The organism is Nocardioides sp. NPDC127503, from assembly GCF_040302165.1.
Taxonomy (GTDB): domain Bacteria; phylum Actinomycetota; class Actinomycetes; order Propionibacteriales; family Nocardioidaceae; genus Nocardioides.
Genome location: NZ_JBEORH010000007.1, coordinates 282,433 through 334,349, shown reverse-complemented (window position 1 = coordinate 334,349; position 51,917 = coordinate 282,433). Strand labels below are relative to the sequence as shown.

64 protein-coding genes (1 of these 64 running past the window's edge) are annotated in these 51,917 nt (G+C 68.7%); 29 read left to right on the top strand and 35 right to left on the bottom strand.

Annotated features, from left to right (window positions below):
- Window positions 1–162 precede the first annotated feature (162 nt).
- The 3 genes from ABTW65_RS18235 to ABTW65_RS18225 all read right to left on the bottom strand — a co-directional run bounded on the left by ABTW65_RS18235 (window position 163) and on the right by ABTW65_RS18225 (window position 1,649).
- Complete coding sequence (locus ABTW65_RS18235) at window positions 163–558, bottom strand: VOC family protein (RefSeq protein WP_350662574.1); 396 nt, start codon at window positions 556–558, stop codon at window positions 163–165.
- Window positions 551–1,009: a methyltransferase family protein gene (locus ABTW65_RS18230; protein ID WP_350662572.1), complete on the bottom strand. Its 459-nt coding sequence runs from the start codon at window positions 1,007–1,009 to the stop codon at window positions 551–553. Before ABTW65_RS18230 ends, ABTW65_RS18235 begins: the two co-directional genes overlap by 8 nt.
- 61 nt (window positions 1,010–1,070) lie before the next feature.
- Window positions 1,071–1,649, bottom strand: coding sequence for a TetR/AcrR family transcriptional regulator (locus ABTW65_RS18225; RefSeq protein ID WP_350662570.1), 579 nt, complete (start codon window positions 1,647–1,649; stop codon window positions 1,071–1,073).
- Between the two features lie 137 nt (window positions 1,650–1,786).
- Here ABTW65_RS18225 and ABTW65_RS18220 point away from each other — a divergent pair, with 137 nt between their 5' ends.
- Both ABTW65_RS18220 and recQ read left to right on the top strand, forming a co-directional pair.
- The gene (locus ABTW65_RS18220) at window positions 1,787–4,267 is read left to right on the top strand and encodes an MMPL family transporter (protein ID WP_350662568.1); all 2,481 of its coding nucleotides are present in this window, start codon (window positions 1,787–1,789) and stop codon (window positions 4,265–4,267) included.
- A gap of 41 nt (window positions 4,268–4,308) precedes the next feature.
- Complete coding sequence (recQ, locus tag ABTW65_RS18215; RefSeq protein WP_350662566.1) at window positions 4,309–6,123, top strand: DNA helicase RecQ; 1,815 nt, start codon at window positions 4,309–4,311, stop codon at window positions 6,121–6,123.
- Here the strand turns inward: recQ and ABTW65_RS18210 are convergent.
- Window positions 6,120–6,848, bottom strand: a complete 729-nt coding sequence (locus ABTW65_RS18210; protein WP_350662564.1) for a phosphatase PAP2 family protein — start codon at window positions 6,846–6,848, stop codon at window positions 6,120–6,122. The genes recQ and ABTW65_RS18210 overlap by 4 nt on opposite strands.
- 89 nt (window positions 6,849–6,937) lie before the next feature.
- Between ABTW65_RS18210 and ABTW65_RS18205 the strand changes: the two genes are divergently transcribed.
- Window positions 6,938–7,519, top strand: coding sequence for a histone deacetylase (locus tag ABTW65_RS18205; protein WP_350662562.1), 582 nt, complete (start codon window positions 6,938–6,940; stop codon window positions 7,517–7,519).
- On the opposite strand, the gene ABTW65_RS18200 is transcribed toward ABTW65_RS18205, so the two are convergent.
- Window positions 7,503–7,697 carry a helix-hairpin-helix domain-containing protein gene (locus tag ABTW65_RS18200; protein ID WP_350662560.1) on the bottom strand — a complete coding sequence of 65 codons (195 nt, stop codon included), beginning with the start codon at window positions 7,695–7,697 and terminating at the stop codon, window positions 7,503–7,505. The genes ABTW65_RS18205 and ABTW65_RS18200 overlap by 17 nt on opposite strands.
- A gap of 58 nt (window positions 7,698–7,755) precedes the next feature.
- Between ABTW65_RS18200 and ABTW65_RS18195 the strand changes: the two genes are divergently transcribed.
- Window positions 7,756–8,226, top strand: coding sequence for a DinB family protein (locus tag ABTW65_RS18195; protein WP_350662558.1), 471 nt, complete (start codon window positions 7,756–7,758; stop codon window positions 8,224–8,226).
- Between the two features lie 27 nt (window positions 8,227–8,253).
- On the opposite strand, the gene ABTW65_RS18190 is transcribed toward ABTW65_RS18195, so the two are convergent.
- Genes ABTW65_RS18190 through ABTW65_RS18180 form a run of 3 tightly spaced genes read right to left on the bottom strand, consistent with a single transcriptional unit; the run spans window position 8,254 to window position 12,776 of the window.
- Window positions 8,254–9,378 (bottom strand): FAD-binding oxidoreductase, encoded by a 1,125-nt coding sequence (locus ABTW65_RS18190; protein ID WP_350662556.1) that lies wholly within the window; start codon window positions 9,376–9,378, stop codon window positions 8,254–8,256.
- On the bottom strand, window positions 9,371–10,678 hold the full coding sequence (locus ABTW65_RS18185; RefSeq protein WP_350662553.1) for an aromatic ring-hydroxylating oxygenase subunit alpha: 1,308 nt from the start codon (window positions 10,676–10,678) through the stop codon (window positions 9,371–9,373). Before ABTW65_RS18185 ends, ABTW65_RS18190 begins: the two co-directional genes overlap by 8 nt.
- Window positions 10,679–10,718: 40 nt before the next feature.
- A complete protein-coding gene (locus ABTW65_RS18180) occupies window positions 10,719–12,776 on the bottom strand; it encodes an oxidoreductase (protein ID WP_350662551.1) in 2,058 nt (685 codons plus the stop codon).
- 84 nt (window positions 12,777–12,860) lie between these two features.
- On the opposite strand from ABTW65_RS18180, the gene ABTW65_RS18175 reads away from it, so the two are divergent.
- From ABTW65_RS18175 to ABTW65_RS18155, 5 genes are all read left to right on the top strand, one after another.
- Window positions 12,861–13,781: a LysR family transcriptional regulator gene (locus tag ABTW65_RS18175; protein WP_350662549.1), complete on the top strand. Its 921-nt coding sequence runs from the start codon at window positions 12,861–12,863 to the stop codon at window positions 13,779–13,781.
- Between the two features lie 63 nt (window positions 13,782–13,844).
- The gene (locus ABTW65_RS18170) at window positions 13,845–14,483 is read left to right on the top strand and encodes a LysE family translocator (RefSeq protein ID WP_350662547.1); all 639 of its coding nucleotides are present in this window, start codon (window positions 13,845–13,847) and stop codon (window positions 14,481–14,483) included.
- A gap of 84 nt (window positions 14,484–14,567) precedes the next feature.
- Complete coding sequence (locus ABTW65_RS18165; protein WP_350662545.1) at window positions 14,568–15,545, top strand: DUF5829 family protein; 978 nt, start codon at window positions 14,568–14,570, stop codon at window positions 15,543–15,545.
- A gap of 52 nt (window positions 15,546–15,597) precedes the next feature.
- Window positions 15,598–16,308, top strand: a complete 711-nt coding sequence (locus ABTW65_RS18160; RefSeq protein ID WP_350662543.1) for an IclR family transcriptional regulator — start codon at window positions 15,598–15,600, stop codon at window positions 16,306–16,308.
- Window positions 16,309–16,400: 92 nt separating this feature from the next.
- Window positions 16,401–17,630, top strand: a complete 1,230-nt coding sequence (locus ABTW65_RS18155; protein ID WP_350662541.1) for an MFS transporter — start codon at window positions 16,401–16,403, stop codon at window positions 17,628–17,630.
- A 27-nt stretch (window positions 17,631–17,657) separates the two neighbouring features.
- On the opposite strand, the gene ABTW65_RS18150 is transcribed toward ABTW65_RS18155, so the two are convergent.
- On the bottom strand, window positions 17,658–18,608 hold the full coding sequence (locus tag ABTW65_RS18150; RefSeq protein ID WP_350662540.1) for an SDR family NAD(P)-dependent oxidoreductase: 951 nt from the start codon (window positions 18,606–18,608) through the stop codon (window positions 17,658–17,660).
- An 83-nt stretch (window positions 18,609–18,691) separates the two neighbouring features.
- Here ABTW65_RS18150 and ABTW65_RS18145 point away from each other — a divergent pair, with 83 nt between their 5' ends.
- Window positions 18,692–19,231 carry a TetR/AcrR family transcriptional regulator gene (locus tag ABTW65_RS18145; protein WP_350662538.1) on the top strand — a complete coding sequence of 180 codons (540 nt, stop codon included), beginning with the start codon at window positions 18,692–18,694 and terminating at the stop codon, window positions 19,229–19,231.
- 15 nt (window positions 19,232–19,246) lie between these two features.
- On the opposite strand, the gene ABTW65_RS18140 is transcribed toward ABTW65_RS18145, so the two are convergent.
- From ABTW65_RS18140 to ABTW65_RS18120, 5 genes are all read right to left on the bottom strand, one after another.
- The gene (locus tag ABTW65_RS18140; RefSeq protein WP_350662536.1) at window positions 19,247–20,098 is read right to left on the bottom strand and encodes a carbohydrate kinase family protein; all 852 of its coding nucleotides are present in this window, start codon (window positions 20,096–20,098) and stop codon (window positions 19,247–19,249) included.
- A gap of 4 nt (window positions 20,099–20,102) precedes the next feature.
- On the bottom strand, window positions 20,103–20,813 hold the full coding sequence (locus ABTW65_RS18135) for a MerR family transcriptional regulator (protein ID WP_350662534.1): 711 nt from the start codon (window positions 20,811–20,813) through the stop codon (window positions 20,103–20,105).
- A 19-nt stretch (window positions 20,814–20,832) separates the two neighbouring features.
- Window positions 20,833–21,468 carry a hypothetical protein gene (locus ABTW65_RS18130; RefSeq protein ID WP_350662533.1) on the bottom strand — a complete coding sequence of 212 codons (636 nt, stop codon included), beginning with the start codon at window positions 21,466–21,468 and terminating at the stop codon, window positions 20,833–20,835.
- 53 nt (window positions 21,469–21,521) lie between these two features.
- A complete protein-coding gene (locus tag ABTW65_RS18125) occupies window positions 21,522–21,938 on the bottom strand; it encodes a YkvA family protein (RefSeq protein ID WP_350662530.1) in 417 nt (138 codons plus the stop codon).
- Between the two features lie 81 nt (window positions 21,939–22,019).
- The gene (locus ABTW65_RS18120; RefSeq protein WP_350662528.1) at window positions 22,020–22,784 is read right to left on the bottom strand and encodes an SDR family NAD(P)-dependent oxidoreductase; all 765 of its coding nucleotides are present in this window, start codon (window positions 22,782–22,784) and stop codon (window positions 22,020–22,022) included.
- Window positions 22,785–22,869: 85 nt separating this feature from the next.
- Here ABTW65_RS18120 and ABTW65_RS18115 point away from each other — a divergent pair, with 85 nt between their 5' ends.
- The gene (locus tag ABTW65_RS18115; protein WP_350662526.1) at window positions 22,870–23,430 is read left to right on the top strand and encodes a TetR/AcrR family transcriptional regulator; all 561 of its coding nucleotides are present in this window, start codon (window positions 22,870–22,872) and stop codon (window positions 23,428–23,430) included.
- Window positions 23,431–23,495: 65 nt separating this feature from the next.
- Window positions 23,496–24,134, top strand: coding sequence for a dihydrofolate reductase family protein (locus ABTW65_RS18110; RefSeq protein ID WP_350662524.1), 639 nt, complete (start codon window positions 23,496–23,498; stop codon window positions 24,132–24,134).
- On the opposite strand, the gene ABTW65_RS18105 is transcribed toward ABTW65_RS18110, so the two are convergent.
- A complete protein-coding gene (locus ABTW65_RS18105; RefSeq protein WP_350662522.1) occupies window positions 24,109–24,810 on the bottom strand; it encodes an NUDIX domain-containing protein in 702 nt (233 codons plus the stop codon). The two genes, ABTW65_RS18110 and ABTW65_RS18105, sit on opposite strands and share 26 nt — an antisense overlap.
- A gap of 41 nt (window positions 24,811–24,851) precedes the next feature.
- Between ABTW65_RS18105 and ABTW65_RS18100 the strand changes: the two genes are divergently transcribed.
- Window positions 24,852–25,616, top strand: coding sequence for a DeoR/GlpR family DNA-binding transcription regulator (locus ABTW65_RS18100; RefSeq protein WP_350662520.1), 765 nt, complete (start codon window positions 24,852–24,854; stop codon window positions 25,614–25,616).
- A gap of 21 nt (window positions 25,617–25,637) precedes the next feature.
- Here ABTW65_RS18100 and ABTW65_RS18095 read toward each other — a convergent pair whose 3' ends face one another.
- Window positions 25,638–26,285, bottom strand: a complete 648-nt coding sequence (locus tag ABTW65_RS18095; protein WP_350662518.1) for a TetR/AcrR family transcriptional regulator — start codon at window positions 26,283–26,285, stop codon at window positions 25,638–25,640.
- 23 nt (window positions 26,286–26,308) lie between these two features.
- Window positions 26,309–27,163, bottom strand: a complete 855-nt coding sequence (locus ABTW65_RS18090; protein WP_350662516.1) for an esterase/lipase family protein — start codon at window positions 27,161–27,163, stop codon at window positions 26,309–26,311.
- A gap of 138 nt (window positions 27,164–27,301) precedes the next feature.
- Between ABTW65_RS18090 and ABTW65_RS18085 the strand changes: the two genes are divergently transcribed.
- Complete coding sequence (locus tag ABTW65_RS18085; protein ID WP_350662515.1) at window positions 27,302–27,511, top strand: alpha/beta fold hydrolase; 210 nt, start codon at window positions 27,302–27,304, stop codon at window positions 27,509–27,511.
- Window positions 27,511–28,680, top strand: a complete 1,170-nt coding sequence (locus ABTW65_RS18080) for a lactate 2-monooxygenase (protein WP_350662513.1) — start codon at window positions 27,511–27,513, stop codon at window positions 28,678–28,680. Before ABTW65_RS18085 ends, ABTW65_RS18080 begins: the two co-directional genes overlap by 1 nt.
- Before the next feature lie 8 nt (window positions 28,681–28,688).
- Here the strand turns inward: ABTW65_RS18080 and ABTW65_RS18075 are convergent, their stop codons facing one another.
- The 3 genes from ABTW65_RS18075 to ABTW65_RS18065 all read right to left on the bottom strand — a co-directional run bounded on the left by ABTW65_RS18075 (window position 28,689) and on the right by ABTW65_RS18065 (window position 30,939).
- On the bottom strand, window positions 28,689–29,213 hold the full coding sequence (locus tag ABTW65_RS18075) for a P-loop NTPase family protein (protein WP_350662511.1): 525 nt from the start codon (window positions 29,211–29,213) through the stop codon (window positions 28,689–28,691).
- 97 nt (window positions 29,214–29,310) lie between these two features.
- Window positions 29,311–29,667, bottom strand: coding sequence for a GNAT family N-acetyltransferase (locus ABTW65_RS18070; protein WP_350662509.1), 357 nt, complete (start codon window positions 29,665–29,667; stop codon window positions 29,311–29,313).
- Between the two features lie 30 nt (window positions 29,668–29,697).
- On the bottom strand, window positions 29,698–30,939 hold the full coding sequence (locus ABTW65_RS18065) for an HNH endonuclease signature motif containing protein (RefSeq protein ID WP_350662507.1): 1,242 nt from the start codon (window positions 30,937–30,939) through the stop codon (window positions 29,698–29,700).
- A 428-nt stretch (window positions 30,940–31,367) separates the two neighbouring features.
- On the opposite strand from ABTW65_RS18065, the gene arr reads away from it, so the two are divergent.
- Window positions 31,368–31,778 (top strand): NAD(+)--rifampin ADP-ribosyltransferase, encoded by a 411-nt coding sequence (arr, locus tag ABTW65_RS18060; protein ID WP_350662505.1) that lies wholly within the window; start codon window positions 31,368–31,370, stop codon window positions 31,776–31,778.
- Between the two features lie 5 nt (window positions 31,779–31,783).
- Here the strand turns inward: arr and ABTW65_RS18055 are convergent, their stop codons facing one another.
- The 5 genes from ABTW65_RS18055 to ABTW65_RS18035 are packed head-to-tail and all read right to left on the bottom strand — an operon-like array spanning window position 31,784 to window position 34,211.
- The gene (locus ABTW65_RS18055; protein WP_350662503.1) at window positions 31,784–32,362 is read right to left on the bottom strand and encodes a DUF1349 domain-containing protein; all 579 of its coding nucleotides are present in this window, start codon (window positions 32,360–32,362) and stop codon (window positions 31,784–31,786) included.
- A 6-nt stretch (window positions 32,363–32,368) separates the two neighbouring features.
- Window positions 32,369–32,698 (bottom strand): nuclear transport factor 2-like protein, encoded by a 330-nt coding sequence (locus ABTW65_RS18050; protein ID WP_350662501.1) that lies wholly within the window; start codon window positions 32,696–32,698, stop codon window positions 32,369–32,371.
- A 34-nt stretch (window positions 32,699–32,732) separates the two neighbouring features.
- On the bottom strand, window positions 32,733–33,131 hold the full coding sequence (locus ABTW65_RS18045; RefSeq protein WP_350662499.1) for a low affinity iron permease family protein: 399 nt from the start codon (window positions 33,129–33,131) through the stop codon (window positions 32,733–32,735).
- A 29-nt stretch (window positions 33,132–33,160) separates the two neighbouring features.
- On the bottom strand, window positions 33,161–33,490 hold the full coding sequence (locus ABTW65_RS18040) for a branched-chain amino acid transporter permease (protein WP_350662497.1): 330 nt from the start codon (window positions 33,488–33,490) through the stop codon (window positions 33,161–33,163).
- Entirely contained in the window at window positions 33,483–34,211 is a 729-nt protein-coding gene (locus tag ABTW65_RS18035; protein WP_350662495.1) for an AzlC family ABC transporter permease, read from the bottom strand. The genes ABTW65_RS18040 and ABTW65_RS18035 overlap by 8 nt, the downstream gene beginning before the upstream one ends.
- A 64-nt stretch (window positions 34,212–34,275) precedes the next feature.
- Here ABTW65_RS18035 and ABTW65_RS18030 point away from each other — a divergent pair, with 64 nt between their 5' ends.
- Window positions 34,276–34,728, top strand: coding sequence for an Lrp/AsnC family transcriptional regulator (locus ABTW65_RS18030; RefSeq protein WP_350662492.1), 453 nt, complete (start codon window positions 34,276–34,278; stop codon window positions 34,726–34,728).
- A 1-nt stretch (window position 34,729) separates the two neighbouring features.
- On the opposite strand, the gene ABTW65_RS18025 is transcribed toward ABTW65_RS18030, so the two are convergent.
- Window positions 34,730–35,392 (bottom strand): TetR/AcrR family transcriptional regulator, encoded by a 663-nt coding sequence (locus ABTW65_RS18025; protein WP_350662490.1) that lies wholly within the window; start codon window positions 35,390–35,392, stop codon window positions 34,730–34,732.
- Between the two features lie 102 nt (window positions 35,393–35,494).
- Here ABTW65_RS18025 and ABTW65_RS18020 point away from each other — a divergent pair, with 102 nt between their 5' ends.
- Window positions 35,495–36,400 carry an SDR family NAD(P)-dependent oxidoreductase gene (locus tag ABTW65_RS18020; protein WP_350662488.1) on the top strand — a complete coding sequence of 302 codons (906 nt, stop codon included), beginning with the start codon at window positions 35,495–35,497 and terminating at the stop codon, window positions 36,398–36,400.
- Window positions 36,401–36,427: 27 nt separating this feature from the next.
- Here ABTW65_RS18020 and ABTW65_RS18015 read toward each other — a convergent pair whose 3' ends face one another.
- Window positions 36,428–37,222, bottom strand: a complete 795-nt coding sequence (locus tag ABTW65_RS18015) for a helix-turn-helix domain-containing protein (protein WP_350662486.1) — start codon at window positions 37,220–37,222, stop codon at window positions 36,428–36,430.
- A 117-nt stretch (window positions 37,223–37,339) separates the two neighbouring features.
- Between ABTW65_RS18015 and ABTW65_RS18010 the strand changes: the two genes are divergently transcribed.
- Window positions 37,340–37,693 carry a nuclear transport factor 2 family protein gene (locus tag ABTW65_RS18010; RefSeq protein ID WP_350662484.1) on the top strand — a complete coding sequence of 118 codons (354 nt, stop codon included), beginning with the start codon at window positions 37,340–37,342 and terminating at the stop codon, window positions 37,691–37,693.
- A gap of 33 nt (window positions 37,694–37,726) precedes the next feature.
- Here ABTW65_RS18010 and ABTW65_RS18005 read toward each other — a convergent pair whose 3' ends face one another.
- Window positions 37,727–40,051 (bottom strand): arylsulfatase, encoded by a 2,325-nt coding sequence (locus ABTW65_RS18005; protein WP_350662483.1) that lies wholly within the window; start codon window positions 40,049–40,051, stop codon window positions 37,727–37,729.
- Between the two features lie 128 nt (window positions 40,052–40,179).
- Window positions 40,180–40,629 carry an Lrp/AsnC family transcriptional regulator gene (locus tag ABTW65_RS18000; protein WP_350662481.1) on the bottom strand — a complete coding sequence of 150 codons (450 nt, stop codon included), beginning with the start codon at window positions 40,627–40,629 and terminating at the stop codon, window positions 40,180–40,182.
- 104 nt (window positions 40,630–40,733) lie between these two features.
- On the opposite strand from ABTW65_RS18000, the gene ABTW65_RS17995 reads away from it, so the two are divergent.
- Window positions 40,734–41,678, top strand: a complete 945-nt coding sequence (locus ABTW65_RS17995; RefSeq protein ID WP_350662478.1) for an SMP-30/gluconolactonase/LRE family protein — start codon at window positions 40,734–40,736, stop codon at window positions 41,676–41,678.
- 19 nt (window positions 41,679–41,697) lie between these two features.
- Here the strand turns inward: ABTW65_RS17995 and ABTW65_RS17990 are convergent, their stop codons facing one another.
- Window positions 41,698–42,438, bottom strand: a complete 741-nt coding sequence (locus tag ABTW65_RS17990; protein ID WP_350662586.1) for an NADPH-dependent F420 reductase — start codon at window positions 42,436–42,438, stop codon at window positions 41,698–41,700.
- Window positions 42,439–42,514: 76 nt separating this feature from the next.
- On the opposite strand from ABTW65_RS17990, the gene ABTW65_RS17985 reads away from it, so the two are divergent.
- Window positions 42,515–42,835 carry an ArsR/SmtB family transcription factor gene (locus ABTW65_RS17985; protein ID WP_350662476.1) on the top strand — a complete coding sequence of 107 codons (321 nt, stop codon included), beginning with the start codon at window positions 42,515–42,517 and terminating at the stop codon, window positions 42,833–42,835.
- Window positions 42,836–42,861: 26 nt separating this feature from the next.
- Here ABTW65_RS17985 and ABTW65_RS17980 read toward each other — a convergent pair whose 3' ends face one another.
- On the bottom strand, window positions 42,862–43,551 hold the full coding sequence (locus ABTW65_RS17980; protein ID WP_350662475.1) for an alpha/beta hydrolase: 690 nt from the start codon (window positions 43,549–43,551) through the stop codon (window positions 42,862–42,864).
- 56 nt (window positions 43,552–43,607) lie between these two features.
- Between ABTW65_RS17980 and ABTW65_RS17975 the strand changes: the two genes are divergently transcribed.
- The 3 genes from ABTW65_RS17975 to ABTW65_RS17965 all read left to right on the top strand — a co-directional run bounded on the left by ABTW65_RS17975 (window position 43,608) and on the right by ABTW65_RS17965 (window position 45,712).
- The gene (locus ABTW65_RS17975) at window positions 43,608–43,985 is read left to right on the top strand and encodes a helix-turn-helix transcriptional regulator (RefSeq protein ID WP_350662473.1); all 378 of its coding nucleotides are present in this window, start codon (window positions 43,608–43,610) and stop codon (window positions 43,983–43,985) included.
- A 189-nt stretch (window positions 43,986–44,174) separates the two neighbouring features.
- Entirely contained in the window at window positions 44,175–45,296 is a 1,122-nt protein-coding gene (locus ABTW65_RS17970) for a N(5)-(carboxyethyl)ornithine synthase (protein WP_350662471.1), read from the top strand.
- A gap of 71 nt (window positions 45,297–45,367) precedes the next feature.
- Window positions 45,368–45,712 (top strand): VOC family protein, encoded by a 345-nt coding sequence (locus ABTW65_RS17965; protein WP_350662469.1) that lies wholly within the window; start codon window positions 45,368–45,370, stop codon window positions 45,710–45,712.
- Between the two features lie 125 nt (window positions 45,713–45,837).
- On the opposite strand, the gene ABTW65_RS17960 is transcribed toward ABTW65_RS17965, so the two are convergent.
- A complete protein-coding gene (locus ABTW65_RS17960) occupies window positions 45,838–46,503 on the bottom strand; it encodes a hypothetical protein (RefSeq protein WP_350662467.1) in 666 nt (221 codons plus the stop codon).
- A 31-nt stretch (window positions 46,504–46,534) separates the two neighbouring features.
- Complete coding sequence (locus tag ABTW65_RS17955) at window positions 46,535–47,020, bottom strand: hypothetical protein (protein ID WP_350662465.1); 486 nt, start codon at window positions 47,018–47,020, stop codon at window positions 46,535–46,537.
- A 197-nt stretch (window positions 47,021–47,217) separates the two neighbouring features.
- On the opposite strand from ABTW65_RS17955, the gene ABTW65_RS17950 reads away from it, so the two are divergent.
- The 4 genes from ABTW65_RS17950 to ABTW65_RS17935 all read left to right on the top strand — a co-directional run bounded on the left by ABTW65_RS17950 (window position 47,218) and on the right by ABTW65_RS17935 (window position 50,299).
- The gene (locus tag ABTW65_RS17950) at window positions 47,218–47,682 is read left to right on the top strand and encodes a sigma-70 family RNA polymerase sigma factor (protein ID WP_350662463.1); all 465 of its coding nucleotides are present in this window, start codon (window positions 47,218–47,220) and stop codon (window positions 47,680–47,682) included.
- Window positions 47,679–48,395, top strand: coding sequence for a hypothetical protein (locus ABTW65_RS17945; RefSeq protein WP_350662461.1), 717 nt, complete (start codon window positions 47,679–47,681; stop codon window positions 48,393–48,395). The genes ABTW65_RS17950 and ABTW65_RS17945 overlap by 4 nt, the downstream gene beginning before the upstream one ends.
- 196 nt (window positions 48,396–48,591) lie before the next feature.
- Complete coding sequence (locus tag ABTW65_RS17940; protein WP_350662459.1) at window positions 48,592–49,149, top strand: QsdR family transcriptional regulator; 558 nt, start codon at window positions 48,592–48,594, stop codon at window positions 49,147–49,149.
- A 10-nt stretch (window positions 49,150–49,159) separates the two neighbouring features.
- Entirely contained in the window at window positions 49,160–50,299 is a 1,140-nt protein-coding gene (locus ABTW65_RS17935; protein WP_350662457.1) for a serine hydrolase domain-containing protein, read from the top strand.
- Window positions 50,300–50,317: 18 nt separating this feature from the next.
- Here ABTW65_RS17935 and ABTW65_RS17930 read toward each other — a convergent pair whose 3' ends face one another.
- On the bottom strand, window positions 50,318–50,611 hold the full coding sequence (locus ABTW65_RS17930) for a DUF1330 domain-containing protein (protein WP_350662455.1): 294 nt from the start codon (window positions 50,609–50,611) through the stop codon (window positions 50,318–50,320).
- A gap of 44 nt (window positions 50,612–50,655) precedes the next feature.
- Window positions 50,656–51,729, bottom strand: a complete 1,074-nt coding sequence (ychF, locus tag ABTW65_RS17925; RefSeq protein WP_350662453.1) for a redox-regulated ATPase YchF — start codon at window positions 51,727–51,729, stop codon at window positions 50,656–50,658.
- Between the two features lie 133 nt (window positions 51,730–51,862).
- Here ychF and ABTW65_RS17920 point away from each other — a divergent pair, with 133 nt between their 5' ends.
- Window positions 51,863–51,917: the 5' portion of a PH domain-containing protein gene (locus ABTW65_RS17920; protein WP_350662450.1), read on the top strand. 464 nt of this gene lie beyond the right edge of the window; 55 of the gene's 519 nt are visible here — the first part of the coding sequence; its start codon is at window positions 51,863–51,865; the stop codon falls past the right edge of the window.

Genomic DNA, 51,917 nt, shown 5'->3' with positions numbered 1-51,917 from the left:
CGCCGCCCCGATAGCCAGCCAAATCTTTTCTCGACGGGCCCCGGTGTCAAGGACCGCGAAGCGGCCGGCGAAGCCGGCGGCCGAAGGCCGTCCTTGACTCCGGGGACCGTCGAGAAGACCATCAGAGAACGGGTCGGCGGCCCACCCCAACCCCGAAGAAGATCACCCAACAAAGATGCAAAAGATGTGCCCAGCAGGATCCGCATAAGCACGCAGCGGCTCATCCGGATCGTCAGACCGATCAAGCCGGAGCGAAGCCCCCAACCCGAGCACACGAGCATGCTCAGCATCGAGCTCCGAGACAGAACCGACGACGGTGTCGAGATGCATGTGCTTGACCGCCCCAGGAGCAGGCCAGTCTGACGGTGCCATCTCAGACTCGTCGACCCGGTTGAACGCAAGAGCGCGACGCCCGTCGGGCCAGGTGAGCACAAGCCAGTCGTCGTCCCCAGGCTCCTCGTCGCCCGGCCGGTAGACCAGGCCGAGGAGCTGGCGGTAGAACTCGGCGAGGCGGCGTACGTCGGTGGTGTCGAGGACCGTGTGGAGGAGCTCAGCCACGGACGGAACCCCAGCCGACCCAGCGGGGCGTGGTGCTCCGGTAGGAGTCGTACGCGTCGCCGAAGCTCCACGACAGGGCGTGCTCCTCCGCGGGGATCTGGGTGCGGTCGATGACGGCGACGAAGGCCGCGACTGGGATGAGCGGAAGCCAGCCACCGCGGAGGACGGCGTGGGCGGTGAGGAGACCGGCCATGCCGACGTACATCGGGTTGCGGGTGTAGCGGAATGGCCCGTCGGTGACGACGGCCGTCGCGCCCTCAGGCTCGAGCGGGTTGAAGGTGGTGTCCTTGTGCTTGAACGCCCGGGCGGCACCGCCCGCGACGTAGACCGAGCCGGCCGCGAGAAGGCCCGCCGCGACGGAACGTACAACGGTCGGTCGGCGACCCCGAGCGAGCAGATGCTGGGCGGCCAGGCCCACGGCGACATAGACGGGCGGCGGCACCTTCGGCATGCGGTCCACCGTAGCCCGGCCCCGAAGGTCCGCACCCCCTCTTTCTTGGGTAAAGAGACGTTCAGTGCAGCAGCGCGCGGACCAGGCGCTCGGCGACGTCCGGAGCGGGCTCGGTGCGCTCGAGGGAGTAGAGCACGAACCCGCCGACCAGGGCACGTACGAACTCCTTGACCGGGAGGTCGGCGGGCAGCTGGCCGGCCGCGACGGCGGCCTCGATCCGGGTGGAGACGGTGGCGGTGATGCCGAGCGCGTCGTTGAGACGGGTGCCGATGTCGGGGTTCTCGCAGGCGGCCGCGACGAGCGAGCGGACGAGGCCGTCGTTGCCGGGCTGGGCGACGAGGTCGATGAGGCTCTGCATCCAGGCGATCAGGTCGACCCGGATGTCCCCGGTGTCGGGTACGACCGGGTGGTCCGGCAGCAGCAGGTCCTCGATCAGGGCGTCGGCGACGACCGCGCTCTTCGAGGACCACCAGCGGTAGATCGTCTGCTTGGAGACACCGGCCTCGGCAGCGATGCCCTCGATGGTGAGGTGGTCATAGCCCTGGGTGGCGAAGAGCCGGCCGGTTGCGTCGAGGACCGCCATGCGAGCCTCTTCACTGCGTACGGCACCTCGACGGCGCACTCCTGCTGACGCTGGCATGAACGGCATCCTAAGAGCCCGTGGCATCTCATGGCCACGGCACAGGTGTGACACATCACTCGCTCAGCAGCCCTTGTCCATAGGCGTACAGGTGATTAACTGGACGCACCGTTGCGAATTACCGGAGGGATGCCGCCATGGCGGAGCTGTTGTATCGATTGGGGAAGACGGCCGCGCGCCGCGCCTGGCTGGTGATCCTCGCCTGGGTGCTCGCGCTGTCCGGCGCCGCCGGGGCGTACGTCGCCTGGTCCGGCGAGCTCACCACCAGCTTCGACATCCCCGGACTGCCCTCGTCCGAGGTCGTCGACGAGCTCCAGAAGGGGCTGCCCGACCTGGCCGGCGGCTCCGGCACGATCGCCTTCCAGACCGAGGACGGCACCCCGCTCAGCGCAACCCAGAAGCAGGAGATCCGGGCGCTGATCACCAGCGCCGAGGACCTCCCCGACGTCGCCGCGGTCACCGACCCGTTCCAGACCGAGGCCCAGCGCGCGGCCCAGGCCGAGAAGGTCACCGAGGGCCAGGCCAGGCTCGAGGCCGGCCGCGCCCAGCTCGACAGCGCCCAGGCCAAGCTCGACAAGGCCCAGGCCGACCTCGACTCGGCTCGCACTCAGCTGCAGGCCGCCGGGATGCCGACGACCCAGCTCGATGCCCAGCAGGCCGCCCTCGACAAGCAGCAGGCCAAGCTCGACGACAGTGCCGCCGACCTCGAGGCCAACACCGCCAAGGCCGAGAACGGCGCCGAGCTGCTCGAGCTCTCCGAGGAGATCCGGATGGTCTCGGCGGACGGTTCGGCCGCCCTGGCGAACGTCGCCTACTCCGTCGGCCGGCTGGAGATGTCCGAGGAGACCAAGAAGGCCACGGTCGACCACTTCACCGACAACCCGATCGACGGCGTCGAGATCGGCGTCTCCTCCGACATCTCCCAGGAGGCGCCCAACCCGATGGGTCCCGGTGAGATCGTCGGCGTCGGCGTCGCCGCGATCGTCCTCCTGGTCATGCTCGGCACGATCATCGGTGCCGGCGTCCCGCTGGTCACCGCGCTGACCGGCGTCGGCATCGGTGCGCTCGGCGCGCTCTCCCTCTCCGGCGTCGTGCAGATGGCCTCGATGACCCCGATCCTGGGCCTGATGCTCGGCCTGGCCGTCGGCATCGACTATTCGCTCTTCATCCTCAACCGGCACCGCAAGCAGCTGCTCCACGGCTCCGACGTGAAGGAGTCGATCGCGCTCGCCAACGGCACCGCCGGCACGGCGGTCGTCTTCGCCGGCTCCACCGTCATCGTCGCGCTGGTCGCCCTCAACATGACCGGCATCCCGTTCCTCGGCCTGATGGGCTCGGTCGGCGCCGCCTGCGTCGCGATCGCCGTCCTGGTCGCGATCACCCTGACCCCGGCCATCCTCAGCCTCGTCGGTGGCCGCATCGTCTCCAAGCGCGCCCGGAAGAAGGTCTCCAAGCAGGACGCCGCCGAGGCCCACGCGAAGCCGATGCCCACCTGGCGCGCGCTGGTCACGGTCGTCGCCTCCGTGGTCGCCCTGCTCGCCCTCGCGGTCCCCGCCCTCGACATGCGCCTGGGTCTGCCCGACGGTGGCTCCGAGCCCGAGGGCTCGCTGGCCAAGACCGCCTACACGATCACCGAGGACAGCTTCGGTGCCGGCGCCAACGGCCCGCTGCTGGTCGCCGCCGAGCTGCCCGACGGCCTCAACGAGTCCGGCATCCAGCGGGCCCAGCTGACGGTCGCCAAGGCGCTGGCCGACCTCGATGACGTACGCGCCGTGGCTCCGGCCGCGGTCTCTGAGGACGGTCGCACGGCGGCCTTCCAGGTCGTCCCCGAGGAGGGCCCCAACAGCGTCTCGACCAACGAGCTGGTCAACGCGATCCGGGACATGCCGGCAGTCAACGGCGACATCACGCTCGGCGTCGCCGGCGCCACCGCGGTCGCGATCGACGTGTCACAGGGGCTCAACGACGTACTTCTCCCCTACCTCGGCGTCGTCGTCGGCCTCTCGCTGCTGATCCTGATCCTGGTCTTCCGCTCGATCCTGGTCCCGCTCATCGCGACCGGTGGCTTCGTGCTCTCGCTGCTGGCGACGTACGGCCTCGTGGTCGCGGTCTTCCAGAAGGGCATCGGCGCCGAGTGGATCGGCATCGACAGCACCGGACCCATCCTGAGCTTCCTGCCGATCCTGCTGGTCGGGATCCTCTTCGGCCTGGCGATGGACTACCAGCTGTTCCTCGCCTCCGGCATGCGGGAGGCGTACGTCCACGGTGCCCCGGCCCGCGTGGCCGTCGCCCAGGGCTTCCGTGCCGGGCGTTCGGTCGTGATCGCGGCCGGCCTGATCATGGTCTCCGTCTTCGGCGGGTTCATCTTCGCCGAGTCGGTGATGATCCGCTCGATGGGCTTCGGGCTCGCGCTCGGGGTGCTGCTGGACGCGTTCATCGTCCGGATGCTGCTGATGCCCGCGCTGATGCACCTGCTCGGTCGCTCCGCGTGGTGGCTGCCGAAGTGGCTCGACCGGATCCTGCCGAACGTGGACGTCGAGGGTGCCGGGCTCGAGCGCGCCCATGGCGCCACCGCTGTCGGCGAGGCCACGGTCAAGCGGGACAAGGTCTCGGTCTGAGGAGGCCGTGACCGTCGGTGGCGGCCGATAGGGTCACACCCGTGAGTGAGACGAACCCGGAGCTGGATGTACTGCGCCGCGTCTTCGGCTACGACGAGTTCCGCGGCGAGCAGGCGGAGATCATCGGGCACGTCGCCGGCGGCGGCGACGCGCTGGTCCTGATGCCGACCGGTGGCGGGAAGTCGCTGTGCTACCAGATCCCGTCCCTGGTGAGACCTGGGACCGGGGTGGTCATCTCGCCGCTGATCGCGCTGATGCAGGACCAGGTCGACGCGCTCTCCGCGCTCGGCGTGCGCGCCGGCTTCCTCAACTCCACCCAGATGCCCCACGAGCGACAGCAGGTGGAGAAGGCGCTCCTCGCCGGTGAGCTCGACATGCTCTATCTGGCCCCGGAGCGGCTGCGGGTTCCCGAGACCGGGCGGCTGCTCGACCAGGCCAAGATCTCGCTCTTCGCGATCGACGAGGCCCACTGTGTCTCCCAGTGGGGTCACGACTTCCGGCCCGACTACCTGCAGCTCTCCCACCTGCACGAGCGCTGGCCGGAGGTGCCGCGGATCGCGCTGACCGCGACCGCCACCGCGGAGACCCGGCGCGAGATCGCCTCCCGGCTCAACCTCGAGGACGCCCGCCACTTCGTGGCCTCCTTCGACCGGCCCAACATCCAGTACCGGATCGCCCCGAAGGACAAGCCGGCCAAGCAGCTCCTCGACCTGATCCGCACCGAGCACCCCGGCGAGGCCGGCATCGTCTACTGCCTCTCGCGCAACTCGGTCGAGCGCACCGCCGCGACCCTGGTCGGCGCCGGGATCCCCGCGCTCCCCTACCACGCAGGTCTCGACGCCAGGACCCGCGCGCAGAACCAGTCCCGCTTCCTGCGCGAGGACGGCATCGTCATGGTCGCCACGATCGCCTTCGGGATGGGGATCGACAAGCCGGACGTACGCTTCGTGGCCCATCTCGACCTGCCCAAGTCGGTCGAGGGCTACTACCAGGAGACCGGCCGCGCGGGGCGCGACGGACAGCCGTCGACCGCGTGGCTGGCCTACGGGCTGGCCGATGTCGTCCAGCAGCGGCAGATGATCGAGACCTCCGAGGGCGACCGGACCCACAAGCACCGACTCGGCCAGCATCTCAACGCGATGCTGGCGCTGTGCGAGACCGTTGACTGCCGGCGGGTGCAGCTGCTGCGCTACTTCGGCCAGGCCGCCGAGCCGTGCGGCAACTGCGACACCTGCCTGGCCACGCCGGAGTCCTGGGACGGCACCGTCCCCGCCCAGAAGGTGCTCTCCACCGTCATCCGCCTCGACCGCGAGCGCAACGGGCAGCGCTTCGGGGCCGGTCAGATCGTCGACATCCTGCGGGGCAAGGAGACCGAGAAGGTCCGCCAGTTCCGCCACCACGAGCTCTCCGTCTTCGGGATCGGCACCGACATCGCCGAGAGCGACTGGCACTCCGTCATCCGACAGCTCCTGGCCCGCGAGATGCTCGCCGTCGACCCCCGCTACGGGGTCTTCTCGGTGGCTGAGGCCGCCGGGCCGGTGCTCCGCTCGGAGCAGCAGCTGATGCTCCGCAAGGAGCCGCCGCGGCAGGCCCGTCGCAGCTCCGGGGAACGGAAGCCGAAGGTGGCCGCCGCCGACCTCTCGCCGGAGGCCGCCGAGGTCTTCGAGCGGCTCCGGGCATGGCGCGGCGAGGTCGCCAAGGAGCAGGGCGTGCCTGCCTACGTCGTCTTCCACGACGCGACACTCCGCGAGATCGCCACCCGGCTGCCGGCCAGCCGCGACGAGCTTGGCACGATCAGCGGGATCGGCGAGGCGAAGCTGGAGAAGTACGCCGACGGCGTGCTCGCCGCTCTTTAGGCCGCGAGCTTCTCGGTCCGCTCGTAGCTGGCCGGCACGAGCGGGCGTTCCGCGGCCAGCGTCTGCTCCTCACGTTCCCGGGCGGCCGCCTCGGTGTCCCACCAGACCAGCAGCCGCAGCAGCAGGCCACCGGTGAGCAAGCCAGCGAAGAGGTCGCTGGCCCAGTGCCAGCCGAGGGTGTAGGAGACCGCGACCGCGTTCAGCGCGATCAGGCCGACGCCGACCGCGAGGAGCCGCACCGTGGTCCGCGAGGCAGCGGTGTAGCGCGCGATCAGGTAGACGGCGGTGCCGTAGACCAGGACCGCCTCGGCAGCATGCCCGGACGGATAGCTGATCCCGTGCCAGCCGTCCTTCAGGATCCCGCCGGCGAAGAACTCCGCGTCCTGCTCGGTGGGCGCCGGTCGCGCGAGCAGCACCTTGGAGCCGCCGACACCCACGTAGAACGCCGCCTCCGCTGCCACCGCACAGATGATCGGCCGCCAGCTGCGGCGCCGGTGGGCCACCACGACCGCGACGGTGACCAGCACCGGCAGACAGACCGCTTGGCCTGCGATCGGATCGAGGACGTGCTGGAGGACGTACTGCACCTGCGGCGGCAGCATCCGGCTCCAGTACTCATGGCCGTGGGTGTCGAGATGCTGCAGCGGTCCGGCGGCGAGGACGGTCAGGAGCAGCAGCGCCCCGCCCAGCGCGGATATCGATATGAGCCTCCGAGATCGGTTCACAGTCACCCGACGCTAAATGCCCCGAGCCGCTGCCGTCGAAGCCGGGTTCGCTGCGGGTGGCCTTCGTCACCTCGCTAGGCTGCGCCGCGATGAACTCTGAGGTCTGGTACGTCAGCTATGGATCCAACATGTGCAGAGACCGTCTCGGCGCCTATCTCCTCGGTGGCCAACCGGTGGGCGCGCTGCGGTCCTACGTCGGCGCACGTACGCCGGAGATGCCGGTCGACGACGTCGCCGTCGACCTCCCCGGGCGGCTCTACTTCGCCGGTGAGTCGAGGACGTGGACCGGTGGGGTGGCGTTCTACGACCACGACGCGCCGGGGTCGTGGACTGCTGCCCGGGCCTTCCGGATGACCGCCGAGCAGTTCGCCGACATCGCCGCCCAGGAGATGGACCGGCTGCCCACCCCGGGCGACCCCATCGAGAGGGTCGTCATCGACGGGCTCGAGACCGGCCGCCACGAGGCAGGCCCGGGGCACTACGAGACCCTGATCGAGGTCGGACGTCGCGACGGCCTCCCGATGCTGACCTTCACCGCGCCGCACGGCTTCGACGCCGTCCCGCACACCCAGCCCTCGGCGGCGTACGTCTCGATGCTCGTTCGCGGGCTCGAGGAGTCACGCGGCTGGGACCGCCGACAGGCCGAGGCGTACGTCAGGGAGCGCTGCTGAGCGCCTCGCGCAGCAGGCGCACGGCCTTGGGCCCGACGCCGTGGATCGTCAGCAGGGCGTCCAGGTCGTCCGGCAGGTCCGACAGCGTGCGGTAGCCCGCAGCGAGCAGAGCCCCTGTCGCGGGGCGACCGATCTTCACGCCATCGAAGACCGGTCCCGCGTCGTTCGTCGTCGACATGCGGCCAGGCTACGGCCCAGGGGCCATGCAGCGGCGGACGCCCGGCTAGCCTGCCCGCATGAAGATCGGACAGGCGGACGAGCGCGCGCTCCTCGAGGGAATGGTCGACATCCAACGGGACGAGATCAATGCCATCCTCGAGGACCTCGACGACGAGGAGGCGCGCCGGAGGCTGGTCCCGTCGCTGACCACACCGTTGGCGCTGGTCAAGCATGCGACGTTCGTGGAGAAGGTGTGGTTCCACGCCAGGGTCGCGGGTGTGCCGCGCAAGGAGATCGGGGTGCCCGACACCGTCGAGGAGAGCTTCCTGCCGGATCCCGAGGACACAGTCGAGTCCGTCCGGGCTGCCCACCGCGCGGCCTGCGAGCGTTCCCGCGAGGTCGCCGCCGGACGTGAGCTGGACGAGCAGTTCGAATGGCACGGCAACTCCGTGACGCTGCGGTTCATCTACGCGCACATGATCCAGGAGCTCGCCCGCCACGCAGGGCACGGCGACATCCTCGTCGAGCAGATCCGGGCAGGGCGCTGACCAAGGACTGCCCGCACCGGCGTCTCCTCAGATGTCGACGACGAGGTCGCCCAGTGGTGTCGAACAGCAGGGCAGGAACTTTCCGGCGGCCACCTCGCGCGGCCGGATCCCACCGGCATGGTTCATGTCGACCTCGCCGGAGACGAGGGTCGACTTGCACGTGCCACACATGCCCTGCACGCACGATGACGGCAGGCGTACGCCGGCGGCCTTCACGGCGTCCAGGACGGTCTCGTCCGGGGCACACTCCAGGTCGCGGCCACTGCGCTGCAGCCGGATCCGGTACGCAGCCCCGGCCGCCCCGTCCGCGGCCGGCGCCTCGACCTCAAGCGGCTCGGTGAGGACGAAGCTCTCCTCGTGCCACCGCGCGGACTCGCCACCCAGCGCCTCGAAGGCCGTCCGCGCCGCCCCCATGTAGCCAGCCGGGCCGCAGCAGAAGACCTCGCGTCCGCCCAGGTCAGGAACCAGTTCGGCGAGCTGTCCAGCGCTCATCAGCCCGGTCGGCCCGGACCAGGAGGCATCGGGCTGGTCGACGACCCACACGATGCGTACCCCGTCATGGGCGGCCGCCAGGGCCTCGAGCTCGGGCCGCTCGATGAGGTCGGCCGGTGTACGCGCGTGGTGGACGACGACCACGTCGGTGGTCTCGGCGAGGTCGGCGAGCGTTCGCAGCGTCGAGAGGGTCGGGGTGATCCCGCTGCCGCCGGAGAGGAGCAGGTAGGACGACGCGGGGTGCTCCCGTACCGAGAACCCGCCCATCGGACCGCTCGCCCGCAGCCGGTCACCGACGACCAGCCGATCGTGGAGCCAGTCGGACATCGGCCCGTCGGGCACCCGCTTGACGGTGATGGTGAGCAGGTGCGGGCGGGTCGGTGGCGAGGAGATCGTGTAGCACCGCTCGACCGGCTCACCGTCGATCGACGCACGAAGGGTCAGATACTGCCCCGGTGCGAAGGCGAAGCTCTCGCCGCCGGTCGGCTCGAGGGTCACCTCGACCACGTCGTGGGTCACCCGGCGCACCCGACGGCACCGCAGCTCACCCTCGAACGGCCGCTCCTCGGGCAGGATCCCGGCTCCCAGCGGGGACGGGACCGCGTGGAGCAGCGCCGGCGCCGGCAGCGGCGCCACCTCGACGGGCCAAGGCTCAGTCATCGGCTCCACCTGTCTGCGCTCCACCGGTCTGCGCTTCCGATCGGATCTGGGCGTCGTACCAACGCACGAAGTCGTCGACCTGCCGCTCGGCCTCGTTGTAGGGCCCGGGGAGGTAGGCCGGGTCGGAGACCCCGAGCTGGGTGTTGCGTACGAACTCCGCGTCCTGCTCGTTGGTCGCCCGCCACACCGCGGTCAGGGCCTCGACGTCGTAGTCGACCCCCTCCACCGCGTCCTCGTGGACGAGCCAGGTCGAGCGGACCAGGGTGCGGTCGGGCGAGAGCGGCGTGACCGAGAAGGTCACCACGTGGTCGGCGAGCAGGTGGATCCAGGCGTTGGGCTGGGTGTGGAAGGTGCAGCGCCCGAGCTGCGAGTCGTCGAGGTCGCCCAGGAGCCGGCCTACCAGCCGGGACCCGTCGATGCTGAACGACTCCCCCGCCCCGTCGAGCGGCTCGCGCTGGATCCGGAAGCCGAACCGACGATCGGCGAGCTCCTCGATCAGGGCGTACGGCATCCCGAGCGCGTCGCAGCGCCGCGCCAGATCGGCCTCGGCGAAGAGATAGCGGTCATGGTCCGCGCGGAGCCGGTCGGGGATCTGGTCCTCGCGCAGCCCCCAGGTCGGGAAGAAGGTGCAGATCAGCTCGGGGTGCCCGCCCTCGCAGTGGTAGCACTCCCGGTTGTTCTCCATGACCAGCTTCCAGTTGCCCGCCTCGACCAGGTCGACCTGGGCAGCAACCTTTGCCCGGTCGAGACCGTGCGGGGTCAGGTAGTCGCGGACCTGCTCGGCGACCACGTCCAGGTCACCGTCCGGCTCGGCGGCCAGCGAGCAGTAGAGCAGCCCGCCGACCTCGCGCAGCGCGACCGGGCGCAGGCCGAGGCAGGCGGTGTCGATGGCCGGCGAGAGCTGGGGCGCGTAGCGGAGCGAGCCGTCGGTGGCGTACGTCCAGCTGTGGTAGCCGCACACCAGATTGCCGACGCTGCCGTGCCCCGGTGCGACCAGCCGGGAGCCGCGGTGGCGGCAGACGTTGTGGAAGGCGCGCACCTGCTCGTCGTCGTCGCGGATCACCAGCACCGAGGAGCCCGCGACGTCGAAGGAGAAGTAGTCGCCGGGCTCGGGCACCTCGGCGACGGTGCCGACGAAGAGCCAGCGGCGCCGCCAGAGCAGGTCGACCTCGCTCGCGAAGACGTCGGGGTCGGTGTAGAGAGCACCCGGCAGCGAGTGACCAGGTGTCCTGCGGTCGAGGTGGTCGAGGATTCTCGTACGTCGGCCGGCGAATGGTTCGCCGACGAGTTGGTCTGTCATCCATCGCTCCCAGGAAGATTCAGAAAGGTTCAGTGGGGGGTCAGATCGTCAGGCACAGCCGCAGCGCGTCGTAGACCGCGGCATGGACGTTCCGGCTGGCGACCGCGTCGCCGATCCGGAACAGCTGGTAGCTGCCCGCCGCATTGCGGGACACCGTCTGCGACGCGCCGGTCAGCAGCGCCGCCTGGTCGACCTCACCGAGGTTGATCGAGCCGGGGACGAGGTCGTGGTAGAGCTCGTCGTTGGGGGTGGTCCCGTGCTCGACCACGACGTGATCGACGTGTCTCTCGACCTCAGCACCTTCTGCGTATTCGCTGGTCAGAGTGGCGATGAGCCGGTGCCCGGAGCCCGCCGGAGCCCGGCGCACGGCGGCCAGTCTCCGGGCCACCGTCAGGGTCACGTCGTGCGCGGCGAAGACCCCGAGATAGGCCGGGCTGTTCATCGAGCCGACCGAGATGCCGACCGTACGCTCCGGGGTGACCAGCTCGACCTGAGCGCCCAGCGTCGCCAGGTGCTCGGCAGCGTCGAGCGCGGGCTCGGCGCCGTTGTCGTCGTAGACGAGGACGGTGCCGTTCCCGGGAGTCAGGGTCCCGTCGAGCACGTCCCAGGTGTCGCTGACCAGCTCCGCGCCCACCGGGACGCAGGAGCGGTCGGGCACCCCGCCGGTGGCGACGACCACGACATCCGGGTCGAGGCCCCGCACGAGGTCGGCGTCGGCGTAGGTGCCGAGCCGGAAGTCGACGCCGCTGTGCTTCGCCTCGGCGACGCGCCAGTCGACGATGCCGATCAGGTCGCGGCGGTGGCTGGTCGAGGAGGCCAGCAGGAGCTGCCCACCGGGCCGGTCGGCGGCCTCCAGGACGGTCACGGCGTGACCGCGCTCGCCCAGGACGCGAGCGGCCTCGAGACCGGCGGGCCCGGCGCCCACGACGACGGCCCGGCGGGTTCGCGGGGCCGGGGGCGTGAGGTGGGGCAGCGACTGCTCCCGCCCGGTCGCCGGGTTGTGGATGCACTTGGCGTCCCCGGACTCGTAGATCGCGTCCAGGCAGTAGCTCGCCCCCACGCACGGCCGGATCCGGTCCTCCTCGCCACGGGCGACCTTGGCGACCAGGTGCGGGTCGGCGAACTGCGGCCTGGTCATCCCGACCAGGTCCAGCAGCCCCTCCCGGATGGCGTAGCGCGCGGTCGCGACGTCGTTGATCCGGGCGGCGTGCATGACCGGGACATCCACCCGGCGGCGTACCTCTCCGACGAAGTCGAGGAAGGGCGCCGAGGGGGTGCCCATCGATGGGATCACCGCCGCGAGGCGGGCGTCGGTGTCGAGACCTCCCTTGATGACGGAGAGGAAGTCGACGCCGGCGCCGACGTAGCGACGCATCACCTGCTCGGTGTCGTCCAGGCCGAGGCCCGAGGGCAGGTCCTCGTCCATCGCCATCCTGACGCCGACGAGGAAGTCGGTTCCGACGGCGGCCCGGATCGCGTCGAGCACCCGCAGAGGAAAGGCGAGCCGGGCCTCCGGATCGCCCCCGAACTCGTCGTCGCGGAGGTTGGTAGCCGGCGAGACCCAGGCGTCGAAGAGATGGCCGTAGGACTGGACCTCGATCCCATCCAGCCCAGCGGCCTGGCAGCGCGCGGCCGCCTCGGCGTAATGCCGCACGATCCGGTCCACGTCCCAGGCCTCGGCGACCTTCGGGAACGACCGGTGCTGCGGCTCGCGCAGCCGAGAAGGGTAGACGAGCGGCAGCCAGTCGCCGGTGAAGTTGCTGGTGCGTCGGCCGAGGTGGGTGATCTGGCACATCACCGCGGCGCCTGCTTCGTGGACGTCGTCGGCGAGCCGACGCAGCCAGGGCACGACCTCGTCGCGATAGAGCAGCATGTTGCCGAAGGCCGGTGGGCTGTCGGGCGATACCACCGCGGACCCGCCGATCATGGTGAGACCGACCCCGCCGCGCGCCTTCTCCAGGTGGTAGAGGCGGTAGCGGTCCTTCGGCATCCCGTCCTCGGTGTAGGCGGGCTCGTGGGAGGTGCTCACCACGCGGTTGCGCAGGGTGAGGCTCCGGAGCTGGAAGCTCGCCAGAAGGGGATCGGTGCTGGGGGCCACAGGACCAGCGTGGCGCCTCGGCACTGTTCAAGAAAAGCGCACGTTTCCGCTATTTACCGTGCGATTCCATTGCACAATCGAAGCATGATCGATCAGCGGCTCCAGGTGCTGCGGGTGCTCGCCGAGCGCGGCACCGTCTCGGCCGCCGCCGCCGATCTCGGCTATACCCCCTCCGCTATCTCCCACCAGCTGCGCACGCTCGCCCGCGACGTGGGCGCGGAGCTGCTGGTGCCGGAGGGCCGCGGCGTACGTCTCACCGGGGCCGCGCTCACCCTGCTCGAGCGCAGCCACGACCTGTTCACGCAGTGGGAGGAGATCCGCGCCGACGTACAGCAGGCCTCGGGAACCTCCCGTGGCTACCTGCGGATGGCCGGCTTCTCCACCGCCGCCTCGGCGCTCCTGCCGCCAGCCGCGGTGGCGGTCGCCCGGGAGTTCCCGCAGTCGACGATCAAGATCATCGAGGCGGATCCCGAGGTCTGCTTCGACAAGCTGCTGGCCGACCAGGTCGACGTCGCCGTGGTGGTCAACATGTCGGAGCTGCCGCCGACCGCCGACCCGCGGTTCGAGCAGGAGCGGCTGATGGAGGACGCGCTCGACCTGCTGGTCCACGCCGACAGCCCGCTCGCCGCTCGGTCCCGCGTCCGGCTCGCCGACGCCGCCGAGGAGCACTGGATCATGGAGCATCCCGGCCGCCCCTACCACCAGCTGGTGACCGCCGCCTGCGCCGCGGCCGGGTTCACCCCCGAGCACGCCCACGAGGTGGTCGAGTGGGACACCGGCGCTGCGCTGGTCAGCGCCGGCTTCGGCGTCGCCCTGGTCCCTCGCCTCGCCCGGATCCCGAACGCCGCCGGCCTGGTCCGGATCCCGCTGCGTGGCGAGGCGAGTCCGGTGCGGCACGTCCGGACCAGCGTACGCAGCGGCACCTCGCGCCAGCCCGAGATCGCCTGTGCCCTCGCCGAGCTCAGAAGGGTGGCGACCTCCCTGGCCGAGCTGGACGCAGGTTAGGCAGCGTCTCGCCCACCAGAAATCATTCGTACGCCACCACGACCCTGCCGCAGAATGATTGACGTGCCCACCCTGAGCCAGTTCGCCGCGTTCGCGCTCGCGTCCGTCATCTTCATCCTGATTCCCGGCCCGAGCGTGCTCTTCGCCCTCGGCCGGGCCCTGACCGCGGGCCGTCGCGAGGCGGTGTTCGCCGTCGGCGGCAACGCTCTCGGTCAGTTCGGCCAGGTCCTGGCGGTCGCCATCGGGCTCGGCGCACTGGTGGCCGCCTCCGCGACCGCGTTCACCGTCGTGAAGCTGGTCGGCGCTGGGTACGTCATCTATCTCGGCATCCAGGCGATTCGCCACCGTGCCGACGCCCGGGCGGCTCTGCACGGTGAGGACGTGGCGAGGACGACCGCGTGGGGCGCGATCCGCACCGGAATGATCGTCGGAGCGACCAACCCGAAGACGATCGTCTTCCACCTGGCCTTCCTGCCCCAGTTCATCGACGCCTCCGCCCCGGCGGTCCCCCAGATCCTTCTGCTCGGCGCGATCTTCTCGGCGATGGCGTTCGCCTGTGACTCGGGCTGGGTCCTCGCCGCCAGCCGGGCCAAGGCCTGGTTCGCCCGCAAGCCCAAGCGTCTCGACAGCCTCGGCGCCGGAGGCGGCGTCATCATGATCGGCCTCGGAGCCACCATGGCCACCGCCTCGCACGGCTCCTGACCGACCCGACCCGAACGCAGGCAACCGGCCGCCTGCCGCCGAATTCCAAAGACAAGAGCGCCCCGGTCACCGAGACTGGGACCCATGCGGACTCCACTCTCGGGTTTCATCGCGGCAGCGATCGCCTCACTCGTCATCATTTCGGGGATCTCGGCGGCCCCCGCCCACGCCGCGGAAGAAGAGCGTAAGGACCCGCTCCTTGCCTTCAACCACGCCTGGGCGATGGTGGACCGGGAGACGGCTGACGCGATCGAGCACTCCGAGTACCTGGGCGAGTTCGCCGATCGCCGGATCAACACCGGCAACGACGGGACCTCGACCTGGACCGGTCGCTACCTGCTCGGCAAGGAGACCTATCTCGAGTTCTTCGGCCCGGGCGACGCCCCGGACGCGGTCGCCGGTGACACGGGCCTCGCCGTCTCGGCGGACAACGACGGCGACCTGGCCATCGCGGCGTCCAACCTGCGCGACATGGGCGCCGATCCGGTCGAGTTCACCCAGGTGACCGACCTCGGTGACGGCAAGCTGATCCCGTGGTTCGACGTCGCCTATACGACCTCGACGTACGACACGTTCTTCTCCTGGGCGATGGAGTATCGCGACGAGTTCCTCGACGACCCGCGGCTCTCCTTCCCGCCCGCCGCCTTCGAGGGCGACGTCAGCCGCGACCGCTACAACCGCGACCGCTATCTCGACCACCAGATGCGCGACGTCATCGGCATCCAGATCGCCACGACCGCCGCCGACATCGAGAAGATGGTGCCGCTGTGGCGCGCCGCCGGGATCACCATCCGGGTCCTCAAGGACGGCGGCGTCCTCGCCTTCGACGGCACGACCACGATCCGCCTGCTCCCGGTCCCGGCCGAGGAGGCAGGCGTACGCCACATCATCCTCGCCCTCAACGAGGCGGCCGAGGAGCCGCACACCGAGACGATCGGCAACTCGACGCTGCACGTCGGTCCGGGGGCGTACGCACTGTGGACCTTCGACCCGATCGAGTCCGGCGCGACCACCCGTTCCAGCGGGTCCGGCAAACCGCTCCACCCCGCGTTCGGCGGCTGAGGTAGTAATCTCCGCAGCAATGGCAGGGAACACCCGACAGACTGGCACGAGCGTGACCAGCCGGGCACTTGCGATCCTGGACGCGTTCGACGAGCAGCACCGATCGATGTCGCTCAGCGACATCGCCGCGCGCGCCGACCTTCCGCTCGCCACGACCCACCGGCTCCTGGGCGAGCTCTTCCGGTGGGGGGCTCTAGAGCGTCTGCCTTCCGGCGACTACGTCATCGGCCGGAAGATCTGGGACATCGGCCACCTGGCCCCTGCCGAGACCGGGATGCGCCAGGTCGCCGAACCGTTCCTCCACGACCTCTACGGCGCGACCCTGGCCACCGTGCATCTCGCCGTACGTGAGGGACTCGAGGTCGTCTACCTCGACCGGCTGCGCGGGAACCAGTCGGTCCCGGTCGTGAGCAAGGTCGGCGGGCGCCTGCCGCTGCACGCCACCGGGGTCGGCAAGGTCCTCCTCGCTCACGCTCCGGACGAGGTCCAGGTCGCGGCGCTGGGCGCACTGACACGGATCACCCCGTACACGATCACCCAGCCGGGCGTCCTCCGCAGACAGCTGCGGCAGGTGCTCGACAAGGGCTACGCCACCACCCGCGAGGAGATGAGCCTCGGCGCCTGCTCGATCGCCGTCCCGATCCACCGGCGCGACGAGGTGGTCGCCTCCCTGGGCCTGGTGGTCGCGACCCTCAAGGGCAGCGAACAGAGGTTGTACGGCGCACTCCGCGTCGCCGCGCAGTCGATCGGACGGCGGCTCTGAAGAACTCCGGCTCGGAAAAATTTTGGCCCGAGCTTCCACTGAACGGAAGCTGTGTCGATGTTCACAGGGGTGACCGCTCTTAGGTTCGTCCCATGAATGTGTCCGCAACCACATCGTCCTCCGTCAGTGGCGACACCCGGAGCCTTTGGCCGGTCGTCCTCTGCTGGCTCGCAGTCGCCCTCGATGGCTATGACCTCGTCGTCCTAGGAGCAGTCATCCCCACGTTGTCCGGGACCGGCGCGCTCGGGTTCACCGGGGCGTCACTGACCACGGCCGCCACCCTCGGCCTGGTCGGGGTCGGCATCGGCGCCGTGGCCATCGGTCCGCTCGCCGACCGGTTCGGCCGTCGCAAGACGCTGATCAGCAGCATCGCGCTGTTCTCGCTGCTCACCCTGGCCGTCGCCTTCGCTCCGAACGCCACGGTGTTCATCGTGCTGCGCTTCCTGGCAGGTCTGGGTCTGGGCGCCTGTCTGCCGACGGCCCTGGCGTTCATGAGCGAGCACGCCCGCCAGGGACGCTCGGGCACCGCCATGACACGGATGATGACCGGCTACCACGTAGGCGCCGTACTCACCGCTCTGCTGGCGCTGTGGGTGATCCCGAACCTGGGCTGGGAGGCGATGTTCGTGATCGGCGGCATCGCGGGCCTGCTGACTGTCCCGGTGATGTGGGCGAAGCTGCCGGAGTCGCAGGCCTACCTGGAGACCGTCGAGACCGAGAAGGTACGTCCCTCCGAGGTCGTTCGCGGCCGCCTGCTGTGGGTCAGCCTGGGTCTGTGGGCGGCGTCGTTCTGCGGACTGCTGCTGGTCTACGGCCTCAACACCTGGCTGCCGACGATCATGGGCGAGGCGGGGTACTCCCTCGACGCCGGGCTCGGCCTGCTCCTCACCTTGAACGTCGGCGCAGTGATCGGACTCGTCCTGGCGGGCCTGATCTCCGATGCCAAGGGCAACAAGCCGACGGTCGTGACCTGGTTCGGCGTCGCCGCAGTGATGCTGGCCCTGCTGTCGATCAAGATGGAGAACAGCATCCTGGTGTACGCCGCGGTGCTGGCCGCCGGCGTCTTCGTCTTCAGCGCGCAGGTGCTGGTCTACGCGTTCGTCAGCCACCTCTACCCCGCCCGGATCCGCGGCACGGCGCTCGGCATGTCCGCCGGGATCGGACGCGTCGGCGCCATCGTCGGGCCATTCCTCGGCGGCGCGCTCCTCACCGCCGGCATCGCCTATCCGTGGGGCTTCTACGCCTTCGCCGGCGCGGCCGTGATCGCCATGCTGGCTCTGCTGACCGTGCCGGCGCACCCGGACGAGGGAGTGACTGCGTAGCGGATAGGGGCTGCCGCGTCCGGGCGGTCAGCCGCGTCCGGCTCCCTCCGGGGAGAAGGCGATTGACTCGCCGGACAGTTCCTCGAGCACCTCCCAGACCCGGGCCGCGACCTCTCGGCCCGGGTCGATCGTGTGCGGCAGCGGAGCCAGACGTACGGGGAGGCCGGCCGCCTTCTCGGGGCCGTAGTAGTCGCCGCCGACCGCGTCGGGGTCGACCAGGGCGCGTACCCCGGACCAGGCGGCCGCGTCCTTGCCCTGCGCCCACGGCGTGAACGGGTTGCGCCGGTAGCCGATGCTGCCGTCCCGGATCCCGGCGCGCTGCGGCGTCTTCGCATCGACGCCGACGCCGGGGTGGGTGAGGATCGAGGCGACAGGAAGCCCCGCGGCTCGCAGCCGGCGGTCGAGCTCGTAGCCGAAGACCTCGGTGAGCGTCTTGGCCTTGACGTACGCGGCGATGCCGGCACGCGGCGTCGACTGCGGGTCGGACACGTCCATGCGGAAGCGGCGTACGAACCCGGTCGAGGCATGCACGATGCGGAGCGGTTCGTCGGCGACGGAAGGTCCGGTGGCCCGCGCGGAGAGCAGCCGGGCGACGAGGCCGAAGTTGGCGACGGCGTGCGCGCCGGTGATGAGCGGTAGACCGTCCTTCGTCGTGGCCCGGCCGGAGAGCTGCATCGGGGCACCGTTGAGGAAGATCCCGTCGAGCCGCGGCAGCGCGGCGAGCTGCTCGGCACCTTCCGCGACCGACGCGAGAGAGGTGAGGTCGAAAGCGACCGATCTGGTGACCGCGTCCGGGACCTCGCCACGGATCGCGGCCGCGGCGACATCGATCTTCTCGGGCGAGCGAGAGGCGAGCACGACCTCGGCGCCGGCCGCGGCGAGCTGCTCGGCGGCGAAGTAGCCGATTCCTCCGGTGGCGCCGGTGACGGCGTAGACGCGGCCACTCAGATCGGGCAGGTGGATGGGGTCCCAGGTCATGGATGCTCCTCAAATCGGATAGATGATCCGTTTCAGAGTACACCCAAAGCGGATAACTCATCCGAATCGCGTAGAGTGTGCTCATGTCCCCGCTACGTTCGGACGCCGCTCGCTCCCGCGCGAAGATCCTCGACACCGCCCGCGACCGGCCGGTCGCCGATCTGCGCCTCAACGATGTTGCGCGTGCAGCCGGCGTCGGCGTCGCGACGGTCTACCGCCACTTCGCCACGGTCGAGGCCCTCGTCGAGGCACTCAACCTCGATGCGCTCGAGCAGCTCGTCACCGAGGCGCGCGCGGCCACCGAGATCCCCGATCCCGGCGAGGCGTTCACCACCTTCGTACGCAGCGCCGCCCTGCTTCAGGTCGAGCACGAGGGTCTCCAGACGATCCTCCTCTCCGAAGAGGTCTCGCCAGCCGCACGCGCGCTCCGCGACGAGCTCTTCAGCCTCGCCGAGACCGCCCTCGAGACGGCCATCCGCAATGGCGTCGTACGTCCCGACATCACCACCAGCCACGTGCAGCGCCTCGTCTGCGGCGTCGAGCACGCCGTCCGGCTGGGCGATGGAACCGACCGCGACCTGCTCCTCGACGTGATGCTGTCCGGCCTCTCCCCTACCGCCTGACCCCTGCTCGACGACCTACCGATCGAGCGCCGGGTGGAAGTGCTCGGACTCGATCGCGACCCGGGCCTGCTCGGCCGCGGCGCGGAGCGCGACCTCGACCGGTTCCGTACGCAGCCGCGCGGCCAGGAAGCCGGCCATGAACGCGTCACCGGCGCCGTTCGTGTCGACGACGGTGGCCGGCACCGCGGCGACCTCGTGTCTCGTGCCGTCGGCCTCGAGCGCGATGGCTCCCTTCGCGCCGAGGGTGCACACCGCGAGACTGGGACCGCGGTCGAGGCACGAGGCCATCAGCTCCCAGGGGTCCTCGGTGGCGTCGTCGTTCATGAACACACCCTCGGCTGCCCGCAGGAAGGGCTCGTGGAACGCCGAAGACCCGTCGTAGTCGTGCAGGTCCATCCACAGCGGCGCCCGCTGGGCGGGCGTCGTCTCGAGCATCAGCCGGCCGAGCTCGCTGAGGTCGATCACCGCGAGATCCGCGGCGGCGACCGCGCTCACCGCGGCCTCGACGGCTTCGGTGGACGGGGTCGAGGGGGTGGAGACGTACAACGAGACCCGGCCTCCCTCGTCGGCCATCAGGTTGACATGCCGTTCGGTCTGCTCGCTCGCGATCGCCTCCACGACGACGCCCGCCTGCTCGAGCCGCTCCCGAAGCCGTGCCCCGTCCTCGTCGTCCCCGACAGGCGCCCACAGACGTACGTCGACCCCGAGCCCGGCCAGATGCAGCGCCTTGCCGGCCGAGGTACCGCCGATCGTGTGCCACGCCCGCCGCGCGAACTGCATGTGCGGCACCGGCTCGGGCAGCCAGTCGAGCTCGATCAGGTGGTTCCAGGACGCGGGGCCACAGACGACGACGCGGGGAGCAGGCATGCCCTCATTCCAGCATCAGCGTGTCCACGCGCCGAAGCACCCTCAGCTGCGCGGTGTTGTAGAGGTCGACGAGCGCGTGGGCGAGGACGAGACCGGCCGTGGCGCGGCCGAGCGGCGAGCGCTCCAGCACTCCGGCCAGCTCAGGAAAACGCTCCAGCTGCCGGCGGTTGGTCACGACCATCCGCCGCGCGAGATCCTCGACCGCCGCGTCGTCGGCGGCCGCCGGGAGACGGTCGAACTCGACATCGGTGTCCTCCTGGTGGACCAGCGCCTGCCGAAAGGCCGCGAGGGTTCGGGCATCGAAGACCTGCGCATAGATCGCCAGGAGCGACTGCTGCGTGGGCGAGAGCTGTGCGGCGAAAGCGGCGAACCCGGCCGGCGTCTCGAGCGGTGCGCTGTGGGAGGTGAGCTGTGCGAGGTCCTCCCGCACCCGCACGAGTTGCTCGATGCGGGCCTCGAGCTCGGCGTCGAGCGCTCGGATGCTCTCCTGCGCGTCGGGGTCCTGCGGGGCCAGACCGGCGATCCGCTTCACCGGGACGCCGAGCTCCCGCAGCCGCCTGATCCGCAGGAGCTGGACGAGATGTGCCACCTCGTACCGCTTGTAGCCGTTCGTGGCGCGCTCGGGGTGCGGGAGGAGCCCGACCCGGTGGTAGTAGCGCACCGAGTTCTCCGTCGTCCCCGCGATCCGCGCCAGCTCCCGAGTGCTCCACGCCATGCGCCGCATCATGCCAGTGTCATGAGTTGATCAGCAGCGGCAAGAAGTAGCGCAGCGAGTACGCCTCGTAGACCGCCCCGACGACGAACAGCACCAGCGCCGGGATCCACATCCTCCCGAAGAGTCGCAGCCCACGGACCCAGGCCCGCCCCCGCGTGGTCGCGCCGACGCTCGCCGGCCGGACCCAGGCCAGGCCGAGGACGTACGCCCCCAGCAGCAGGAGCACGTACGCCTGGAGCTCGATGACCATCGTCACCGAGTGCGGGATCAGCGTCATCGTGGTGTTGTGGTCGACGGGAGCCAGGACGATCCCGGTGGTGAACGTCCAGTAGGCGAAGACGGGGATCCCGGCGAAGGGCACGATCATCGACGGCAGAGTGATGAACCCGAGGGCAACCTTGCCGAGGTTCACACCCAGGATCACCAGGGCGAACAGCCATGGCCGGGCGAGCAGCGAGACGACGAGCCCGGTCTCACCGGACTCGTCCATCGAGCCGGTGAGCATCTCGTTGAGCTCGGGCCGGAGCATGCCGAGCACCATCCCGGCGACGACCAGGCCGTACGCCATGAGGTTGAGGTACGCATAGGCCCGCGCGTGCTGCCGGATGAGCGCCAACGGGCCGCTGAATGTCTTGGTGACGGTTTCGATAGCCATGCGGCCATCCCAAACCCTGTTCTTGGAACGGAGTCAAGGACGCCGGCCGCGCGCTACTTCCGATCGAGTCCGGCGATCAGCACCAGGGCGGCGAAACCGTCATCAGTCCCCGGCCACTGGGCGCGAACCGCGTCGATCCCGGCGCGACGTACGACACCACGCAGGACCGCGGCGACGATGATCGCGTCGTCGGCGTAGCCCAGCACCGGGATGAAGTCGGGCACCAGGTCGATCGGTAGGGCGAGATAGACCATCAGCAGCCCGAGCCTGATCCGTACGCCGCGAGGCATCGATCTGTCAGCCGCGAGCCGGCGCAGCAGCCGCACCACGTCGGGCAGGATCCGCAGCGCCTCACGCAGCAGGTCGCCGCGCGGACGGACGACGAGCAGCGCGACGATGAGGCACAACCAGGTGAGCAACAGGGCCGCGACGATCCCGATCGCCAGGTCCCACCAGAACGAACCGGTCATCCTCACCCTCCGAGCCACGCCGCGCTCCGTGGTGGCGCCGCACCTCTGGATTCCATCACGGCGCCACACCGGGCCGGATGGTCAGGCCGCGACGACCGCCACGCCCGTACGTCCGCCGTCGACGTCCAGCACCGCGCCGTGGACGAACTCGGCCTCATCGGAGGCGAGGTACGCAACGGCGGCGGCGATCGCGTCCGGACCGCCCGAGCCACCCGCCGGGGTGCCTGCCATGAGTCCGTCGGCAGCCCAAGGTCCGTCCATAGCGGGGTCGCGGATGACACCGGGCGAGACCGCGTTGACCCTGATCCCGCTGTCGGCGAACTCCGCGGACCAGGCGCGGGTGAGGGTCTCCATGGCCGCCTTCGTCGAGGCGTACAGGGCACCGAGGGGAAGGCTCAGCCGCGCGACCCAGCTGCCGAGGTTGATGATGACGCCTCCCCCGGCGGCCCGCATCTGCGGCGCGAGCGCCTGCGTCAGGAAGAACGGCGCCTTCACGTTGACGCCGTACACCTGGTCGAACATGTCGGCATCGGCCGTGAGGGTGTTGGCCGCCGGGAAGATCCCGGCGTTGTTGACGAGGATGTCGAGCCGCCCGCCGAGCGCAGCGAGGGCCTGCTCGGCGAGGGCCCGGCTCGCCTCGGGGCTTCCGTCGAGGTCCGCGGCGACGAAGTCGGCACGCCCGCCGTTCGTACGGATCGCCTCGACGACCGTCGCCCCACGCTCTTCGTTGCGACCGGACACGATCACGTGAGCGCCCTCGGCGGCGAGACGCTGAGCGATCGAACGTCCGATGTTGCTGGTCGAGCCGGTGACGAGAGCCGTCTTCCCAAAGAATCTGTGTGTCATGTCTGCGACGGTAGAGAGCGTAAAATGGACTCACAAGTCCAGTTTTTCGACGAGCGGGAGCGGCATGGGGCTGACGCCGAAGGGCATGAGGAGACGCGCAGAGATCATCGAGGGCACGGCCTCTCACCTGCGCACCCAGGACCCCGGCGGAGTCACCCTCGAGGACATCAGAGCCGTCACCCGGACGAGCAACAGCCAGATCTTCCACTACTTCCCCGGCGGGAAGGAGGAGCTGTTCCTCGAGGTCGCCCGCTATGAGGCCGACCAGGTGATCGAGGACCAGCAGCCCTACCTCTCGGCTCTCGACACCTGGGCGGACTGGGAGCGATGGCGGGAGGCCGTCCTCGCGCGCTACCGAACCCAAGGGCGGCAGTGTCCGCTGGGATCGCTGATGAGCCAGCTCACGGAGGTGCCCGGCGCGGCTGAGGTCATCTCGGCCCTCATCGGACGATGGCAGGCCGAGGTCGAGCGCGGGATCCGCACGATGCAGGCCTCCGGCCTGATCCGCGCCGCCATCGACCCGGTGCGCTGCGCTGCCGCGATGGTCGCCGGCATCCAGGGCGGGGTTCTGGTGCTGCGTTCGACGGGCGACATCGGGCATCTCGAGGCGTCCATGGAGATCCTCTTCGATCACCTCCGCGGCTGATCCTCGAGCAGTACGCTCGATCAGACGCCGAGCTGACCTCGACGTCATGGTTCACGGAGGAACCCATGCCACTCACCAGAGTCCACAATCTTTCGATCTCGCTCGATGGCTTCGCGACCGGGGAGCCGCAGTCGGCCGAGGCGCCGTTCGGCCACGCCGGCGAGCGCCTTCACGAATGGATGTTCGCCACCCGCTACTGGGACTCGTCCGGCGGCGCGGGTGCGGACGATGCCTTCGCGCAGCGACACAGCCAGGGCATCGGCGCCGAGATCATGGGCGCCAACAAGTTCGGTCCGCCGGGGTGGCAGGACGACCCCGACTGGAAGGGCTGGTGGGGAGCCAACCCGCCGTTCCACTCGCCGACCTTCGTCCTCACCCATCGGCCGCGGCCACCGGTGGAGATGGAGGGCGGCACGACCTTCTACTTCCTGGACGCTCCCCCGGCCGAAGCGCTGGCGGCCGCGCTCGAGGCGGCCGATGGCCAGGACGTACGTCTCGGGGGCGGCGCGACCGTGGTTCGGGACTTCGTCGCTGCCGGGCTCGTCGATCTGATGCACCTGGTCCAGGTCCCGATCGTCCTCGGTCGCGGCGTACGCGTCTGGGACGGTCTGGAGGGCACCGAGAACGACTACGACATCGAGGCCGTCTCGACACCCAGCGGCGTCACCCACCTGACCTTCACGCGTAAGCCTGCCGACTCCTAGCCTCGGCGAAGGGGCCGTCGAGAGCGGCCCACTGCAGGAGCATGACGGTCTTGCCGTCCATGATCCGGCCGTCCCGGATCATCGCGAGCGCCTCGGTGAAGTCGAGCTCGAGCACCTCGATGTCCTCGCCCTCCTCGGCGACCCCTCCCCCGTCTCCGGTGCGGCTCGCCGGCGAGTAGGCCGCCGCGAAGAAGTGGAGCCGTTCGGTGACCGACCCGGGACTCATGTAGGCGTCGAAGACGTGGTCGACGTCGGTGAGGCTGATGCCCAGCTCCTCGGCGCTCTCCCGGCGGATCGCGGTGACCGGGTCATCGGCGTCCAGCAGCCCCGCGGCCGCCTCGATGAGGAGTCCGTCGGGATGGTCGTTGACGTAGACCGGGTATCTGAACTGCCGAGTCAGCAGCACCGTGCCACGCTCGACGTCGTAGGGAAGAAGAACGGCGCCGTTCCCTCGGTCGTACGTCTCGCGCTGCTGCGTCTCCCAGCGCCCGTCGCGACGGCGGTAGTCGAACGTGGTGCGCCTGAGCACGTGCCAACCCTGAGAGGTCAGCTCGACGTCTCGGACCACGACGTCGGGGTTGCGGGTCAGCTCCCGCCCGGCGCGGTCGAGACCGGTGCGGCCGCGATGATCGGGGACCTCGATGCCAGGGCGCGCGTGGGCTTCGGCTGTCGTCATGGCGGCAGCGTACATGCAATACTGTGCATAAACAGAAAGGAATGTGCATGCTTGTCGGGCAACGCCGCGCTCACCTTCTCCGTCTTCTAGACGAAACAGGCAAGATCGTGGCAAAGGACGCAGCCGTCGAGCTGGGCATCTCGGAGGACAGCATCCGTCGCGATCTGCGTGATCTGGCCGCCGAGGGGCTGTGCCAGCGCGTCTACGGTGGTGCGCTTCCCGTCTCCCCGGCGGTGGTCGACTACACCACCCGTCGCACCGTCGAGCCCGAGGGCAAGCGCGCGGTGGCGGCCACGGCCGCCGGCCTCGTACGCCCCGGAAGCACGCTCATCCTCGACGGAGGCACCACGGCGCTCGCCGTCGCGGAGGCACTTCCGAGAGACCTGGAGTGCACCGTCATCACCAACAGCCCGACGGTCGCCTCAGCCCTCCTGCAGCACCCGAGCGCCGACCTGTTCCTCCTCGGTGGCCGGGTCTTCAAGCACTCCGCCGTCGCCTGTGGCGCGGCAGCCGTCGAAGCAGCCCAGAACGTCTCCGCCGACCTCTGCCTCATCGGTGTCACCGGCGTTCACCCGGAAGCCGGGCTCACTACCGGCGACGCCGAGGACGCCGCGATGAAACGCGCCCTGGCCGCGCGCGCGGCCGAGACGTACGTCCTCGCTTCCTCGGAGAAGATCGGCACCGCCTCCCCCTACCGGGTGCTCCCGTGGGATCAGATCGCCGGCGTCATCACCGACGCCGCACCGACCGACGAGGTCATCAAGCAGCTGTCAGCACTCGACGTCGAGATCCTGCACGCCACCTGAACCCGGATGCCGCGGGGCCCGTCACGAAGGCGTTCTCATCCCGCGGCGGGTGGCGAGGTAGAAGTTCGTCAGGCGCACGACGAGGGCCTCGACGTCGGCGTCGTCCGGCTGGTCGTACATGTGGTCCGCGAGGATGTCGAAGAGTCCGCCGACGATCCCGACAGCGACCCCGTGGTGGTCCTCGTCGACGGGCTCGCCGTAGCGCTGCCAGAGACCTTCGATGAAGACGGCCGCCTGGCGCCGGGTGCCGCGGCGCTGGCGGTCGGCCTCGGGCGTGATCGCGCTGCCGGAGCCGAAGGAGACGACGGCGAACCGGGGATCGTCGAGGAAAGCATGCGCGAACCGGGACAGCAACCGCTCGGACAGGACGTTCTCGTCGTCGTCCGCGTGCTCGTCGACCAACGTCGCGAGCTGGCCGAAGACGTCGTCGGAGATCCTGGCCAGGAGCGCGGTGTAGCACTCCTCGCGACTGCTGAAGGTCTCGTAGAACGACTTCGTCCCGACGTACGCATGCTGGCAGAGCTGCTCGATCGATGTGGCGAGGTAGCCCTGGCTGGCGAACAGGTCGAGCGCCGCCTCCAGCAGTGCGTCGCGCCGTTGCTGGCGACGCTGCTCGGCATCGAGGCCCCGGATACGGCGGCCACTCGCGGATCCTCTCGCTGTGCTCACAGCGGTGAGGCTACCTTCACGGATCAGCCGGCCCACGGCATCGGGGTGCACAGGAACGAGCGGGCGTTCTCCGGGTCCAGCTCGTTGGCGACGAGCTTGAGAACGTTGGGGTCGACCGCCAGCGCCAGGTGCCCGGAGAAGTCGAGGGGGCATCGCTTCTGCAGCACGATGTTCTTCGCGTTCGGTGCGGCGTCGAAGAGCCCGTTCGTATAGGGCGTCACCACCTCGTCGTACTTGGTCACGATGCTCGTGTACGTCGGCCCCGGCACGGTCGCGCCGCCCTCGTTGAGCTCGGCCATGAAGTCGGAGCGCGGGGAGAACTCCACGCACGCCGGGCATCCGATCGCGTCGAGGACCGGCTCGATCCCGAGCAGGTTCATCAGAGTCACCAGGCCGTCGAGCTCGGTGCCCTTGATGTTGGTGCCGAAACCGACGAAGCGCTCGACCTTCCGGTCACCGCCGAGGAACTTCATGTAGTACGTCGCGACGGTGCTGCCGGCGGAATGAGCCACGATGCTGACCTGATCGGCGCCGGTCGCGGCCAGGACCCGGTCGACGAACGCCCGCACCTCCGCGGCGCTGTCCGGCATCGATCCCAGCCCACCGACCGACGGCCCCAAGGTGGTCACGCCGTAGGTCAGGGAGTAGGCGCAGTAGCCGCGTGACTCGAGATAGCGGCCCATGACCTCGAAGTTGAGATCGCCGTTGGCGCCGAGCCCGTGGAGCAGCACCAGCGGCTCCGGGTGCGCGGCGCTCGGGACACAGGTCCAGTCGTTGAGGCCGGAGCCCGGCGCGGCGGCTTGGGCGGGCGCGATGCCCATCGATAGCCCCACCGAGAAGAGGACGGCGATGACCGCCCGGATGGCTGAGGATCGCATGGGATCTCCCTTGTGGTGACGGGCTGCATCGAGCCCTGTGTGACTGTGGTCACAGAATTAGAACATGCCATCGTGTTTCTAACAAGAGATCTTGTTGCTAACGTCATCGCACCGCGACGATCCCTGGAGGCATCACCGATGGTTGAGTTCCACCCATACGTGATGGTCGGCGGGCTGATGGAGAAGCGCCGCTACACCGTCGAGTCGCTGCCGCGATACCGCGCCGTGGCGAACCTCGAGCTCCATCTCATCGACGAGTCCGGCCACACGCCGCAGATCGAGACCCCCGCCGAGGTCGTGGACGCCATCCTGGGCTTCACGACCCTTCACGACACCAAGGACGCCTGATGACCTTGCCCCAGCCCTACGGGGACTACCAGATCGAGATCTACCTCAACGGCCTGCAGGGAGTGCTCCCCGAGCTGCCGATGGACTACACAGAGCTCGAGCGCCGAGCCGCCTCGGCCATGTCGCCCACCCTGCTCTCCTACATCGCCGGCGGCGCCGGCAACGAGTTCACTCAGCGCGTGAACGTCAGCGCCTTCGAGAAGTGGGGCATCATGCCGCGGATGCTCCGCGGCGCCAAGGACCGTGATCTCTCGGTCGAGCTGTTCGGGCTGAACCTGCCGTCGCCGTTGCTGATGAGCCCGGTCGGCGTGATCGGCCTGTGCGCCGCTGACGGCCACGGTGACCTCGCCACCGCGCGCGCATCGGCCCGCAGCGGCGTACCGATGATCGCCTCGACCCTGAGCGTCGACCCGCTGGAACAGGTCGCCGAGGAGCTCGGCGACACCCCGGGGTTCTTCCAGCTCTACACGCCCACCGACAGGGAGATGGCGGCCAGCCTGGTCGCCCGTGCGGAAGCCGCTGGCTTCAAGGGCATCGTGGTCACCCTGGACACCTGGATCACCGGTTGGCGGCCGCGGGACCTGAGCACCTCGAGCTTCCCGCAGCTGCGTGGACACTGCCTGAGCAACTACTTCACCGACCCGGTCTTCATCGACCGGCTCGGCCACCGCCCGGAGGAGAACCTGCAGGCGGCTGTGCTGCTCTGGGCAGGCCTCTTCGGCAACCCCCTCACCTGGGAAGACCTGCCCTGGCTGCGCTCGCTCACCGACCTGCCGATCATCCTCAAGGGCATCTGCAGCGGCGAGGACGCGCGCCGCGCGAAGGACGCCGGCATCGATGGGATCTTCTGCTCCAACCACGGCGGCCGGCAGGCCAACGGCGGCCTCGCCGCGATCGACTGCCTCCCGGAGGTCGTCGCGGCCGCCGACGGACTCCCCGTGCTCTTCGACTCCGGCATCCGCTCCGGCGCGGACATCATCAAGGCACTCGCACTCGGCGCGACTGCGGTCGGCATCGGCCGCCCCTACGCGTACGGCTGTGCCCTCGGCGGCACCGACGGCATCGTGCACGTGCTGCGCTCGCTGCTCGCCGAGGCCGATCTGATCATGGCCGTCGACGGCTACCCCACCATCGCCGACCTGACACCCGAAATACTCCGCCGCAACTGACCGGCAATCTATCCCGAGAGGAATCGTCGTACGTCCCGCCTCGAACGCAGCCGGACGAACCGGAGGTGCGCGTGGCTCGGGTCGGCCATCGCGGCCTCGTACCGCTTCACCTGCGGACCATACGAGTCCCACGCCCAGCGGATCACGGAGTCACTGGGGCTCCAGAGACGAAGGCCGCCCCAACCCTCGCGGTTGCCGTTCCAGAGCTCCTCGCGCCTCGCGGCTCTCCGCAACGTACGCAGGATGACCTGCACCATCACCCGCCACCGCGGCGGGTTCACCCACACGACGAGCTCCGCCGGCCCCCACACCAGAGTGCCGACCTTGCTCTGGTAGTTCCCGTCGATGACCCAGGCATCGCCGCGGGTGGCCTCGCGGACCCTGTCCACGAACACGTCCGGCTCTTCCTCGACCCACCCCGGCCGCCAATGAATCGCGTCGAGCTCGATGTACGGCACGTCGAGGATGTCCGCCAGTCTCCGGGCGACCGTGGACTTGCCCGAACCCGAGGATCCGACCACCGACACCCGCATCAAAGTGCCTTCTTCATGAGCACACGCCGGTATCCATCCTCGACCTCGTACCCGGTCTCCTCATACCCCAACCGCGCGTAGAGTCGCCGATTCTCGGTCATCGCCTCATGCGTGAAGAGCTCGACGTACGCCGCGCCGCGCGCCATCGCGCGAGCCTCGAATGAGCGATCAGCGCTCGCCCGATCCCCCGCCCCTGATGGTCAGGCTCCACCGCGAGGTTCTCCAACAGCACGCCGTCGTCCCCTGGGTGCCTGGTGACCGCGTATCCGGCAACGACGTCGTCAGCCATCGCCACCCATACCTCGGCGGACTCGATCGCCTCCTCGTAGTCCGCCCCCATCGGCCCCGGCTCGAGCCCGATCCGCTCCACGTACCTCGCGTACGCCGCTAGCGCGATCTCCTTCAGCCTCGGCGCATCCGCCGGCTCCGCCGGCCTGATCGGGATGATACCCATGGCGGCAACCGTACGTCGCACGGCCGAGGTCTATGTGCGTCTGGCAAAGCGGATGTCGCCGTTGGGGAGGCGTTCGTGGAGGTACCCGGCGTCGTGGGCGCGGTGGTGGTGATGGGAGCAGAGCAGGGCGGCGTTGTCGAGATCAGTCGCCCCGCCTTGGGCCCAGGCGATCCAGTGGTGGGCCTCGGCCCAGGTGCCGGGGATGTCACAGCCCTCGGCCTCGCAGGTCGCCGACCTGAGCAGGAGGGCTCGGCGTTGCGCGGCGGTGAAGAACCGCTCCTTGCGGCCGAAGTCGAGGACCTCGGACGCGCCCCCGAGAACGGCCGGGATGATGTTGGCGGTGCAGGCCAGGCGCCTAGCCTCGGCTGCGGTGATCGGGGTGCCGCCGAGGATCTGGGCGATGCCGGCTTCCTTGCGGAGCTGGTCGATGTCGATCGTGACGATCACGGTGGTCGCATCTCCGCCGTGGATGGGGAGCCGGGTCGGGTCGAGGGTCTCGAGGAGCTGGCAGAACGCCCGGCCCAGGCGGCGGTCGTAGGGGAGGTAGTCGCCGGTCTCGGTGCGGGTGCCGTCGTCACGGCGGGGTGAGGCGAAGGCCTCGAGGTTGGTGGCGAGACGGTCCGCGGCCGCATCCGGGAGGACCGCGGAGATGCGGGTGGTGCCGTCGCCGAGGCGCCGCATGGTCAGGCGGGTCTTCTTGCGGGCGTGGGCTTCCTCGGCGGCGAGGCGTTTGGCTTCTTCGGCCTCGGCGATCTCGGGCGCGATCAGATCTAGGATCCGGCGGCCCAGGCGGCGGAGCTGGGTGGGGTCGAACCGGGTCGCATAGGCGACCAAGGCCTCTTCGGCCTTGAGTCGGATCTCGGGATCGAGGTCAGCGGGGAGGTCGTTGAGGGCGTCGACGATCACTGTGGCTTGGGCGGAGTTGCAGCCGCCACTGCGCATCGCGCCAGCGACCTGGTGGTAGGTCCGGTCCAGGGCCTCAGCCAACCGGAGGTCGGCGCGCAAGATCTCGGGCCGCTGATGGGTGTGGTGATGGAGCCACGCTGCGACATCCCGCGCGGCGCTCTCGGCGGCCACGTCATCGGCGGTGGCGAGCACCCGCAGTTCGAGTTCAGCCAACTGGGCCTTGACCCGGGCGATCTCGACCAGGGTGGCGGCCTTCTGGTCGGTGGCCATGAACGACGGATTCGCCTCCGCAACCCGGCCAAGCGAGGCGGTGACCGCGACCACGGCACCCAGCACAGGGTGTTGGGGTTGCTGCAGCGTGGTCATCACGGTCACCTCCCGACGTACGAACTCAAGGGTTTCTGCCTGTGCAGAATCCCGGTTGGTTCGCTGGTCTCGGAGGCCCGGCAGTACGGGCTATTACTTACCCTCGCAGCTCAGCGTTCACGCCCCTGGTTCCCCTGGATTACCCGCCACCCGTTGTGTCTCGGATGGATAGGGCACGCCTCTTTCGAGGTGGTCGGCCTTCACGTTTACGCCTGTGCCGAGCCTACCACACAACGCAAAACCACTGAACCCAATCAGGGACAGATATCCCCACGAAAACCCAGACCGCTGCTGGAAGCCCGCAAGACAGCCAAATGGCACCCCACCCAGACACCCTGCTTCTAAATCTCCCAACCCAAACAACGTATTGGCCCCACCCACGCTGGAACCCGAGCACAAGTGCCCGACCCGTCGAATAACCTGCAGACATGAGTGAGCCGCTGGACAAAGGGCCGTTCTACCACGGCACAAAGGCCGACCTTCGCGAAGGAGATCTACTCACCGCCGGGTTCCGGTCGAACTACAAGCCCGATGTCGTGATGAACCACATCTACTTCACCGCCCTCCCCGACGGCGCCGGCCTAGCCGCCGAGATCGCCCCCGGCGACGGAGAGCCACGGGTCTACCTCGTCGAGCCGACCGGGGAGTACGAGAACGACCCCAACGTCACCGACAAGAAGTTCCCCGGCAACCCGACCCGCTCCTACCGCAGCAGCGCACCGCTCCGGATCGTCTCCGAGGTCCACGACTGGACGCGACTGACCCCCGAGGCCTTGCAGGCGTGGCGAGACCGCCTCGCCGCCATCCGGACCGACGACCGGGCCGAGATCATCAACTAGGCCGGTCAGTGGAGGTCGGCGTCGGCCGAAGTCGTGCGCCAGGCGTGGAAGGGGATCGTGAGCCCCGCCCGCGTAGGGGCGCAGGTGAACGGCCCGGCCTCGGCGACGAGGTCCGGAGCGAACGGAACGAGTCGGACGAGCTGAAGATACCCACCGTCGACCGCGGCGCGGATGGTGAGCGCGTCGCCCGATCGACTGACCCGCATGAGGACCTTGCGGTCGCGCCAGTCGGGCACCGGCGCCAGCGACCAGTCGGACCTGCCGTCGGTGACGACGGCACCGAGCTGCGGACGACCGTCGGCGTACTCGACGCCCGCCTTGACCCAGTGCGTCTCGCTGACGCGTACGAAGATCCCGGCCTGGTCGAACTGCTGCGAGAAGGCGGCCGTGAACTCGACCTCGACGGCGGTGTCCTGGTCGAAGGGAGCCAGCAGGGCGTGCTCGCTGTCGTGGACGAACCCGTAGGAGGTCGTACGCCACGCGTCGCTCCCCTCGGCGGCGGTGACGAGGAGGTCAGAGCCGCGCTCGACAGCGGCGACGGGCGGATGGGTCCAGCGCCCACTCCCCCAGCTGATCGAGGTCAAGGCGCGTCAGCCCTCGCGAATCGTCATCTTGGTGAGGCGGTCGCCGTCGATGTCGAAGACGAACTTCGAGCGACCGTTGGCGTGGGTGGAGCGCCAGTCACCGATGACGGTCACGGTGGCGTCCGCGGCCTGAACCTCCTCGACGGCGAGGGTGCCGTGCGCGCCGATGAACTCGTTGTCGCTCCACCCCTTGATCTGCTCGCGTCCGGTGAAGACACGGCCCCAGTCGTCGACGGCTCCACTCTCTGTGAAGGCGTCGAGGAACGCGGACTCGTCGTGCCGGTTGACGGCCTCGATGAAGGTCGCGACCGGCTCAGGGATCGTCTGATCTGTCATGTGCACTCCTTCTCATCGGATGTGTAGCCAGGGTTCAGTGTCGCTCTTCGAGCCCCACGGCCTCGCGCAGGATCCGCACCGAGTCGGTGAGGTCCTCGTCGTCGCGGGCCCGCGACTCCATGAGATCAGAGAGGGCAGACGCGATCACATTGAGCTTCTCGTGGGAAGCCTCCTCCGAGCGCCGCCCGGCGTTCTGGAGCAGCACCAGCAAGAGCAGCGAGAGCACCGAGGAGCCCGTGTGCACGGCCAGCTCCCACTTGGTGCTCGAGGACCAGAAGGGGAAGCTCACCGCCCACAACAGCAGGACGCCCACGATCACATAGAAGAAAGGAGCATGGCTGACCACAGAGGTGACCACCTCCACGAAGCGCTCGAACCCGTTCCGTCCATCGCCTCGCTGACGAGACTTCCTGGCACTGTTCTCTACGGTCATGCGGACACCGTAGTCGCGATCAGAGCACCTCAGGCCGCGATGACCGAGGTGACCAGGACGTACGCAGCCGTGCCGGCGAAGATGCTCAGCGTCATGCTGCCTCGCCACAGATGCAGCCCGATCGTGGTCGCGAGGGCGAGGGCGGCCGGCCCGACCGACGTCAGCACGACAGGGTCGGTGTCGCGGAGGGTGTAGGCGGCGAGGATGACCATCACCCCGACCGGCATCCGGTCGCCGATATAGGCCAGCAGCGCGCTGTGCCGCAGCGGAGCGAGCATCGCGAACGGGGCCGCGCGAAGGGTCCAGGTGACGGCCGCGGAGACGAGGACGGCGGACAGGACGTACCAGGGGTCAGCCACGGCTGCTCCTGCGGGCGGCGAGGACGTACGAGCAGACCAGCGCGGCACAGAACAGGCCCATCGCGATCAGCAGCATGTTGTCCCGCGAGATCAGCGCCGCGACGATCGCGCAGCCCAGCGCGAGAACCGAGATCGGCACCGACCTACGGACCTTGTACGCCTCCATCCCCAGCACCACGAACAGCGCGGTGACGGCGAAGTCGAGGCCGACCACCTGCGGCGGGATCAGCGAGCCCAGCCCGGCGCCGGCGGCCACGCAGAGCACCCACGCCACGTGGAAGAACGCCTGGATGCTGATGATCCGCGTCCGCGTCCAGCCGGCCGCATCCGGCGTCGCGGTGAGCGCGTACGCCTCGTCAGTCAGGGCGAAGGTGCTGTAGGCCTTCCACCCGCGGCCGTGCACCCGGTGCATCGGGAACGAGATGGCGTAGAAGACGTGCCGGAAGTTCACCAGCAGCGTGCTGACCGCGATCTGCGCCAGCGGAGCCGCGGCGGCCAGGAGACCGACCAGCAGGAACTCCATGGAGCCGGCGAACACGACGGCGCCGAGCACCGGCGCCCACCACCAGGCCAGCCCGGACTGGACGACCAGTACGCCGAGCGCGAGTCCCAGCGGGACGACCGCGACACAGGCGGGAAGCACGATGCGCCATCCCGCCGCGACCTCGCTGCGCGCCTCGTCGCGCGCCTGGTGAGCTGCCTCCGAATCCATCACTTGCATATCCGCAAGCCTAGGAAAGATCTGACGCCCTTGGGTTGCCCGATGGCGATGCTAAAGTGCCTCTGTGCGCAACGATCATGCGGTTGATGACCTGGATCGAGCAATCATTGCCGAGCTCGAAGACGACGCTCGACTGAGCAACGCCGAGCTGGCCCGGCGGGTCGGACTCACCCCGGCGCCATGCCTGCGGCGGGTGCAGCGGCTCGAGCGCGACGGGGTGATCAAGGGCTACCACGCCAGCATCGACCCGAAGAGCGGCGGACGCGGGTTCGAGGTCATCGTGGCCATCGACATCGCCGTCAACGACGGCAAGACCATCGAGGACTTCGAGACCGCCGCCGTCGCCGTCCCCGAGGTCACCGAGATGCGCCGCATGCTCGGCCAGCCCGACTACTACCTGCGCGTCCAGGTCGCCGACCCCGATGCGTACGAGGCCCTCATCGTCGGGACGATCTCCCGGCTGCCCGCGGTGAACAGGCTGCTCTCGCACCAGACCATGCGGCTGATCAAGGGGTAGGTCAGCGCGGCAGCACGCCCACGAGCGCCGCGGTGAAAGTCGTCCGCAGGGAGTCGCGCATATCCAGCTGGAGTACGCCGAGGTCTGGTTCGTCCGCATAGGCGGCGAGGACGCTGGGCGGCGGCGGGACGTACGCCGCCAGGGCGCCCGCCGAGATCAGGCTCATCAGCCAGAACGTCTGGGCGCCGTCACCGAGCTCGGGCAGGTGGCGGCGTACGAGCTCGACCATGGTCGCGAGCTTCGCGCGGGAGGCGCGCTTGTGACGCTTGACGACCTCGACCGACACATTGTGCTCGAGAACGCCACCCTGCGCGCCGAAGAGGTCGCAGAGCACCATCCGGTCCGCCAACGATCGGCTGAGGATCTCGGCCAGCTGGTCCGCCCGCACCTCGGGTGACGCGCCGGCCTCGATACCCGCGGTCAGCTCCTCCGCAAGCTCCTCGAGCCACGTTCCCCAGTAGTCGTCCAGCAGCTCGAGCAGCACCGCCTCGCGCGACTCGAAGTAGCGCAGGACGTTCGACTTGGCCAGTCCCACCCGCCGGCTGAGCTCATTGAGGCTCACCTCGGCCACCGGCATCTCGTCGAGCATCGCCGCCGCCGTGTCCAGGATCGCCCGGCGGCGGATCTCTCGTTGCTCGTCGCTTCGCGCCCGTTGGAATGTCACCGCCCCAGAGTAACTTAAAGACCGCCGGTCCCTTGACATTAGACCACCGGTCTCTTAAGTTGGATGTCGATAACAGACCAGTGGTTCTTTAGGGAGTGGACAATGAGCGAGACCTGGACCGAGCAGCACATCCCCGACCAGCAGGGCAGGGTGGCGATCGTGACCGGCGCCAACACCGGACTCGGCTTCGAGACCGCGCGGATGCTCGCCGGTCACGGAGCCCAAGTGGTCCTGGCCGTCCGCGACGTCGAGAAGGGGAAGCAGGCGGCCGCGCGCATCGACGGCGACGTCTCCGTCCAGGTCCTCGACCTGACCTCCCTGGACTCGATCCGATCGGCGGCGGCCGATCTCCGCGCCGCCCATCCGCGGATCGACCTTCTGATCAACAACGCCGGCGTGATGTACACGCCGAAGCAGACCACCGCCGACGGCTTCGAGCTGCAGTTCGGCACCAACCACCTCGGCCACTTCGCCTTCACCGGTCTGCTGCTGGAACAGCTCCTTCCCGTCCCGGGTTCGCGGATCGTCACGGTCAGTAGCTTTGGCCACCGCATCCGGGCCGGCATCCACTTCGACGACCTGCAGTGGGAGCGCTCCTACAGCCGCGTCGCGGCGTACGGTCAGGCCAAGCTCGCCAACCTGATGTTCACCTACGAGCTTCAGCGCCGACTCGCACCGCACGGCACCACGGTCGCGGTGGCCGCTCATCCCGGTGGCTCCAACACCGAGCTCACGCGCAACACGCCCGCCGCGCTTCGGGCGCCCATCACCTGGCTCGCGCCGCTGATCACCCAGCCCGCCGAGATGGGCGCCCTGCCCACCCTGCGCGCCGCCACCGACCCGGCCGTCCTCGGCGGCCAGTACTACGGACCCGGCGGCTGGGGCGAGATGCGCGGATATCCGAAGCTGGTGACCTCCAGCCCGTTCTCGTACGACCTGCAGACCCAGCAGCGGCTCTGGAACGTCTCCGAGGAGCTCACCGGCGTACGCATACCCCTCGACAGCTGAACCGCGCCGTGCAGCGGGAACGGTTGGTCACGGGCTGAGCGCCTGTCGCGTCCGGTCGTCGGCGGGGACGAAGGTCTCCAGATGGAGGCCGTTGAGCGTGACGTCCGAGGCGCTCTCGATCTGGCTGGCGACACTGAAGAAGCGCAGCACGTGGCCGCCGGCGTCGATCTCGAGCGGGACGACCGGGTCGGCCTGCGGCCGGACGGACGGCCCGTCGCCGGAGGGATAGGCGGTGACCTCGTCGCGGAGCGCGACCAGGGCCGGGTCACCGCCGGTGTGGGTGATGCGCCGGCCGAGCTGGTGAAGCAGGTGGGCGCGCCAGACGGGAAGGTTGCGGATGCGCGGGGCGAGTCCTCGCGGATGCAGGCAGAGCCGGATCACGTTCAGCGGAGGCTCGAGCAGGCTGGGGTCACAGCCGGCCAGCAGCCCGTCGACTGGCTCGTTGGCATCGACGATGTCCCAGTGGTCGTCGAGAAGCAGGGCCGGGTACGGCGCATGGGCGTCCAACAGGCTGCGGAGGCCGGCCATCACCGGCGCGAGCGCGTCGTCGTCGGTGGCGCGGTGCGGATAGCGAGGCGCGAACCCGCCGGCAAGCAGGAGCCGGTTCTGCTCGGCCATGGGCACCCGCATCACCTCGGCCAGCCGGACGATCATCTCCGGAGTCGGCCGGGAGCGTCCGTTCTCGACGTAGCTCACGTGCCGGGTGCTCACCTCGGCCTGCGTGGCGAGCGCGAGCTGGCTCAGGGACCGCAGCTCGCGCCAGCGGCGAAGCTCGCTGCCGACCGACGCTGACGGAGACGGTGACGTCGCGGTTGAGATCACGGCCCGAGGCTAGCCAACCCGGCATCGCAACGGCCATGACCTCGGAGGTTATCGACCGGTGCACCGTCCGGCGGCGAACCTTCTCCTGGCAACCCGATCCGAGAGAAGGAAGACACCATGAACGACATCGTGACGCGCTACCTGGACACCTGGAACGCCACCGACGAGTCGGTGCTCACCGAGCTGCTGGCCAAGCACTGGTCCGACGACTGCGTCTATGTCGACCCGCTTGCCGACGTCCAGGGCCGTGAGGCCGTCGGGGCGACCATCCAGGCCGTACGCGAGCAGTTCCCGGACTTCGTGTTCACGCCTGTGGGCGCCGTCGACACCCATCACCAGCAGTCCCGGTTCCAGTGGGGTCTGGGACCGGCCGGCCAGGAGCCGGTCGTCATCGGCTTCGACGTGGTCGTGGTCGACGCGGACCAGCGGATCCGTGACGTACGCGGCTTCCTGGACAAGGTTCCCGCCTGAGACTCAGGGTGACCGGTGTCGGCGACAAGCCGCTCAGTCGCGGGCCAAGGCTGCGAGAGCCTCGGTCTCGAGATCGAGGTAGCTCTTGTCGCTGACATCGACGCCGACGCCGAGGATCTTTCCCCCGGTGAACGTGAACGGTGCCCGGTAGCTGCGGCTGACCGCATCGGCACTGTCGAAGCCGACACAGAGGCCGTCGCCGCACAGGGTGAACTTGCCGATCTGAGCACGCATCTCCCCCGTGGCGACGATCTGGTCGTCGACGTAGAGGTTGGTGGTGCCGACCGACTCCTTGTGCGGCCCGGCACCCTCTCGGATGAACTCCATGCCCAGCGCATGCGGACCCGGAGTCAGTCTCTCCGAGATGAAGGTCTGCTCCGGCGGAATGCCGAGGAAGTTGTAGACGTAGTGCAGTTTGCTGTCCTTGATGAACAGGGCGTGCCCACCGAACCGGGACCCGTGGGCGAAGATCACGCCTTCGGCCCCCTCGCTGATGTCGACGTCCGCGATGATCTTGTACGAGCGCCCGCGCACGTTGACCGCGACACCCTCCGGGACGGCGCCACTGCCGGGGTAGTAGATGTACCGGTTGCGCGGAGGCTCTGCCTGAGGTCGTTCGACGGTGATCATCTCCAGCGCTGAGCGGTCGTCGAGCGGAAGTCCGTGGTACTTCTCGGCTTCCTCGAACCAGGCAGCGACCAGCTCCTGCACCTTCTCGGGATACTGGTCGGCCAAGTCCTTCGACTCCGCCCGGTCCTCGTCGACGTGGTACAGCTCCCAGCGGTCCTGGTCGAAGTGCCCCCTCCCCGAGATCGGCGCGTGCGTGGCTGCTGCCTTCCAGCCGTCCTGCCAGATGCCTCGGGTGCCGAGCATGCAGTAGTACTGCCGCTTCTTCAGGGTCGGCGCGTCGGCGTTGTCGAAGCTGTATGCCATCGAGACGCCGGGCAGCGGCTCCTGCTCGACACCGCGGTAGACCTCCGGCATCTCCAGGCCGGCGAGCTCCAGGATCGTCGGCACGATGTCGGTCACGTGGTGATACTGGTGCCGGATCTCGCCCTTCGCCTGGATTCCGGCCGGCCAGTGGATGACCAACGGGTCGCAGGTGCCGCCGGAGTACTGGCTGTACCGTTTGAACATCTGGAACGGTGTGCTGAAGGCGGCCGCCCAGCCGGTCGGATAGTGGTTGTACGTCTCCGGCGAGCCGAGCTGGTCCAGCATCGCGAGATTCTCCGCGAGCTCGTCGGGATAGTTGTTGAAGAACTTGTTCTCGTTGACCGAGCCGGCGTCCGATCCCTCGCCCGACGCGCCGTTGTCGGCGCAGTAGAACACCACCGTGTTGTCCAGCTGACCGGTCTCCTCCAGGTAGTCGATGACCCTACCGACCTGGGCATCGGTGTATTCGCTGAATCCGGCGAAGACCTCAGCCATCCGAGCGAAGAGCCGCTTCTCATCGTCGCTGAGCTCGTCCCACGGCGTCACGTGGTCGGCCGGGTTGGCCTGGTCCTCGGCGACAGGGTTCCACGGGGTCAGTTCAGTGCCCTCGGGCAGGATGCCCTTCTCGATCATCCGGGCGAGCACCCATTCGCGATAGGCGTCGTAGCCGTCGTCGAAGGCGCCCTTGTACTTGTCGATGTACTCGTCCGGTGCGTGGTGCGGCGCGTGGTTGGCGCCGGGGCAGAACCACATGTACCAGGGCTTCGACGGGTTGGACGCCTTTTGGTCGCGCAGCATCTGGATCGCCTGGTCGGCGAGGTCCTTGGAGAGGTGGTAGCCGTCTTCAGGGGTGTAGGGCTGCTCGATGTAGTGGTTGTCCTCGGCCAGGTCGGGATACCAGTTGTTGGTCTCGCCACCGAGGAAGCCATAGAACCGGTCGAAGCCCTGCTGCAGCGGCCATTGCTTGCGGCTGGCCCCGGCGGAATTGTCCTCCTCGGGAACGTTGTGGTTCTTGCCCAGCCAGAACGTGCTGTACCCGTTGTCCTGCAGGATGTGCCCGATGGTGGCGCACTCCTCCGGAATGCGGCCTGCCTGCCCCGGGAACCCGTTGGTTCCTTCCATGATCGAGGCGACCCGGTTCGTGGTGTGGTTGCGCCCGGTCAGCAGACAGGACCGGGTCGGCGAGCACAGCGCGGTGGTGTGCCACTGGGTGTAGGTCAGTCCGTTGTCGGCCAGGCGCTCCAGCGTCGGCATGTTGACCCGACCACCGTACGGCGACCAGGTGGCCATGCCGGTGTCGTCATAGAGGACGACGAGCACGTTGGGAGCGCCATCCCTCGCTGTGGGAAGCACGTACGGGGACCAGTCCGGGACCGAGTCCCGGACGTCCAGATTGATGACGCCGTTGAATTCCTTGTCGGCCACGACTCGTCCTCTTCTCCACGGATTCCGGACAACGCACCTCCACAGTTGGCACACGTTGCCGTGATCGCTTCACCCAATTCGTGTGAGTCACGACCCTCAGCGCGCTTCGCCCGGGGTGTCCGCCCGGCTCACTGATCCGGAGTCATAGGTGAGAGCGGCCGCTCGAAGAAGGTCTCCAGGACCACCGTCGCCTGCGTTCCGCTGACGCCCTCGATGGCGTAGATCCGGCGCAGCACGTCCTGCAGCTGCTCGGTGGTCGCGGTCCTGACCTTCACCAGCACGGAGGCGCTGCCCGCGATGATGTGCGCCTCCACGATCTCCGGGAGCGCGGCGAACGCCTCCGCCGAGTCCCCCATCCACGTCGTCGAGTCGACCATGACGTACGCGAGGACGGAGCTGCCCACGGCGGCCGGATCCACGTCGGCGGTGGTGCGGCGGATGACGCCGCCCTCACGCAGCTTGCGTACGCGCTCGTGAGCGGCGCCCGCGGAGAGGCCGACGGCCTGTCCGAGGGTGGCGTAGGACTGGGTGGCGTCGCGCTGGAGCTCGGCCAACAGCTCACGATCGATCTGGTCCACAGGCTCTCCGTTCAGAAATATCTTGCGCTGACCATATCTGATCCTGCAGTCTCGATCCCAGACCGATTCACATTCGGCATAATGGATATTGAGGAGTGGACTCCATGAGCAGCGATCGCCCTGGGCTGTACGAGATGCTTGACGACCGGTTCCGCACCGGGCGGTGCATGAACGGTGACGAGGCGCTGGAGGTCCTGTTCACCGGGTGCCGCTGGGCCGAGGGGCCGATCTATATCCCCGCTTGGCGCCAGGTGGTCTGGAGCGACATCCCCAACGACCGGATGCTGCGCTGGGACGAGGAGACCGGGAACGTCAGCGTCTTCCGCCGCGCCGCCGGGCACACCAACGGCAACACCCTCGACCGCGAGTGCCGGCTGATCACCTGCGAGCAGGGCAACCGCCGGGTCACCAGGACCGAGCACGACGGCACGGTCACCGTGCTGGCCGAGCGCTGGCAGGGCAAACGCCTGAACAGCCCCAATGACGCGACCGTTAAGTCCGACGGCTCGATCTGGTTCTCCGACCCCGACTTCGGCATCACCAGCGACTACGAGGGCTACCGCGCCGAGAGCGAGATCGGATCCAACAACGTCTATCGGATCGACCCCGCCACCGGCGAGGTCCACCTCGTAGCCGATTGCTTCGGCGCGCCGAACGGACTGGTCTTCTCCCCCGACGAGCGCCAGCTCTTCGTCTCCGACACCCGCGCCGGCAAGATCTGGGTCTTCGACGTACGCGAGGACGGCACCCTCTCCGCCGGCGAGGTCTTCGCCGAGGCCGAAGCCCGCGCCGACGCCCGCTTCGACAACCTCCGCTTCGACGACGGCGGCCGGCTCTGGGTCGCCGCGATGAACGACGGCGTGCACTGCTACGACCCCGACGGCACCCTCATCGGCCGCCTGAACGTCCCCGAAGCCGCCTCCAACATCTCCTGGGGCGGCGCCAAGCGCAACCGCCTCTTCATCACCGCCGAGACCAGCCTCTACTCAGTCGTCATGGGAGTCACCGGCACCCACCCGACCGGCCCCGGACGCCGCCCCTGGCTCTAGCCAGCAGCGACGCGGGGCGTCAGAAGGCGCGGTCCGCGACCCGTACGCGCTCAGCACTCTCGAGCACGGCGGCGAGGCGCGCGGCGTCGACCGGAGCGGGGGCCGCGGTCAACATGTCCTCGACAGGGGTCGACTGGTCGGCGAGGTAGACGCGGGTGTAGCCGGCGGCCTCCGGCTCGAAGCGCCAGCTCTCGGCGAGGGATCCCGCATCGTGTACGTCGTAGCCCAGGCGGTCGATCATGGCGGCCGCGACGGACTTCGCCTGCTGGTCATCGCCGGCGATCGGCAGGGCCGTGCGGTCGGCGGCTCCTGAAGGCCGGGCGAGCAGCGGGATGTGGTGAGCCAGGATGCTGTTGAACGCCTTGACCAGATGCGCGCCCGCGAAGTGCCGCTGCACGAGCTCGCTGGTGGTGACCTGCTCGTCGTCGAGCTCGCGGATGCGGCCGTCCCGGTACGGGTAGTAGTTGCCGGTGTCCAGCACCACCTTGCCGTCGAGCAGCGACGGCTGGATGCTCGTATGGGCCGGCAGCGGCACCGAGAGCACCACGACCTCGCCTGCGGCCGCCGCCTCCTCGGTCGTTCCCGCCATGGCCAGCGGACCCAGCTCCGCCACCAGGTCAGCCAGGCTCTCCGGTCCCCGTGAGTTGGCGATGACGACGGGTACGCCGCCAGCCACCGCCAACCGGGCGATGGCCGTCCCGATGTTCCCGCTGCCGATGATTCCGAGCCTGGACAATCTGATCCTCGATCCGAAGAAGATGGTGGACTGTGCGTGCGGAGACGTTCCGCCGCTATGTTCACCTTCATTTAAACATAGAGTGCGGGATACTCAGCACATGGCCAGCCGCACCTCGACTCCCCTCACGCACCCCGAGCGGGACGAGCTCGACCTGTTCCAGGTCATGTCGGCGCTGGTAGACCCGATCCGACGGGGCATCGTGGTCCAGCTCGCCGCCTCGGCCGACCCCACGCCCTGCACCGAGTTCCCGCTGCCTGTCAGCAAGGCCGCAGGGACCCGGCACTTCCGGACCCTGCGTGAGGCGGGCATCATCCACCAGCACGATGTGGGCGTACGCCGCATGAACCGCCTGCGACGCGAGGACCTCGAGGCACGCTTTCCCGGCCTGCTCGAACTGGTCCTACGCGAGGCATCGTGACGGGAGCGTTCCAGACGCACGGCGGTTCAAACGGCTGGCTGGCTCTCGGCGAGGTCCTGCGCGGCGGCAATCACCTCGGCAGAGTTGGTGATCATGGGTAGGTGCGCGCTGGCGATCTCGGTTACGCCGCTTGCGCCGAGCTGCCCTGCGTAGCCTCGCTGCATACTGACGGTCAGCTCGGCATCATCGGTGGTGACGACGTACTTCTTGAGCGGCACTGCGCGCATCGCTTGGTGCCCCGTCGTGCGGGTGGTGAAGTACTTCACCGGCTCGGGTTCGAGGTCGGCGATCAGCCGCTGCACGGTCTCTTCGTCGAGCCCCGCGGCGAGGCCCTTGCGGATCACTGACTCGGGCGGCCTGGTTCCTGCGACGCGGAGGATCAGAGGGAGCACGATCTTGTTGGGGAACGGTAGCGACGAGACGAAAGACGCACCGGAAGCGGGGATCACGGCGGCGACTCCGAGCACTGCCGCCACTCGACCCGCGGCGAGGCGTGCCAACTCCGTGGCGACCACGCCTCCGGCAGAGTGCGCGACGACCCCAAACGATCCCTCGGGAGCGGCGTCGAGCGCCGCTCGAGCGTACTCAGTGACGGTCCCAGAACCTGTCGCGGGGCGAGGGGCGACCACCGACGGGGCGGCGATCCCAGAACGAACCTCGTCCCAGATCCAAGCGGGTAGCCCGGCACCGGACAGGAAGAGAAGAGGAAGTGTCATACGCTTCAAACTACGGTTAGAGGCCGACAGGCCGATGTCGGCATTAGGGTCGTGTTGTGGCGTTCTCCAGATCGGCCGATCCGCATCTGACTCTTCGTCGGATCGAGCGACAGCACGCTCTCATCGAGCAGCTGCGATGGCAGCGCGGCGTACCGAAGTCGGCACTCGCCTTGGCGCATGCTCTCGATGTGACCGCACGGACCGTCGAGCGCGATATCGCCCGGATGCGTGAGAGCGGCATCCCCATCCGCGTCCAGCGAGGCCCGGGAGGCGGCTATCTCTTGGATGTGCGGTCGAAGCTGGACCCCATCTCGCTCGAACCGGACGAGGTGGCGGCGCTGATCGTCGCCCTGGTTGCCCTCGGCCCCACAGCGACCGACTCGGCGCGGACAAGCATGCACAAGCTCACCCGAGCGCTGCTGCCCTCGGTGTAGCTGCGGCTACGTCGCGCGTGTTCGACGATCGCGTCGGCTGGACAGGGTGCGCGTACGCTCGCGTCAGGAGCTGACCCTGGTTCCCCAATGATGGGAGTCCGGATGTCCGGCGCTGTTCTACCCTTTTCCACCGCCCCCAGCTCATCGACCAGCACGCTGCTCACCCTCGGAATGCTCTCGGCTTCCTCGATGGAGAACGAGCAGCGGCTGCCGATCCACCCTCACCACCTTGATCTGATCGACCCGGATCTCCGTGCGCGGATGATCGTCGAGCGTGGCTACGGCGCTGACTTCCAGCTGGAGCCCGGCTACGTCGAGTCGCGTGTCGGCAGGGTCGCGGATCGCTCCACGGTGATCGAGACGGCTGACGTACTGCTGCTTCCGAAGCCGCAGATGGCCGACGTCGCCGCGATCCCCGAGGGCCGTGTGCTGTGGGGATGGCCGCACTGCGTGCAGGACCCCGCCCTGACGCAGACGGCGATCGACCGCCGGCTCACGCTCATCGCATTCGAGGCGATGAACCACTGGAGCGGCCGCGGTGACTTCAGCCTGCATGTGTTCCACAAGAACAACGAGCTCGCCGGCTATTGCTCGGTGCTCCATGCCCTGAGTCTCACCGGATCCACGGGCATGTACGGGCCCCGTCGCAGCGCAGTCGTCATCGGCTTCGGTGCGACGGCCCGTGGTGCGGTGACCGCGCTCACGGCGCAGGGCATCCACGACATCCAGGTCCTCACCCAGCGCGGCGCCGCGGCGGTCGGCTCCCCGATCCACGGCGCGCACATCGCCCAGCTCCACACAGGCGACGGCGAGACCCACCTCAGCGAGGTACTCACGAAGGACGGCAACATGCTGCTCCCCGAGTTCCTGGCATCGCACGACGTCGTCGTCAACTGCACGCTCCAGGACGTTGCCGCACCGTTGACCTATCTCCGGACCGAGGACTTGGCGGGGTTCGCCCCGGGCAGCCTGATCGTCGACGTCTCGTGCGACGAGGGCATGGGGTTCGACTGGGCGAAGCCCACCACGTTCGACGACCCGATGTTCACGGTCGGCAACGGCGTCAACTACTACGCGGTCGACCACACCCCGTCGTACCTGTGGAACTCGGCCACCTGGGAGATCAGCGAGGCGCTGCTGCCGTTCCTGCGCACGGTCATGGAGGGACCGACCGCTTGGACGGCCGACCTGACCGTCTCCCGGGCGATCGAGATCAATGACGGCGTGATCAGCAACCCGAGCATCCTGAGCTTCCAGGGCCGCGACTCGGCCTACCCACACACTCGCGCTGCCGAGGCGCTCAGTCGTTGAGGCGGAACTCCACCGTTCTGTCGCTGACCAACGTTTCGAACCGAGGCCGCTGAATATGATCGGATTGTTGCATGGAGATCGAGCGCATCGCCCCGATCCTGACCGTCGATGATCTCGCGACCGCCATCACCGAGCACACCGGCGTGCTCGGCATGCGGGTGGTCATGAACATGGGGTGGATTGCCTTCCTTGCCGACGACGCCGGCCACCAGATCGGATTGATGACCACTGACGCAACGGCGTCGGTCAACCCGGACGTCTCGATCTTCGTCGACGATGTCGAAGCTGCCCACGCCGCAGCAGTGACTGCGGGCGTTGAGATCGTGCACCCCCTGTCCACGGAAGAGTGGGGCGTGCGCCGATTCTTCTACCGCGACTCGTCCGGGCGGGTGATCAACGTCGGCACCCACACCTGACCGCAGAGGACTGCGAAGATGCTGCCCCTACGACTCATCCGAGCCGAAGCCCGGTCCTACGTCCGGTCCGAGCTTTGGGGTACGACAGGTGGCGGGTGCCGTCGCGGCGACTTCATGGCTCCGGGTCACTCGGGCCCGAGGGAGTCGGACGCCTCGATCCGGTGGGCGTGCCGCACCGACACCGAACCGGCGTACCCCTCGACGAAACCGACCACCACGTCGTACTCATCCCCCGCGGTGGAGCGCAAGGTGAGCGTCCAGGAGTTGTCCGCCGCGTGGTGCTCCTCCGCGCGGAGCGACAGGGCGTCCGGGTCCACGGCGTACGCCGTCGCCGCCGCGCGCCGGGTGCGCTGGACCGCCGACTCCCGCGAAATCGGCGTCCGCTCCGGCTCGCCGACCACCTCCATCACGTCACGAAAGGCGCGGGACACACCGTCGTACGACGCCTCCGAGACGGCCGTGGTCCGGGGCCCGGTGTTCACCAGCAGCCCGATCTCGAGGGCGCCCGGACTGGCGCCCCAACTGGTGTGCCATCGGTGCTGGTGCAGCGAGTAGTGCCGCCGCGCGTCGGCCCCGGCGTACAAGACTGGCTCCAGTGCGGCGAGGATCCCCTGCTCGTCGAGGACATCCGCGCCTCCCCCGCCGTCCGGCTCTGGGACCGACAGGTCGAGCAAGTACTGCCGATCCACCTGCTCGTCTGGGCTGGCCCGATAGCCGACTTGGACCCGCACCGAGTCCACCCGGCCGAGAGTCAGCAGCGAACGCGAGTCATCGATCGCACGGTTAGTCATCTCTCCAGACTTCTCCTGGTCCCCACCAGGGTCAAGCGTCAGACCGTGCGCCGAGTGCTTCGCGAAGCTGTCTCGAGGCGGATCGCGGGGTAGCGCCCGCCCGCCAGATGGCGAGCAGCAGATCCGCCCTCGGCCGGCCAGGCTCGGTCCAGCTCGTCCCGAGTCCTGCCTGGCGGAGCACGTCGATCAGGTCGTCGTCGGCTGCCGTACGCGCTTCGGCCCAGGCCCGCGCATACGCCTCATCGACCCGGTTCAAGGTCACCTCGCTCTCCTCGATTGCAGGCAGCACAGCGACGACGGTCCGCGCCTTCCCTCGGCGACGCAGGAACGCGATGAGGAAGTAGACGAGAGCGCCGGCCCAGCAGAAGACCAACACCATCGCGATATCGAGGATGTCCAGCGCTGCAACCCGTCCCCGGACAACGGCGCCGCGGACGATCAGGAACAGCGCGACGATCGTCGGCGCGAACGACAGCACCAAGACCGCGATCCACGTCGCCTCAACCTGGCCAACCATCACAGCTCCACTCCGTCAGCCGAGACTTCGGCAGAACCTAGCCGTGGCGGGTCGGCGTTCGAGGTCGTGCGTCATTCAAGCGAGACGCGTCGCATGCCCGATCACGGGTGTGGTCGTGTCCTTATGCCTAGCATTCGCCACATTCGGCTCAATCTCGAGTGCAACGTTCCGGGTCTCCCGTACGACTGAAGGGTGTGATGACGACGAAGGGGCAAGTGCCCAACGTTGGGTTCGAGCAGGCGTACCGGGAACACCGGATGGCGCTGCTTCGGCTGGCGTACCTGATCTCTGGCTCTCACGATGTGAGCGAGGACGTGGTCCAGTCAGCCTTCACCTCGGCGCACGAACGCTGGGACCAGATCGAGAGTCCGTTGCCGTACCTCAAGAAGGCCGTGGTCAATCTCGTCAAAGATGGCCAGCGACGACATCTACGTCTTCTTGCCAGACCGGCGGAACGACCGTCTGTGGCACTCCCGCAGGAGGTCGACGAGACGTGGGCACAGATAGCGCGGTTGCCCTGGGTGCAACGCGCGGTCATCGTTCTCCACTACTACGAGGATCTTCCCCTGGCCGAGGTCGCAGACATCCTCAACCGCCCCGCCGCAACCGTCCGCTCGGACCACCGACGGGCGCTGGACAAGCTCCGAAAGGCACTCGCATGAACGACGCCAAGAACCCGGAGAGCCTCGGACTGCTCCTGCGACACACCCTGAACACGGTTGCCGAAACGCTCACCGAGGACGACTTCACTGCAACCCGGACCAACACTGCGCGCAAGCCACACCGCAGGCGGCGGATCCTGGTCGGCCTCGGCGCGGTCGCCATCCCCGTGGTGCTGGCGGCAGGTGCGGGAGCTGCGATCGTCCGCGAGGGATCGGAGTACGTCGACAAGATCCCTGCGCAGGACATCGTCATGCGCGGAAGCGTGGACGGCAGCCGCTACCTGCTGATCGAGTCCGACCGTACCGATGAGTGCGGTCAGCCAGTCACCGGAGTGGAGTTGGTCGAGGAGAAGAAGAATCTGCTCGGAAGCGAGTGGAACACGACTGGCTATGAGTACGGCGAATACACCGAAACGGACTGCGGCGTCGTCAACGACACGTCGCGCTATCTGAAGAATCCGGCGCTCTTCAACGATTCGGGTGCCGAGGTCGGTGACTCGTTCGTCTGGGTCTACGCCGTTCATCCCGATGTGACTTCGGTCCGCATCACGTCAGCGGGCTACACCAAGGACCTCGACGTCTACGAGGTCGACGGAGCGGGATACGCCGCCTTCGAGGTCCCCCACGACATGTACGAGTACGTCTCTGAGCTGGCCATCGACGGCCAGATCGTCCCGGGGTCCCAGGAAGAGCAGAAGGTGCCGCGACGTTGACCAGCGAGCAACGAGAACAAGCGTTCGCGCCTTCTCAGCCGCGCAAAGCCATCAGACTTCCGGCGTAGAAAGTGCGGCCACCAACGACGCGTTCCGTTGCTTCAACACCACGCAGCGACCACGCGCATCAGCACCGCAGACCTGGGATCTGCAACAAATATTGAAAATGTTGCAGGCCGTGCGTATGCTCCAATCCGTGAGTGATGAAGGTCACACAACGGCGAGGATCATCGCCGAGGCGCGCCGCATGGTGTTGGCGGGTGAACCGGTCGACGTCGGCAAGGTCGCCGCTGGGGCTGGGGTTGACCGCGTCACGGTCTTCCGCCGCGTCGGGCGTCGTGACTTGCTGCTCGCCGAGGCCCTCTGGACCCTTGGCGAGGACACCTGGGCACGCTGCCTGCGGGAGGCTCCCGAAGGCACTCCGGATCGCACTGCCGAGGCGCTGTCGGCATTCGTGCGGTATCTCATCGAAGCGCCGTACTTCCGCGCGTTCTTGCACCGTGATCCGCAACGCGCCCTGCGGATCCTGACGACGAACGCCGCACCGAACCAGACGCGCATGGTCGAACGCGTGGAGAGCCTGCTCGCGACAGAGCCGGCACCGGCGATCGCATTGAGCCGCCTGGATCTCGCGCGACTGCTTGTGCGCGTCGCCGAGACGTACATCTATGCGGACATCATCGCCGGCGCAGAACCGGACGCCGACGCTGCCCATACCGTCTTCGTCGCACTGCTGAGCAGGCACGGGAACTAGAGGAGAACACATGGAACTCAACGGCCACAACGACGAGCGCTTCACGCGATTGCGGGACGAGCTCTCCGCGAATCTCGAGTCCGGTGAAGAGCTCGGCGCAGCTGTCGCCATCGACATCGACGGTGAGCTGGTCGTCGACCTGTGGGGCGGCTACCGCGACGTCGCACGCACCCTCCCGTGGGATCGAGACACGATCGTCAATGTCTGGTCGACCACCAAGGAGATCACCGCGCTCGCGATCCTGATGCTCGTCGACCGAGGCCAGGTGGACCTGGACACCCCTGTCGCGACGTACTGGCCGGAGTTCGGCCAGGCCGGCAAGGAAGCGATCGAGGTCCGTCACCTGATGGCCCACACCTCCGGGGTCTCGGGCTGGGAGCAGCCCTTTGTCGTCGAGGAGATGTACGACTGGGAGACGTCGGTGGCGCGCCTAGCCGGCCAGGCTCCGTGGTGGGAGCCGGGCACCGCGTCGGGCTACCACGCTCAGAACCAGGGCCACCTCCTCGGCGAGATCGTGCGCCGAGTGAGCGGCAAGACGCTCAAGCAATTCGTGGCCGAGGAGATCGCGGAACCGCTGGGCGTCGACCTGCAGATCGGCGCAGAGGCAAAGGACGATGACCGGATCGCGGAGATCGTTCCGCCGCCCCCGCTGCCGTTCGACTTCGGGTCGATCCCGGCGGACTCGGTGATGGTCAAGACCCTGACCGGGCCCGCGGGTAATCCCGCTGCGGCCAACACGCCCGCGTGGCGGCGTGCCGACATGGGCGCGCTGAACGGCCACACGAACGCGCGTGCCCTGGCGCGGACCATGTCGATCATCTCCCGCGGTGGGGAGGTGGGAGGAATCCGCTTGCTGTCGGAGAAGACCATCGACCGCATCTTCGACGAGCAGGTTCACGGAGATGACCTCGTCCTCGGCGTCCCGCTGCGCTGGGGGATCGGTTTCGGTCTGCCCGAGCCGACGACCTTGCCGTACATCCCGGACGAGCGCATCTGCTTCTGGGGCGGATGGGGCGGGTCCATGACGATCATGTTCCCGCTGCAGAAGATGACGGTCTCGTACGTCATGAACAAGATGGGCCCGGGCATCATCGGATCGGACCGATCGGAGGCCTACATCCGCGCAGTGCTCCAGGCCGTCACCGCCTGACCGAACGTCCGAACTCGCTCAGTCGAGGCCTTCGACGATGCGGAAGTCGCGCTCGACGCCGTCGGAGAGGGCGGCCAGCGCCTCCTGGTAGGCGTCGCTCTCGTGCGCCGCGACGGCCTGCTCAAAGCTGTCGAACTCGATCAGGACGGTGCGCTCGGCGATTCCGGCGTCATGCGCCACGACCCGGCTGCCACGGGTGAGGACCCGACCGCCCGCGGCCTTGACGGCCAGAGGGGCCAGCTTGTTGTAAGCAGCCAGCTTCTCGGGATCTGAAATGGTGCGGTACGCGCTGACCCAGTAGCCCTTGGGCATGGAACCTCCAGTGTTGGGATGAGCGGATCGACCCGGGTCGTCGCTCAGACGTTGAAGCGGAACTCCACCACGTCGCCGTCGGCCATGACGTAGTCCTTGCCCTCCATGCGTACCTTGCCGAGGTCGCGGGCCTTGGCCACAGAGCCGGCGGAGATGAGGTCGTCGTAGGAGACGATCTCGGCCTTGATGAAGCCCTTCTGGAAGTCGGTGTGGATGACACCGGCGGCCTCGGGGGCGGTGGCGCCCTTGGGGATCTCCCACGCGCGGACCTCCTTGGGGCCGGCGGTGAGGTAGGTCTGCAGGCCGAGGGTGTCGAAGCCGACGCGGGCCAGGATGTCCAGGCCGGGCTCCTCGACGCCGGCGTCGGCCAGGAACTCGCGGGCCTCGTCCTCGTCGAGCTCGACGAGCTCGGACTCGAACTTCGCGTCCAGGAAGATCGCCTCGGCGGGGGCGACCAGCTCGCGCATCGAGTCCTTGAGCGCCTCGTCGGCGAGCTCGTCGGAATCGCAGTTGAAGACGAAGATGTAGGGCTTGGCAGTGAGCAGCATCAGGTCGCGGATCAGGGCCCGCTCGATCTTGGTGGCGATGATCGGGGTGCCGGCCTCGAGGGCCTCCTTGGCCTCGACCGCGGCGGCGAGGTTCGCCTTGAGGTCGGGAGCCTTGCGCGACTCCTTCTCCAGCCGCGGGATGGCCTTGTCGACCGTCTCCAGGTCGGCCAGGATCAGCTCGGTCTGGATGGTGGAGATGTCGTTGGCGGGCTCGACCTTGCCGTCGACGTGGGTGACGTCGTCGTCGCGGAAGACCCGGGTGACCTGGCAGATCGCGTCGGACTCGCGGATGTGGGAGAGGAACTTGTTGCCCAGGCCCTCACCCTGCGAGGCGCCGCGCACGATGCCGGCGATGTCGACGAACTGCACCGTGGCCGGCAGCAGCTTCTGGGACCCGTAGATCTTCGCCAGCTCGGCCAGCCGCTCGTCGGGCACCCCGACGACGCCGACGTTGGGCTCGATGGTGGCGAACGGGTAGTTCGCCGCGAGGACGTCGTTCTTGGTCAGAGCGTTGAAGAGGGTCGACTTGCCCGCGTTGGGAAGTCCCACGATGCCGATGGTGAGTGCCACGATCGACAATCCTAGGGTCGTACGCCGATCACGGCCGAAACGCGGCCGCGCGACTCCGTCGCGTGGTACGCCTGCGTAATCGCCGACCACGAATTCCTACGGTAAAGGGACCCCACCCAATAGGCTCGCGCCCGTGAACGCCCCCGACGCACCACTGCGACTGCGCGAACCCGCACATCAGGTCTCCG

What these genes read in the sequence shown, in the direction of transcription:
- ABTW65_RS18230 (WP_350662572.1), bottom strand. Translation starts at nt 1,009, where the DNA reads ATGCCGAAGGTGCCGCCGCCCGTCTATGTCGCCGTGGGCCTGGCCGCC.
- ABTW65_RS18225 (WP_350662570.1), bottom strand. Translation starts at nt 1,649, where the DNA reads ATGCCAGCGTCAGCAGGAGTGCGCCGTCGAGGTGCCGTACGCAGTGAA.
- ABTW65_RS18220 (WP_350662568.1), top strand. Translation starts at nt 1,787, where the DNA reads ATGGCGGAGCTGTTGTATCGATTGGGGAAGACGGCCGCGCGCCGCGCC.
- ABTW65_RS18205 (WP_350662562.1), top strand. Translation starts at nt 6,938, where the DNA reads ATGAACTCTGAGGTCTGGTACGTCAGCTATGGATCCAACATGTGCAGA.
- ABTW65_RS18200 (WP_350662560.1), bottom strand. Translation starts at nt 7,697, where the DNA reads ATGTCGACGACGAACGACGCGGGACCGGTCTTCGATGGCGTGAAGATC.
- ABTW65_RS18195 (WP_350662558.1), top strand. Translation starts at nt 7,756, where the DNA reads ATGAAGATCGGACAGGCGGACGAGCGCGCGCTCCTCGAGGGAATGGTC.
- ABTW65_RS18190 (WP_350662556.1), bottom strand. Translation starts at nt 9,378, where the DNA reads ATGACTGAGCCTTGGCCCGTCGAGGTGGCGCCGCTGCCGGCGCCGGCG.
- ABTW65_RS18185 (WP_350662553.1), bottom strand. Translation starts at nt 10,678, where the DNA reads ATGACAGACCAACTCGTCGGCGAACCATTCGCCGGCCGACGTACGAGA.
- ABTW65_RS18175 (WP_350662549.1), top strand. Translation starts at nt 12,861, where the DNA reads ATGATCGATCAGCGGCTCCAGGTGCTGCGGGTGCTCGCCGAGCGCGGC.
- ABTW65_RS18165 (WP_350662545.1), top strand. Translation starts at nt 14,568, where the DNA reads ATGCGGACTCCACTCTCGGGTTTCATCGCGGCAGCGATCGCCTCACTC.
- ABTW65_RS18155 (WP_350662541.1), top strand. Translation starts at nt 16,401, where the DNA reads ATGAATGTGTCCGCAACCACATCGTCCTCCGTCAGTGGCGACACCCGG.
- ABTW65_RS18150 (WP_350662540.1), bottom strand. Translation starts at nt 18,608, where the DNA reads ATGACCTGGGACCCCATCCACCTGCCCGATCTGAGTGGCCGCGTCTAC.
- ABTW65_RS18145 (WP_350662538.1), top strand. Translation starts at nt 18,692, where the DNA reads ATGTCCCCGCTACGTTCGGACGCCGCTCGCTCCCGCGCGAAGATCCTC.
- ABTW65_RS18140 (WP_350662536.1), bottom strand. Translation starts at nt 20,098, where the DNA reads ATGCCTGCTCCCCGCGTCGTCGTCTGTGGCCCCGCGTCCTGGAACCAC.
- ABTW65_RS18135 (WP_350662534.1), bottom strand. Translation starts at nt 20,813, where the DNA reads ATGGCGTGGAGCACTCGGGAGCTGGCGCGGATCGCGGGGACGACGGAG.
- ABTW65_RS18130 (WP_350662533.1), bottom strand. Translation starts at nt 21,468, where the DNA reads ATGGCTATCGAAACCGTCACCAAGACATTCAGCGGCCCGTTGGCGCTC.
- ABTW65_RS18125 (WP_350662530.1), bottom strand. Translation starts at nt 21,938, where the DNA reads ATGACCGGTTCGTTCTGGTGGGACCTGGCGATCGGGATCGTCGCGGCC.
- ABTW65_RS18120 (WP_350662528.1), bottom strand. Translation starts at nt 22,784, where the DNA reads ATGACACACAGATTCTTTGGGAAGACGGCTCTCGTCACCGGCTCGACC.
- ABTW65_RS18115 (WP_350662526.1), top strand. Translation starts at nt 22,870, where the DNA reads ATGAGGAGACGCGCAGAGATCATCGAGGGCACGGCCTCTCACCTGCGC.
- ABTW65_RS18110 (WP_350662524.1), top strand. Translation starts at nt 23,496, where the DNA reads ATGCCACTCACCAGAGTCCACAATCTTTCGATCTCGCTCGATGGCTTC.
- ABTW65_RS18105 (WP_350662522.1), bottom strand. Translation starts at nt 24,810, where the DNA reads ATGACGACAGCCGAAGCCCACGCGCGCCCTGGCATCGAGGTCCCCGAT.
- ABTW65_RS18100 (WP_350662520.1), top strand. Translation starts at nt 24,852, where the DNA reads ATGTGCATGCTTGTCGGGCAACGCCGCGCTCACCTTCTCCGTCTTCTA.
- ABTW65_RS18090 (WP_350662516.1), bottom strand. Translation starts at nt 27,163, where the DNA reads ATGCGATCCTCAGCCATCCGGGCGGTCATCGCCGTCCTCTTCTCGGTG.
- ABTW65_RS18085 (WP_350662515.1), top strand. Translation starts at nt 27,302, where the DNA reads ATGGTTGAGTTCCACCCATACGTGATGGTCGGCGGGCTGATGGAGAAG.
- ABTW65_RS18080 (WP_350662513.1), top strand. Translation starts at nt 27,511, where the DNA reads ATGACCTTGCCCCAGCCCTACGGGGACTACCAGATCGAGATCTACCTC.
- ABTW65_RS18075 (WP_350662511.1), bottom strand. Translation starts at nt 29,213, where the DNA reads ATGCGGGTGTCGGTGGTCGGATCCTCGGGTTCGGGCAAGTCCACGGTC.
- ABTW65_RS18070 (WP_350662509.1), bottom strand. Translation starts at nt 29,667, where the DNA reads ATGGGTATCATCCCGATCAGGCCGGCGGAGCCGGCGGATGCGCCGAGG.
- ABTW65_RS18065 (WP_350662507.1), bottom strand. Translation starts at nt 30,939, where the DNA reads ATGACCACGCTGCAGCAACCCCAACACCCTGTGCTGGGTGCCGTGGTC.
- arr (WP_350662505.1), top strand. Translation starts at nt 31,368, where the DNA reads ATGAGTGAGCCGCTGGACAAAGGGCCGTTCTACCACGGCACAAAGGCC.
- ABTW65_RS18050 (WP_350662501.1), bottom strand. Translation starts at nt 32,698, where the DNA reads ATGACAGATCAGACGATCCCTGAGCCGGTCGCGACCTTCATCGAGGCC.
- ABTW65_RS18045 (WP_350662499.1), bottom strand. Translation starts at nt 33,131, where the DNA reads ATGACCGTAGAGAACAGTGCCAGGAAGTCTCGTCAGCGAGGCGATGGA.
- ABTW65_RS18035 (WP_350662495.1), bottom strand. Translation starts at nt 34,211, where the DNA reads ATGCAAGTGATGGATTCGGAGGCAGCTCACCAGGCGCGCGACGAGGCG.
- ABTW65_RS18020 (WP_350662488.1), top strand. Translation starts at nt 35,495, where the DNA reads ATGAGCGAGACCTGGACCGAGCAGCACATCCCCGACCAGCAGGGCAGG.
- ABTW65_RS18010 (WP_350662484.1), top strand. Translation starts at nt 37,340, where the DNA reads ATGAACGACATCGTGACGCGCTACCTGGACACCTGGAACGCCACCGAC.
- ABTW65_RS17995 (WP_350662478.1), top strand. Translation starts at nt 40,734, where the DNA reads ATGAGCAGCGATCGCCCTGGGCTGTACGAGATGCTTGACGACCGGTTC.
- ABTW65_RS17985 (WP_350662476.1), top strand. Translation starts at nt 42,515, where the DNA reads ATGGCCAGCCGCACCTCGACTCCCCTCACGCACCCCGAGCGGGACGAG.
- ABTW65_RS17980 (WP_350662475.1), bottom strand. Translation starts at nt 43,551, where the DNA reads ATGACACTTCCTCTTCTCTTCCTGTCCGGTGCCGGGCTACCCGCTTGG.
- ABTW65_RS17970 (WP_350662471.1), top strand. Translation starts at nt 44,175, where the DNA reads ATGGAGAACGAGCAGCGGCTGCCGATCCACCCTCACCACCTTGATCTG.
- ABTW65_RS17965 (WP_350662469.1), top strand. Translation starts at nt 45,368, where the DNA reads ATGGAGATCGAGCGCATCGCCCCGATCCTGACCGTCGATGATCTCGCG.
- ABTW65_RS17960 (WP_350662467.1), bottom strand. Translation starts at nt 46,503, where the DNA reads ATGACTAACCGTGCGATCGATGACTCGCGTTCGCTGCTGACTCTCGGC.
- ABTW65_RS17955 (WP_350662465.1), bottom strand. Translation starts at nt 47,020, where the DNA reads ATGGTTGGCCAGGTTGAGGCGACGTGGATCGCGGTCTTGGTGCTGTCG.
- ABTW65_RS17950 (WP_350662463.1), top strand. Translation starts at nt 47,218, where the DNA reads ATGACGACGAAGGGGCAAGTGCCCAACGTTGGGTTCGAGCAGGCGTAC.
- ABTW65_RS17945 (WP_350662461.1), top strand. Translation starts at nt 47,679, where the DNA reads ATGAACGACGCCAAGAACCCGGAGAGCCTCGGACTGCTCCTGCGACAC.
- ABTW65_RS17935 (WP_350662457.1), top strand. Translation starts at nt 49,160, where the DNA reads ATGGAACTCAACGGCCACAACGACGAGCGCTTCACGCGATTGCGGGAC.
- ABTW65_RS17930 (WP_350662455.1), bottom strand. Translation starts at nt 50,611, where the DNA reads ATGCCCAAGGGCTACTGGGTCAGCGCGTACCGCACCATTTCAGATCCC.